Here is a 57671-nt window from a genome sequence, read left to right as displayed (position 1 = left end):
CGTTTTAATGGAATAGCGTCTCTCCATCCTTGAACAACATCTTCGTTTAGTTTTCCTGTCATTTCAGTTTCAATAAAACCTGGAGCAATTGCATTGCAACGGATGTTTCTTGAACCAAGCTCCAAAGCAACAGATTTTGTAAACCCTATTACTCCGGCTTTTGAAGCAGCATAGTTAGTTTGTCCGGCATTACCCTTCACTCCTACTACTGAGCTCATGTTTATAATAGAACCTGCACGGTTTTTAAGCATGGTTTTCTGAACCGCTTTTGTCATGTTGAAAACAGACTTCAGGTTTACTTCGATTACTTTGTCGAAATCTTCTTCTGAAATACGCATTAACAGGTTGTCTTTTGTGATTCCCGCATTATTAATCAAAATATCGATATTTCCAAAAGTTGCGATTACATCATCTACTAGTTTTTGCGCTTCATTAAAATCAGCAGCATTAGACTGATATCCTTTAGCTTTTACACCAAGAGCTATCAATTCATCTTCCAAAACTTTAGCTGCTTCGGCAGACGAACTATAAGTGAATGCCACATTTGCGCCGTGTTTTGCAAAAACTTCTGCAATTCCTCTACCAATTCCTCGGCTAGCACCTGTAATGATCGCTGTTTTTCCTTCTAGTAATTTCATTATAAAAATTTATTTAGTTTGTCTATGTTGAGTGACAAATATAAGAATTCAATCGCAATACTGTAAGACAAGCCTTTAAACTTTCAGGAATTTATCTATCCTTTTGTTCCATGTTTTGCTATAAATCGCAATCAGCGTAAAAATCAGCAATATATAAACATACCATGCATTTGCAATAAGGTCAATCACATCCAATCGGCCTTTGGCAAAATTCAAAATAAGCAGTACTTGTGCCCCATATGGTAGAATTCCTTGTACTATACAGCAAAAAATATCAAGAATCGCCGCTGTTTTTTTAGGACTCAGTTCGTATTCATCACTTATTTCTTTAGCTATGGCTCCTGTAATCACAATAGAAACGGTGTTATTGGCAATAGCCAGGTTGGTAACACTTACTAATGTACCAATACCCATTTGTGCTGATTTTTTGCTCTTAATTTTTGATTTTATCTTTTGCAATACATAGTCAATACCGCCTGCTTTTTCGACTAAAGCAGCTAGTCCGCCCGTTAATATTGACAATAGAAAAATATCTGTCATGCTTAAAAAACCTTCATAATTTTTCTGCATAAAACTCAATACGGTAAAATCATGTTGGGCAAAACCAATAATTCCTGCAACCAATATTCCAATCAATAACGTAACAAAAACATTTAAGCCGGAAACCGCCAGACCTATTACCAAAATGTATGGCACTATTGTAATCAGTTCATAGCTTTCTTTTTGAATAGCTACAGGGCTTATTTCTGAATTAAATCCCAAATAGAACAGCAATAGTATAGTGATAATGGATGCTGGAAGCGCAATAAAAAGATTGACTTTAAATTTATCGCGCATTTCACAGCCAAGTGATTGTGTAGCGGCAATTGTAGTATCGGATATAATTGACAGGTTGTCTCCTAACATAGAACCACCAAGTAATGAACCCGCAATTAAAGGCATAGAAGCACCGCTTTTATCGGCCAGACTGATAGCAATTGGCCCTAAAGCCACTATCGATCCTACAGAAGTTCCCGTGGCTGTTGATAAAAATGAGGCTATTAAAAAGATACCCAACGGAAAATACTCTGTATCTATCGTACTGATTCCTAAATTCACAACAGCATCAACAGCTCCCATCGCTTGAGTAACAACAGCAAAAGCCCCAGACAGCAGATAAATAAGACACATTGTGATAATCTGGTTGTTTCCACAGCCTTTTATCAACGTATCTACTTTTGCCTCAATAGATTCTTTGAAAAGCAAAAAGGCTACGATTATGCCAAAAGTCACTGCTATTGGAGATGGCAAGGCATAAAAATCATGGAGCAGGATTCCCGCACCAAGGAATGTGAAAATAAAAACAAAAAAGGGCAATAAGGCTATAAACGAGCCTTGAGTTTTAAGATGTTTCATCATCGATAGCTTAAAAATTAATAAAGCTCACGACGAAAAGCAAACCGAAAAAAGTGTGGGATGGCAACATTTTTTCCAAAAGATTTGGCTTATCGTTTTAGCACCTTGCTTGTTGTTGCAGGTTGCTATCTCTTTACGAGATTCGTGATAACGGATGCAAATATAGAGCATATTTTAAATTATATTTACCATAAACTCATTTTTTACAAATATTTAATAATTTCCGATATAATTAAAATATCTATAAAAATAAAACCTCTCTGTTGCAAATTCAACAGAGAGGTTTTTTAATTATCTATTTATGATGTGGTTAGGCTTCCGGCATAACTACATAACTGGTATCGTCTTTTACCTTCGGAAATTCTTTTTTTCTCCAACGCTCTTTTGCAGCTTCTATTTTTTCATTGCTGGAAGAAACAAAATTCCAATAGATAAAACGTTCTTCAGGAAGCGGCTGGCCACCAAAAAGAATGACATGAGTGTTTGGCTTAAGCGTCATAGAACAAGCATTGTCTAGCTTTGAAACCAACATGTTTCCTTTTTCAACATGATTGTCGCAGGCCTGGACTGCTCCTTCAACAACACAGATTCCAATTTCTCCAAAAAGCTGCCCTTCTGTATGAAGAAGATATTCGTCCTGGGTTTTGATTTCAACCATAAACAGCTCCGAATGTACAGGAACCGGTGATTCTTTACCATATCCTTTTCCGGCTACCAATATAAATTCTGCTGTTTCATCTTTCCAACTCGGAAGGTCATTTCTGTCAAAATGATGAAACTCCGGATCAATGTCTTCTTTGTCTTTTGGCAATGCTACCCAAATCTGATAGCCATGCATCATATATTCTTTTCCGTGTCTTAATTCTTCGGGTGTTCTTTCTGTATGAGTCACACCATTTCCGGCAATCATCCAGTTCACAGAACCCGGCGCGATTTTCTGCTCCGTGCCAATGCTGTCTTTATGCATTACCTCACCATCCAGTAAGAAAGTTAAGGTTGCAAGTCCAATGTGCGGATGCTGGCCTACATCCATATAATGATCAGGCCCCATTTTTGTTGGCCCCATATGGTCAATAAAGATAAATGGACCTACCATTCTTTTTTTACGGAAAGGCAGCAGCCTACCTACTAAAAAGTCCCCGATATCGCGCGGTCTTTCTTCTATAATTAAGTCGATGTTTGACATATTTTGTTTTGTTTGTTGTGAGTATCTAATTTACTAAAATTATTTCAGTGCTTCCAAAATAGCTTCCCATTCATCCAGCTTTTGTAAAAAACTTTTAGAAGCATTGGCGCCACTTGGCGATGGCAATATGGAATAATGGATGTCTTTTCTTCGACCTACATATTTGTCATAGAAATTGGACACATTTTTACTCGAAAAAAAGACATGTTTAATGCTTGGGTATTGTTTGTAAAAGCTTTCAAAATCATTCGCTTTTTCGTTTTTGATATTGCTATCCAAACTTCCTGTCCGTTCACAATAGGCCAAAACATCCCAAAGCGCAATATCATTCTCTTCTAATAATTGTTTCTTTTCCGCATATTCTTTTGGTAATGGCTGGTTGAATAATGTAAAAAGCAGTTTCCAAAAACTATTTCCTTTATTACCGTAATATTCCTGTAATTCTAAAGATTTCTCTCCCGGCATAGTTCCTAAAATCAGTATTTTGGAATTATGATTTACTAAAGGCGGAAAGGCTTGTTTCATTCTTTAAAATTATAAAAAAATCGGCATTAAATAAAAAAGCCTTGCAGTTTGCAAGGCTTTCTTTATCAATTGTATGGAGATTAACCCATAACTTCTTTTACTTTTTTACCGATTTCAGCAGGAGAATCAACAACGTGGATACCGTTTTCTCTCATGATGCGTTTTTTAGCTTCAGCTGTATCATCAGCACCACCAACAATTGCGCCAGCGTGTCCCATTGTTCTTCCTTTTGGAGCAGTTTCACCAGCGATGAATCCGATAACTGGTTTTCTGTTTCCATCAGCTTTGATCCATTTAGCAGCATCAGCTTCTAATTGCCCACCAATTTCTCCAATCATGATGATACATTCTGTTTCAGGATCGTTCATCAATAATTCAACAGCTTCTTTAGTAGTTGTTCCAATGATTGGATCTCCACCGATACCGATAGCTGTAGTGATTCCCATACCTTGTTTTACAACCTGATCAGCTGCTTCATAAGTAAGAGTTCCTGATTTAGAAACGATACCTACTTTTCCTTTTTTGAAAACGAAACCTGGCATGATACCAACTTTAGCTTCTTCCGGAGTGATTACACCTGGACAGTTTGGACCTACAAGACGACAATCTTTATTTTGAATATAAGCATAAGCCTTAACCATATCAGCAACAGGAATTCCTTCAGTAATTGTGATAATAACTTTGATTCCTGCATCTGCAGCTTCCATAATTGCGTCAGCAGCAAAAGCTGGCGGTACGAAAATAATTGTAGTATCTGCTCCAGCCTGATCAACAGCATCTTTAACAGTATTGAAAACTGGACGGTCTAAGTGAGTTGTTCCTCCTTTTCCTGGAGTTACACCACCTACAACATTTGTTCCGTATTCAATCATTTGAGAAGCGTGAAAAGTTCCTTCGCTTCCTGTAAAACCTTGAACAATTATTTTAGAATCTTTATTGACTAAAACGCTCATAATATATTTTTTAAATTTATTTTTTTGAATGGTGTTGCAAAAGTAAGGTTTTGATGCCTAATAGGAAAGTTTTTTATACTTAAATATTTAAGAAATCAGGACAGTTGGCTCATTTGAAATCCTCTGTAAAGTTTGTCGTCTTTTATTTCCCAGATTACCATAAAATGGGCCAAAAGCATCTCTTCTCTTGGGTTTTCAAATGTTTTTACATAGTGTGAATACCGAACAGAAACCAAATTTTCTTCTTCCAGAATATGGCTGATTCGAATTTTTGATCGTGTATAGGCAATCTGAAGTTCGGCAGATAAAGCCAATATTTCAGCCTTATTCATCTGCAAAAATCCTTTAGAGCTATTCCAATCTAAAATAACTTCAGGATGTAATGACAATTCCATGATATTCGAATCAAGAAGTGCATCCGACTTGTAAAAATTCTGTACGATTTCTTTTGGTGTCATTTTTATTTCAGTTTACTAAGGATTTCCGGAATTTTCTTAACATTGGCATACTGTTTTAATTTTTCACGAGCTTCATCGGCAGGAGTTCCAAAATAAGTTTTGCCTCCTTCCAATGATTTTGTAACACCTGACTGCGCCATAACAACAGCCTTTTCTCCTATCGTTAGACTGCTGGCAACGCCTACTTGTCCCCAAATGGTTACTTCGTCCATAATTTTAACACAGCCTGCTATTCCGGTCTGTGCTGCAATAAGGCATTTTTTTCCAACTACCGTATCATGTCCAATATGAACCTGATTATCCAGTTTTGATCCTTCGCCAATGGTTGTATCACCAGTTACTCCGCGATCGATAGTGCATAATGCGCCTATTCCAACATTATCTTCAATAACAACTCTACCTCCTGAAATAAGCTGGTCAAAACCTTCCGGGCGTTTTTTATAATAAAAGGCATCGGCTCCTAAAATAGCTCCGGCATGTATTATTACATTGTCGCCAATAACAGTATGGTCGTATATGGAAACATTAGAGTGAATGATACAGTTCTTTCCTATTTTGACATGATTCCCAATAAAGCAATTTGGCTGAATATAAGTTCCTTCGCCAATTATTGCACTTAGAGAAATCGCATTGTCAGTAGCTCTGAAAGGTCTGAAATGTTTGGTCAGTTTATTAAAATCCCGAAAAGGATCGTCAGAAATAAGCAATGCTTTTCCTTCCGGGCATTCAACTTCTTTATTGATTAAAATAATCGTAGCAGCAGAATGTAACGCTTTATCGTAATATTTTGGGTGGTCTACAAAGACAATATCTCCGGGTTCTACGACATGAATCTCGTTCATTCCGTAAACCGGAAAACTTGGATCGCCAATATATTTGCTGCCAATAATGTCAGCAACTTCTTTTAAGGTCTGTGTTTTAGGAAATTTCATATTGGTCGCAAATTAGAAATTGAGCTAATAAGAAAATGAGATAACCAAAAAGCTATCTCATTTCCAAATTTACTAATTTAATTATTCTTTTACACGCTCCATGTAAGCCCCTGTAGCGGTATCAATTTTGATTTTATCACCTTCATTGATAAACAAAGGAACGTTTACAGAAGCTCCTGTTTCAACAGTAGCCGGTTTTGTAGCGTTTGTAGCTGTATTTCCTTTTACTCCTGGCTCTGCATACGTAACTTCTAATATGATAGAAGCCGGCATATCTACTGAAAGAGGCAAATCAGTTTCTGTATTGATCTGGATCATTACATTAGTTCCTTCTTTCAATAAGTCTGGTGCATCAAGCACATCTTTGTTTAATGAAATTTGCTCAAAAGATTCTGCATTCATGAAATGAAATTCATTTCCTTCAGCATATAGGAATTGAAAAGTATGTGTTTCAACACGGATTACATCAATTTTATGTCCTGCAGAAAAAGTATTATCTAAAACTTTACCTGAAGTCAAACTTTTTAGTTTTGTTCTAACGAAAGCCGGTCCTTTTCCAGGCTTTACGTGAAGGAACTCAACAATTTTATAAATATCGTGGTTGAATTTAATACACAATCCGTTTCTAATGTCTGCAGTACTTGCCATTTGTTTGTTATTTCGTTTTTTTGTTTTTCTTTAATTCTTAGTAAATTCCTGTATATCCTTTCATAACACCTCTTGACGAGTTTCTGATGAAAAGGATAATTTCGTCTCTTTCTGGAGTCGCTTCCATTTCTGCTTCAATGATTCCTAAAGCTTGAGTTGTGTTATAGTTTTTTTGATATAAAATTCTATAGATTTCCTGGATCTCGCGGATTTTCTCAGTTGTAAATCCTCTTCTTCTTAATCCAACAGAATTGATTCCAACGTATGATAGCGGTTCTTTTGCCGCTTTTGTATACGGAGGCACGTCTTTTCTTAATAAAGACCCACCTGAGATCATAGCGTGATCACCAACGCTAATAAATTGGTGAACAGCTGAAAGTCCTCCGATAATTGCATAATTTCCAATAGTAACGTGTCCTCCTAAAAGTACACCGTTTACAATAATTGCATTGTTACCTACATGACAATCGTGTGCAATGTGCGCAGTTGCCATAATTAAACAATTATTACCAATTACAGTCTGTCCTGAGGCAACAGTTCCTCTATTTACAGTTACACATTCTCTGATTGTTGTATTGTCTCCAATAATTGCCAAAGAATCTTCTCCTCCAAATTTCAAATCCTGTGGTACTGCAGAAATTACAGCTCCGGGAAATATATTACAGTTTTTTCCGATTCTCGCTCCTTCCATAATCGTCACGTTGGATCCAATCCAAGTTCCGTCACCAATTACTACATTATTATGAATAGTTGTGAACGGTTCGATTACAACGTTTTTAGCGATTTTTGCGCCTGGATGAACGTATGCTAACGGTTGATTCATAAATTTCTTTTTAGTTAATTTTAGCGATTTGCGCCATTAATTCTGCTTCAGCCACTAATTTTCCATTGGCATAAGCATTCGCTTGCATGTGACAAATTCCTCTTCTGATTGGAGAAATTAAATCACATTTGAAAATCAATGTGTCTCCAGGCAAAACTTTGTGCTTGAATTTCACATTATCAATTTTCATAAAATAAGTTAGGTAATTTTCAGGATCCGGAACAGAACTCAAAATCAAAATTCCACCTGATTGTGCCATCGCTTCTACAATGATAACACCTGGCATTACTGGCGCTCCAGGAAAATGTCCAACAAAGAAACTTTCGTTCATTGTCACATTTTTCAAACCAACCACGTGCGTATCTGACATTTCAATAATTCTGTCGATAAACAAAAATGGAGGTCTGTGAGGCAAAATGCTCATGATTTTGTGAATATCCATCAACGGTTCCTGATTTAAATCATAAACAGGTACCTGATTTCTTTGTTCAATTTTGATGATTTTAGACATTTTTTTAGCGAATTGCGTATTCACAAAATGCCCCGGCTTATTAGCAATAACCTTTCCTTTAATTCTGGTTCCGATTAAAGCCAAATCTCCAACAACGTCAAGTAGTTTGTGACGAGCTGCTTCGTTTGGATAATGCAAGGTCAGGTTATCTAAAATCCCGTTTGGTTTTACCGAGATTTTTTCTTTTCCAAAAGCCACTTTCAGATTTTCCATAGTGCTTTCAGAAATTTCTTTGTCAACATAAACAATAGCATTGTTTAGGTCGCCTCCTTTTATCAGTCCATTTTCAAGCAATGCTTCTAATTCGTGAAGGAAACTAAAAGTTCTTGCATCGGCAATTTCTGTCTTAAAATCAGAAATACTTTTCATCGTAGCATTCTGGGTACCTAGAACCTTAGTACCAAAATCAACCATAGCGGTTACTTGATAATCATCAGATGGCATTACCAAAATTTCACTTCCGGTAGCTTCGTCAGTATATGAAATAACTTCTTTTACAACATATACTTTACGCTCTGTATCTTGTTCTTCGATTCCCGCTTTTTCAATTGCTTCAACGAAGAATTTTGATGATCCGTCCATGATTGGCGGTTCAGAAGCATCCAATTCAATAATAACGTTATCGATATCGCAACCAATGAATGCTGCCAATACGTGTTCAGAAGTTTGGATTTTTACTCCTTTTTTCTCCAAGTTGGTGCCACGCTGTGTATTTACTACATAGTTGGCATCTGCTTCAATAATAGGCTGGCCTTCTAAATCTACTCTTACAAATGTAAAACCATTGTTTACCGGAGCAGGCTTGAAAGTCATTTTTACTTCTTTACCAGTATGCAATCCCACGCCTGTTAGCGAGATTTCATTCTTGATGGTCTTCTGTTTAACCATTGTTTATGCTATTTTCGTTTGTTACTTGTTTTTTTAAGGCTTCTATGTCTGATACTATTTTAGGCAAATTCCTGAAATGAACATACGATTTATTAAAATCGGAATAGCCTAATGCAGGACTACCCTGAACTGTTTCTCCATCAGCAAGGTTTTTACCCACTCCTGATTGTGCTTGAATACGCACACCGTTACCTATAGTAATATGTCCCACTATACCTACCTGACCGCCAATAATGCAGTTATTACCTATTTTGGTAGAGCCTGCAACACCTGTTTGCGATGCTATAACTGTATTTTCACCAATTACAACATTGTGCGCAATCTGGATTTGGTTATCAAGCTTAACACCTTTTTTAATAATAGTAGAACCTAATGTAGCCCTATCAATGGTTGTACAGGAACCGATGTCTACATTATCTTCAATAATAACATTACCAATTTGCGGCACTTTACTGTAAATTCCTTCTTCATTTGGCACAAAACCAAAACCATCAGAACCTATAATAGCTCCTGAATGGATTGTGCATCCTTTGCCAATTTCTGTTTCGGAATAGACACGTACACCTGCAAAAAGTATCGTATTATCACCAATGGTTACATTATCTCCTACAAAACTATTAGGGTATATCTTAACGTTATCCCCTATTTTGACATTTTTGCCAATATAGCAAAAACTTCCCAGATAAAGGTTTTCTCCATAGGTTACGTTTTCAGAAATTACGGAAGGCTGTTCAATACCAGACTTCATCAGCTTCACCTGATTGTAATATTCTAATAATTTTGAAAAAGATTTATAGGCGTCTTCCACCTTAATAAGTGTGGTAGCAATTTCAGATTCCGGAGTAAAAGTAGTATTTACAATCGTGATCGTTGCTTGAGTGGTATAAATATAATTAAGGTATTTAGGGTTTGCCAAAAATGTCAGGGATCCTTCGGAACCTTCTTCTATTTTTGACAATTTATAAACTTCCGCATGGGGATTCCCTACTACTTCACCGTCTAAAATACCTGCTATTTGTTCTGCTGTGAATTTCATCTTGACAAAAATATAAAAATTTGATTTTATTTATGAATTTTCCGCAAGTACTTTTGGGAAACAAATAAAATATTTGGTTACAGGCTTAGAAAGCGCCTTGAGATTGAGCTGATCCGAAGCTTCAACAACATCTTCTATCGTCCTGTCCTTTTTTAAAATTTTGATAGGCTCAACATCCTTATTATAAGCCTGGTTTTTAATTTTTCCTTTAAATATAAAATAGGAAGCTTCCTGTTGTGATATCCTGTAAAAATTAGTCAGCTTTGATTTTAACTCTTCTACATCTTCAGGCGTATATTTTTCGCTATTAAGCTTGATTTTCAATAAGTCCCGATTTACAATCATCTTACTTAAATTGCTCAATATAAAGTCGCTGTGATTCTGCCATGCTTTTAAGGCCGCAACAATATCAGTATCGTCTAACTGTGAAAATTTTTCAAGAACAGTATCATCAAAATCGATTAGTTCTACTTTGTGTTGCATAAAATACAGCAAAGGTTCACTACATGGCAAAACAATTCCTTTTTGAGATAATTCCTTTGCTCTTTTTAATACTCTTACAAGCATATTTTCAGCCACCAAGCTTGTTTTATGCAAATAAGCTTGCCAATACATCAGTCTCCTGGCCATCAGAAATTTTTCAACAGAATAGATTCCTTTTTCTTCAATGACCAAAACATCATCAACCACATTCATCATCTGGATTAATCGGTCAGAATTGATATTTCCTTCTGCAACGCCAGAATAAAAGCTGTCTCTTTTTAGGTAATCCATCCTATCCATGTCCAATTGGCTTGAAATTAGCTGCAGCATAAACTTTCTATGATACTCGCCTTTAAAAACCTGTATTGCCAAAGTAAGCTGCCCGTCAAACTCTTCATTAAGCTTATTCATAAACAATAACGAAATGGCTTCATGGTTTACGTTTTCTACGATACTATGTTCCATAGCATGAGAAAACGGCCCATGTCCTATATCATGTAATAAAATGGCTATGTATAATGCTTTTTCTTCTTCGTTTGAAATAACAACACCTTTATAGCGAAGTACTTCGACAGCTTTCTGCATAATATGCATACAACCTAAAGCATGATGGAATCTCGTATGGTGTGCTCCAGGATATACCAAATAAGACAATCCCATTTGCGAAATCCTACGAAGCCTCTGAAAATAAGGATGTTGGATTAAATCATATAAAAGTGTATCCGGAATCGTGATGAACCCATAAATAGGATCATTAAATATTTTCAGTTTGTTGGTATAGCTCACTGTTGTTAAAATTGGAGTACAAATATAAGCAAGTTAGCCATTTTTTAACTAAAAAGTATAATTAACACTATTTAATATATGCCGTTAAATTGCCGTTAATTGGAACTCTAAACTTCGGGAAGTTGTTTTTAAACCGTAATTTTAAGTATAGAAAAGCTAAAAAAAGAAATCATGAAAAAGATATTTATAGCCGTTGCATTTTTTGCAGGTATTGGTTTTGCTTCGGCACAAATCGATAAAGACGACAATCCACAAGCAGACATACAAGATAAAATACAGCAGGAACCACCTCGAAGTACAGAAATTCAGCAGGAAAGGGCCGCTAAAATAGATGCTGAAAGAAAGAAAAATGAAGAGAATCTCAAAGCAGAAAAAGAAGCTAAAGATAAAGGGCAATCAAAAAATTATACAATAGTAAATCCCGATAAAACAGCCCCTGTTACAAAAGACAGTAGTAAGGGCGTGAAAATCAAAAAAAATAAGAATAAGTAGAATTCTATTTATTGAAGAAAAGGTCTCCTAGTAGTGCGGGAGACCTTTTTTTTATTGATATCGCCTACTTTATGTAATTTATGAAAGACCAAAAATCATGTAACAAAAAGATTTAAAACATAAGACAAAATTGCCCGATTTTTATAAAATTTGAAATTGAACAAAAACAAAATCTTATGAAAAACAATGCGAAACTCATTAGCACCCTGCTCCTATTATTTTGGGCTTTTATAGCAGGCTGTAGCAATTGTGATGATGGCTCATCAAATGATAGCCAGGAAAGTCAAAATGTCGTAATAGACAGTACTTCTACAAAATAACAAAAGGCTCGGAATGAGCCTTTTGTTTTTATATTCGCTAACTAAATAAATTTGCCCGAAAAATTTCGAACTTGTCCGTCAATGCTATCGGTCAGGGGTGTTTTCTGTGATTACCCTGGCTTCTGGCGTCCTCAGAGAGGATCTCGTAAAAGAATGCGGCCTGTAGTCAACATGATCTTCTTCAAGAGATTTTTCATACATCATCTTTGCCTTTTCATTAAATTCTTCTGATTCAAGATACTTCAGGTTTTGCATGTTATTGTAGGCTACGGTCTGATTACCGCCAAACCATTCAACATCCCATTCTTCAATTGTTTTGTTTCTGTCCGTTTCCATGATTGTAAGAGTGTTAAGTTACACAAGCAATTTAGTAACGTAAATTTAATAAAATTTTAGTAAAAACAAAAATTAAATGATTATATTTCAATAATTTACATCTTTTTTTTCATATAACACAATTGCTTCCTTCTCCTTTCGTTATTACAAAACAAAATCTTCGAATCAGACCTTGAAACTGTGTGTTTTTATTGGTTTATTTTTACATAAATTTTAAGAGATACGAAAGACAAAAGTGTTAAATTGCGATGTAATTGTTACTATAAAACTATCCGAAAAATATGGACAAAATAAAGATACTCTGGGTTGATGACGAAATTGATCTACTTAAGCCACACATTCTATTTCTTGAGAAAAAAAACTATGATGTAACCACTTGCAATAATGGCCGGGATGCTCTGGATATCTTTGAAGAAGGCAATTTTGATATTGTTTTTCTTGATGAAAATATGCCTGGTATGAGCGGTTTAGAAACGCTTTCAGAAATGAAAGAAAAAAAGACTGCCACTCCAATCATTATGATCACAAAAAGTGAAGAAGAGTACATCATGGAGGAAGCCATAGGCTCCAAAATTGCAGATTATCTTATCAAGCCTGTTAATCCGAATCAGATTCTTCTGAGCCTGAAAAAAAACCTAGACCATACAAGACTTGTTTCCGAAAAGACTACACTAGACTACCAAAAAGAGTTCCGAAAGATTTCTATGGAATTGGCTATGGTAAATTCTTACGAAGACTGGATAGAATTGTATCAAAAATTACTGTATTGGGAATTGGAGCTTGAAAACATTGACGATCAGAGCATGTTTGAAATTCTGGAATCTCAAAAGGTTGAAGCCAATTCACAATTTGGGAAGTTTATAGAGCGTAATTATGAAGATTGGTTTTTGCAAAATGCAGACAGGCCAACCTTATCCCATACTCTTTTTAAAGAACTGGTTCTCCCGGAATTAAAGAAGAAAGACCGTCCTACATTGTTTGTTGTTATTGACAACCTGCGTTACGACCAATGGAAAGCTTTTGAAAGCGTGGTTGGCAACCATTATAAACTGGAAAAGGAGACACCATTTTTCTCTATTCTTCCAACGGCTACACAATATGCCAGAAATGCCATATTTTCTGGACTTACGCCTTTGGAAATGGAAAAAAAATATCCTCAATACTGGAAGAATGACGTAGAAGACGGAGGTAAAAACCTATATGAAGCGGAATTCCTGACTGAACAGTTAAAACGCCTCGGAATGAATATCAAGCAGGATTATTTTAAGATTACCAATTTTGCCGGAGGAAAAAAACTGGTCGACAATTTCAAGACATTGAAAAACAACGACCTCGTTACAGTTGTGTATAATTTTGTGGACATGCTTTCGCATGCTAAAACCGAAATGGATGTCGTAAAAGAATTGGCTTCTAATGACAAAGCCTATCGCTCTCTTACACTAAGCTGGTTTAAAAATTCGCCTCTTTTAGAAATCATACAGCAAGCTCAGCAATTGGGCTTCCGTTTGATCCTGACAACCGATCATGGTACGATAAACGTAAAAAATCCATCAAAAGTTATTGGTGATAGGAACACCAGCCTAAACCTTCGTTATAAAACAGGAAGAAGCCTTACGTATGAAGAAAAGGATGTTTTTGCTATAAAAGACCCAAAAAGCGTACAGCTGCCTGCAATTAATATGAGCAGTTCTTATATTTTTGCAAAAAATGATTATTTCCTGGCCTATGTGAACAATTACAACCACTATGTCAGCTATTACCGAAATACCTATCAACATGGCGGAATATCGCTTGAGGAAATGATCATTCCGTTTTTGGTATTCAACCCAAAATAGAATTTTTACTTTATGGAAATACAATTTACGCTTGACGAAATCAATCAAGTCGCTCAAAAAATATTATTACAAAAACCTCATAAGGTCGTATTATTTCACGGGGATATGGGAGCCGGAAAAACAACCATGATCAAAGCTCTTTCAAGAGCTTTGGGTGTTTCCAATGCAACTTCAAGTCCGACATTTTCTTTAGTTAACGAATATGAAACCGACGGAGGTGAAATTGTCTATCATTTTGATGTTTATCGTTTGAATAGCGAAAGTGAAGCCTATGACATGGGAATCGATGAATATCTTTATTCAGGAGAATGGTGTTTTATAGAATGGGCAGAAAAAATCCCAAATCTTATTCCTACCGAACATTCAATTATTACTATAAAGGTTGAAAAGGACGGGAAAAGAAAACTAATTTTAAAATAATTTTTACAACTCACCCTGGCAGGGTTTAATAACCCTGCCAGGGTTGTTAATTTTTATAGTACTGATATCTTGCGACTTCATAACTTTTTATTAACTTAGACCTTTAATACACAGCAGGAAATATGTCATTCACACCTTTCACAAAACAGCAGTTGATTCCTCAAGAGGAAAAGCTGGAAGTTGCACGCAAAAAAAGCGACCTGTTCATTGGAATCCCTAAAGAATCTTCTTATCAGGAACGCCGAATCTGTCTGACACCTGATGCAGTGAATACGTTAACCTCTCACGGACACCGAATTTTGATAGAAGCCGGAGCTGGAGAAAGTTCCAGTTATAGTGACCAGGAATACAGCAGTGCCGGTGCTGAAATTACACAGGATACTAAAAAAGTATTCAACTGTCCGATGGTATTAAAAGTAGAGCCTTTGACATTGCTGGAAATTGAAATGATGAACAGCAATTCACTCGTTATTTCTGCTCTACAAATCAAAACTCGTAAAAAAGAATATTTTGAAGCCTTAGCCAAGAAAAAAATTACGGCTCTTGCATTTGAATTTATAAAAGATGACGATGGCTCCTATCCTGCCGTAAAATCATTAAGTGAAATTGCTGGAACCGGTTCTATCTTAATTGCAGCCGAATTAATGATCAACAATCAATTTGGGAAAGGACTTCTTTTTGGTAATATTACTGGCGTACCTCCTACTGAAGTTGTTATTATAGGCGCAGGAACAGTAGCTGAATTTGCTGCAAGAACGGCCATAGGCCTTGGAGCCAACGTAAAAGTTTTTGACAATTCTATTACAAAACTACGCAGGCTGCAGAATAACCTGAACCAGAGAATTTTCACTTCGACCATACAGCCCAAATCCTTATTAAAAGCTTTACGCAGATGTGATGTAGCTATAGGCGCCATGAAAGGCAAGGATCGATGCCCGGTAGTTGTTTCAGAAACTATGGTCGAACACATGAAAAAAGGTGCTGTAATTGTAGATGTTAGTATTGATACCGGAGGCTGTTTTGAAACTTCTGAGGTCACTACACATGAAAAGCCTACTTTTATCAAGAATAACGTAATCCATTACTGTGTACCCAACATACCTTCCCGTTATTCAAAAACTGCTTCGCTTTCTATCAGTAATATCATCACGCCTTCCCTATTGCAGATTGCTGAAGATGGAGGAATTGAAAGTGCTATCCGCTGTAACAAAGGACTCAAAAACGGAGTTTACTTCTACCACGGCATACTGACGAATAAAACCATAGCAGATTGGTTTGATTTGCCGGGAAGCGACATCAATTTAATTGTTTTTTAATCTTATCTTTGCGCCAAAATCAATTCTAATGAAATTTTCACAACGCCTCGCCTATTATCTGGGGGGATTATTACTAGGAACTATAATTGTCGTTTATTTTCTTCAGGCCAAAGCCGAATCCAGAAACGTAAGTTTTTGTTATTTGCCAAACTGCCGCGTACTTCAGGATTTGAGAAAGAAGCCGCTTCATTATAGTCCGGAATCAGAAGCCACTTTAAAAGAAAATTGGGTGACATTGCAGGATATTAAAAACTGTATGCAATATGGTGATGTTGATTTCTCAACAAGTAATGAGCCATTCAAAGGAGGAAAAATTTATTTTATAAAAGGCAAAAACACTAAAGGCGAACCAATTACGGTTTCCATGGTTAATTATTCCGATAAGGTCCTTCTGAACGAAATAAAAAAAGATTAAAAAAAGCAGGCAAAAGCCTTGCAAATACAAATAGTTCGTGTATATTTGCACTCGCAATCAGGGCGATTAGCTCAGTTGGTTCAGAGCATCTGGTTTACACCCAGAGGGTCGGGGGTTCGAATCCCTCATCGCCCACAGAAAACTCAAGCCTCACAAGGATTTCCTAGTGAGGCTTTTTCTTTGGTACAATATAGACATAGCATTATTTAGTTATTGCATGCTATTTTATAAAACTGTTTGATTACAACGCTGTAAAATTTATAGAAAATTAAATATTCAAATGAAGTCAAAAACATTAATGTTTATCTTATCTCTTTTAATTGCTGTTGTGGTAATCTATCTTTTCCGATATAAAATACTTGGGATTGAAAAATTCGTTGAAAAAAGAGTAAGTTGTGCTGAATATTCGGATGGTGGTGGTGAAACGACAACAACATATGGGGTTCTTGAATTTTCTAAAGACGATGTTCTGTATTATACAGAGGATTCAAACCATAGGAATAATGGTTATAAAAAATCTTTTAAATATTCCAAGAAAGATAATTACATCTATATCAAAAGAAGAACTGAGGATTATATGCTTGTTGATTTTGATACAATGAGAATTGTTGGAGATACATTACGCGGTTACTCCGGAACGGAATTTATCAAACAATAATGAAAAAATATTCACATGTTATTTCTGTTTTTTTGTGTACTATTGTAAATACCCTATACCGCATATATACATCTTAGGGTTAGATATGCATTATTTAAATAGCAGGCATCTATAAGCTAGCTGCCATTAAACAAACCCGAATGACTAAAAAAGCCTTTGTATTCCTTTTTATTTTTAACTCACTGACCATAAGTCTATATGCGCAAAACTACGAAAGGTATAAAAAATTAAAGGATACAACCATAACTTCTAAATATCTCGGATTTAAAAAAGACATTTCCGTATTGGTTCCAATAGAATGGCAAAATGAGTTAAAAAATAAATTCCCATTGATTATTGTATTTGACAAGCAAAATCAAAGAAGCCATAATTATATAATTAATACAATTGATTACCTCACAAGTAATGAGCTAATACCATCCTCGATAATAATTAGCATACAATCGGAACAGCGTTATCGTTATATTGAAACACAATATAAAATTTCTGATCCAAGCGGGCTTGCTTCAGAGAATGAAAAATTCATTTTTGACGAACTTATTCCACTTGCCGAAAAAGAATATAAGGCTGCACCTTTTAGGTTATTGATTGGCCATTCAAGATATGGTTATTTCACAACATCACTTTTTAATTCCAGAATAAATGATTTGAACGCCGTCATCTCTATAAGTCCATTTTTTACCCAGAAAAATATAGACTTAACGGATTCAATTAGCAAATTAAATAAACGCTCACATAATTCTAAAAAATATTATCGTTTTGCTATAGGCAACGATTTCCCAGAAGATTTCATTAAAATGGATTCCGGTTTGAGTAAACGTACCCCTAATCCTTTTTTAGATAGTAAAGGGTCTCGTTTTAAAGAAGCCGGTCATAATGCTACACCGGGTTTATTTGTAAGCACGGCACTTTATGAAATATTTGAAGAATGGTCAGCTATTCAGGCAAAATATTCGTCAATTACGCAAAACGATTTAAATATCAAGACCTCTCTTGACCAAGAGATTTTATCAAACTATGGAACCAAGCTAAATTTTTCACTTGGTGTTTTAAATGGTAAGGGATGGCATTTTTACAATGAAAAACAATATGATAAGGCTATTCAAGCTTGGCAGATTTTGATGGCTTCCTACCCTAAATTTTCGGAAGGCTACTTATACATACTAAATGCTCAAATTAAACTAAAACATAATCCTAATAAAACGGTTGAAGATTTCAAGAAATCTTTGGCTAATTCCGATTTTTACACAGAAAAGGCAAAGAAGGAACTACTGACGGAATTACAAGAAATAATAAAATAAATGGTAGCTAACAGGGTCATTAACTCAGCGGTTCAGAGTGTTACCTTGACAGGGTAGAAGTCACTGGTTCGATTCCAGTATGACCCACAGATTTTAATCTTGTCCTAGCAAAAAGATAAACAACAAAAAGCCGGTTTCAATAGAAACCGGCTTTTTTATTTATATCGAAAATCACTTCCCTTCTCTCCTATCTTTTTCTTCAATATTATTTTCATCGATAGCCCCATTAGTTTAAATAAGCCTTATCCATTTTACCAGTTATCCGCAAAAACCCTCCACTTATTCCCAAATAGAACCACTTATTACTTTACTGTTTTAATTTGTGATAAAAAACTTACTTTTATTATTAAATTTTGATACATTTAAAAACTATTTCATTGGTCATGATTCGTCATAACTCAATGAAGCAAAGCATATTAAAAATTTAAGTATAAGTAAGCACATCCCCCAGTATAAATAACCCTAATTGCCATATAGCCATTAGTACAACGACCTATTTAATGCCATAAATTTTAAACATTTTAACTTAATCCATATTATTTATGAATGCAAAAATTAGATTAGTGGCGCTGGCACTTTGTTCAGGCGCATTTTGTGCACAGGCGCAAAACACGGTAGTGGGAACTGGAACTTTAGGAACCGGAAACGTGGCCCCTCCCTCTACCCAGAATACGGTAGTCGGATCCCTTATTGGCGGTTCTGCAAACACGGGAGGTGCCAATTCCTTTTTTGGATACCAGGCCGGAATGGCCAATGCGGGTGGCGGAAAGAACACGTTCTTGGGTGCGCTTGGGGGCGTGAGCAACATATCGGGAGGCGAAAACGTGTTTACAGGCTATTCTTCCGGATTTAAGAGCACGTCAGGAAACTACAATGTATTTACCGGGGCCTACTCTGGCTATAACTCTTCCAAGGCAAGCAATAACGTTTTTACAGGCTGGTCAGCAGGATATTCCAACATAAAGGGTGAGCATAACGTGTTCAGCGGCTATAAATCGGGGTACTATAATACAGCAGACGGTAATGTTTTTTACGGTGCCTATTCAGGCCAGAATAATACGACCGGGTATGGAAATGTTTTTTCCGGGACATATGCCGGATTTAGCAACATCACTGGGGCGCTTAATACTTTTACAGGAAACAATTCCGGATATAGCAATACGGGATGGAGCAATAGCTTTTACGGGTATGATTCGGGACGCTCAAACACATCGGGATATGCCAATACCTTTGCAGGAAACAATTCAGGATATTCCAATATAGGGGGCAGTGAAAATAGCTTTTACGGATACGATTCAGGCCGCCTAAACACGAGCGGATTCCAGAATAGCTACCTGGGCTTTAATGCCGGCTACGGTAACACTACCGGCTCACAAAACGTATCTGTTGGAGCCAGTTCGGGATATAAAAGCGCTACGGCTATTGACAACGTCTTTGTCGGTTTTGTGGCAGGATTCAATACAACAACTTCGTCCAACACTTTTGTAGGCAGCGGGGTCGGGTTTTTGAATTCAACTGGTGAAGGCAATACTTATATTGGAGCAAGTGCGGGACACGATAGCAAGATTGGTTCGCGTAACGTGTTTTTAGGCAATAGTGCCGGGTATTTCGAACAAGCCAGCAATAAGCTGCATATCGCAAACAATGCGGCGACTACGCTAATCTATGGCGATTTTTCAACCGGAAAAGTAGGCATTGGGGGAATCAACACATATGCAACACCAGATACTTTCCCTGCAACAGCTGGAGCAGTAAGCTTGGCCAACTACAAGCTGTTCGTAAAAGGAGGCATCCTGACGGAAGAGGTAAGAGTCAATCTTATGTCGGCATGGGCAGATTATGTCTTTGCTCCTGAGTATCAGTTAAAGCCATTGGCTGAAGTTGAGACTTTTATCAAAGAAAACGGCCACCTGCCAAACGTTCCTTCTGCAGCAAAAGTAGCGGAAGAAGGTATTGAATTGGGTGAAATAGCTAAAATACAACAAGAAAAAATCGAAGAACTCACACTTTATTTGATCGAGCAGAACAAGAAAATAGAAGAGCTTACGAAACAGGTAAAAATCTTATCAGAGAGAAATTAAATATTCGTTTAACATTAAAGACACACAATATGAAAAACGTATATTTAATATACCTCTCCTTTCTGCTATTTGCCTTTAAGGGCTATTCGCAGGGAAGTGACGTGATATTCTGGGTAGACAATAGCGGCTCTATTAACGACACTGAGTACAGTGAAATGTCTGGATCTATTCAGGCTATAATGGAAAAAGTGATTGCATGCAATCCCGCCAATAGAATTTCTGTAGTACAATATGCATCGACAAATAATGCAGCTGATTCCAAAATCTGGATTGAGACTCCTTTTACCAACGTAGCTACAACTTTTACTAGGCGAACAGCTCTCGGGAATAATGATTTTGCACATGAATCACTAAAATTAATCGGAAATGCACTTGACGGTATCCCGAATGCAAACATACTAAGCCCAACAACGACATTGAACCAGACACCAGGCAACTCTCTTGTAATTTATTTTTTTACAGATGCTGGCAGAGCTCTTGGAGGATCGTATTTAGTTAATGCCCTATCTACTACTATCGGAACAAATCCGGCTTTCCTTAATTACACTTCTTTCAAAACAACAAGGAATGCTACTTTTATTGTTACAATGGTTGTTACCGGTACAGGTGATGTTACTTGGGATTTAGAAGCAAAGAATGCTGGAGCAGCAATAGCAAGCGGCGGTGGTTCTTATATAGGAACAATAGAATCTTATCCTGCCGACCCAGATGGGCCTGGCGTAACACCCCGATTCTTACTTCATAAGCTCACTTTTAGCTTGACAGCAGCAGAAATTGATAACGTAACAGAAGACATCTGCTCTATTGCAGTTGAAAATTGTGTTCCTGATCTTGTCCTTGTCTCTCCAACCCATGATGTAAACATCGGAACCCAGGATAATCGACAAGCATCAAATTCTATAACGGCATCAAATAGTATAATCAGCAACACTAGTGATGGAGGTGTCGGAATATATCATGCTGGAAATACAATTGTGCTTATGCCAGGATTCCACAGTATGTATCGTTCCCGATTCAGAGCCTATATCCAAGAGTGCCCGAGTGACTTTGTGGGAAGAGAAGCTAATCTTGAACCAAATAAGGATAATGGAAAAGAAGAAAATATCAGCCTATTTCCAAACCCTTCAAGCACTAGCGTAACCATTTCGCTAAATTCTTCTTTAATACAACATATATCCATTGTTTCGATGGACAGAAGAACGATGCTTGACAAGGAAATCAAAGGAGCAGAAAAATATGATATAGCTGTTAGCGACTATAAAGAAGGCATCTATCTTGTTACGGTTACTACTGTTGATGGAAAGATTTTTAAATCAAAACTGGTTAAGAAATAATCTGGAAACAATTTATATCCTAGAAATATAACTCTTTTAACAACAAAAAGCCGGTTTCGTTTGAAACCGGCTTTTATATATATATTCCAGGAAACTACTTCCCTTTTCTTCTACCTCTTTCAGCTTTGATAAGGTTCAATTCCCTGCTGGTCTGTCCTGCCACTGAAGTATTTTCCTCAGCTCTGCGGATTAAATAAGGCATCACATCCCTAACGGGTCCAAAAGGAAGATATTTAGCAACATTATAGCCATTTGACGCAAGGTTATAGCTAATATTATCACTCATCCCATACAATTGGCCGAACCAAACTCGAGCATCTCCTTTTTCAATATTATTTTCATCCATAAGCTTCATCAACTTATAAGAGCTGTCCTCATTATGGGTTCCTGCAAAAATGGCCATTTTTTCCAAATGCTCTACCATATACATTACAGCCGTATCATAATTCACATCGGTCGCTTCTTTTGAAATACAGATTGGAGAAACATAGCCTTTTTCTTCAGCACGTTTGTTTTCCTTTTCCATATAAGCACCACGAACTAGCTTCATACCGATGTAAAAACCTTCAACTTTGGCAATCTCATGGATTTTTTTCAGGTAGTCTACCCTATCCCAACGATATAATTGTAACGTATTAAAAACAATTGCCTTTTCCTTATTGTATTTACGCATCATTTCCAATACCAAATCGTCAGCCGCATCTTGCATCCAGCTTTCTTCAGCATCGATCAATAACGCCACATCTTTTGCATGAGCCGTTTTACAAACCAGATCAAATCGGTTTAGGACACGTTGCCATTCTTCAGCTTCTTCTTTCGAAAATTCTTTTCCTTCTCCTAGCCTCTCATACAATTCAAATCTACCCAGACCTGTAGGCTTAAAAACAGCAAACGGAATAGCCTGTCTTTCTTTGGCAAATTCAATCGTTTTTAAAGTCATTTCGAGCGCCTGGTCAAATTGCTCCTCTTCTTCCTTTCCTTCAACAGAGTAATCAAGAACAGATGAAACTCCTTTTGTAAACATTTTATCTACTACAGTAAGACAATCCTCTTCATTAACTCCACCACAAAAGTGATCAAAAACGGTTGCCCTAATCAAGCCCTCTACAGGTAAATGTGCTTTTAAAGCAAAATTTGTGACTGCCGTACCAATACGTACTAATGGTTCTGAAGCAATCATTTTAAAAAGAAAATAAGCCCTATCCAGTTCAGTATCACTCTTTAGCGCAAAAGCAACTTGTGTATTGTTGAAAATCTTTTCCATTCGTTTGTTTAATAATGTTGCAAATATAAATAGAGCTTCGTGATTTTTTTCTTAAAAATTGCCTTATTTTGCCTTTTAAAATTACAAATAAGCAATTATATGACGCTTATCTGGATCCGTCATGAGTTGCCTCTCAAAAACATCAGATGAAACCAATTGAAGCTAACGGATATTCTATATTTTTTAATGAAAATGCTTACGAAGCATTAAACAGCCATTTGGCAGAAAATAAGTATTCTTCTATCTTTATTTTAGCAGATAGCGATACTAACGAATACTGCCTCCCTATATTTCTTCCCAACCTAGAGACCGACTTAAATATCGAAATCGTCGAATTTGAGCCGGGAGAAACCAACAAAAACATCGAAACTTGTGTTGAGCTTTGGAATGTACTGACGGAACTGGGTGCTGACAGAAAAAGCCTCGTTATTAATGTAGGTGGCGGTGTCGTAACTGATATGGGCGGTTTTGTAGCTTCTACATTTAAAAGAGGAATTAATTTTATTAATGTACCGACTACACTATTGGCTATGGTCGATGCTTCTGTTGGAGGAAAAAACGGAATCGACCTGGGAAGTCTAAAAAATCAAATCGGCGTTATTAACGTACCTCAGATGGTTTTGATTGACACCAACTATTTAGAGACATTACCGCAAAATCAAATGCGTTCCGGATTAGCTGAAATGCTTAAACACGGATTGATTTTTGATAAAAAATACTGGTCATTATTTTTAGACTTAAACAATTTAAATACAGGCGATTTAGACACTTTAATTTATCAATCAGTTGAAATAAAAAACAACATCGTAACACAAGACCCAAAAGAAAATGGACTGCGTAAATCTCTAAATTTTGGACATACTTTAGGACATGCTATCGAAAGCTATTTCCTGGAAAACGAAAACAAAACATCCTTACTCCATGGTGAAGCGATTGCTGCCGGAATGATTCTAGAGAGTTATATTTCATTGAGAAAAAATCTGATTTCAGATATGGAATTTGAAGAAATCAAAAACGGAATAGATAATATTTTTGAAAGGATCGTTTTTGAAGAAAAAGACATCCAACCTATACTTGAATTGCTCATTCACGACAAGAAAAATGAATATGGAACTATCCAATTTGCGCTTCTTGATGGAATTGGCGGCATATCAACAGGGCAAAAAGCTGATAACGAATTGATTATAGATGCATTTTTAGAATATAATTCTTAATATATTTTTAATAAAAATCATTGCAAATCAGTTAGAATATTTTTTACATTTGCCCAAATGAAAAAAAGTCAAAACACCAATTCTTTTTCGGCCGCAGGTGCAGAAAACAAAGCAACTTTTCAGTATTTCCTGAAAGGCTCTTTTGGTGTAAAAAGCATCCATAATTTTGATATTTTTCAATACTCAAATATGTATCAGGAAAAGCTACCTATTATTTATGCAAATATTAGGGTATGAAGTTTAGATTAAAAATTGTTTTTTTCTTATTTTTAATCTAAAATCCTGACAAATAAATGAATACAAAATATTTTGACCTAATCAACCAAACTTACTATTTCCCTCAAGATGAGTTTAAACTAAACAAAGACAACCTTCAATTCCATAACATCGACTTGATGAAACTTGTGGAACAGTATGGCACGCCTTTGAAATTCACTTACTTACCTCAAATTTCCAACAATATCAACCGGGCTAAAGCCTGGTTTAGAAAAGCGATGGAAAAAAACAAATACGAAGGGAAATACTATTACTGCTATTGCACAAAAAGCTCTCACTTTGAATTTGTAATGAATGAGGCTTTCAAAAACAATATCCATATTGAAACATCATCAGCTTTTGATATTAATATCGTAGAAAACCTTCTTGAAAACGGTAAGATAAACAAAAGCACTTATGTAATCTGTAACGGCTTCAAAAGAGACCAATACATTACTAATATTGCCCGATTAATTAATAACGGCCATAAAAATGCCATTCCAATTATTGACAACTACGAAGAACTAGACCTTCTTCAGGCTGAAATAAAAGGAAAATTCAAAATCGGAATCAGAATTGCTGCCGAGGAAGAACCGAAATTTGAATTCTATACCTCTAGATTAGGTATTGGGTATAAAAACATAGTGAACTTCTACAAAAAACAGATTCAGGAAAACAAAAACCTGGAACTTAAGATGCTTCACTTTTTTATCAATACCGGTATTAACGATAACTCTTATTACTGGAATGAGCTTGTAAAGTGTATCAAGGTTTATATCGCTCTTAAAAAAGAATGTCCTACTTTGGACGGATTGAATATTGGCGGTGGATTCCCTATCAAAAACTCACTTGCTTTTGAATACGATTACCAATATATGATTGACGAAATCATCAATCAGATTAAAATTGCGTGTGAAGAAGCTGAAGTAGATGTGCCAAACATCTTTACTGAATTTGGTTCGTTTACTGTTGGAGAAAGCGGCGGTGCTATCTATCAGGTACTGTATCAAAAACAGCAAAATGACAGAGAGAAATGGAATATGATTGACTCATCTTTCATTACTACGCTACCAGACACTTGGGCAATCAACAAGCGTTTTATTATGTTGGCTGTCAATCGATGGAACGATCAGTACGAAAGAGTATTGCTTGGCGGAATGACTTGTGACAGTGATGACTATTACAACTCTGAGCAGAACATGAACGCCATCTATATGCCAAAATACAATAAAGAAAAACCTTTGTATATTGGATTTTTCAATACAGGTGCTTATCAGGAAACTATTGGAGGCTTCGGCGGAATACACCACTGTCTGATTCCTCAGCCAAAACACATCTTGATTGACCGTGATGAAAATGGTATTTTGGCTACTGAAGTTTTTTCTGAGCAACAAAGTTCAGAAGATATTTTAAAAATATTAGGTTACGCGAAAAAATAATTTATTTTTGGGAAATAATTAAAAGCGGGTTTTTTCCGCTTCAAACCATCCGGTGTACCACTTTTCAAAATCAACTTTGAATTGCTATCGGACAAATATTAAATACAGAAACTAACAAACAACAAAATGAGTAAAGGACCAATCAGTCAATTTATTGAGAAGTACTACCTGCATTTCAATTCTGCCACTGTAGTTGATGCGGCAAAAGCCTATGAACAACAATTACAGAATGGTGCAAAAATGATGGTGACTTTGGCTGGCGCCATGAGTACGGCTGAAATCGGAAAGATTTTTGCCGAAATGATTAGAAAAGACAAAGTTCAGATTATTTCCTGTACAGGAGCTAATTTGGAAGAAGATATCATGAATCTTGTTGCGCATTCTCACTATGAAAGAGTTCCAAATTATCGCGATTTGACGCCACAACAAGAATGGGATTTATTAGAAAGAGGATTAAACCGTGTTACAGATACTTGTATTCCTGAGCATGAAGCTTTCAGAAGATTACAAAAGCATATCTATAAAATATGGAAAGATGCTGATGATGCAGGAGAACGCTATTTCCCACATGAATTCATGTACAAAATGTTGCTTTCTGGTGTATTGGAAGAATATTATGAAATTGACTTAAAAGATAGCTGGATGTATGCCGCTGCTGAGAAAAATCTTCCTATTATCGTTCCAGGTTGGGAAGACAGCACAATGGGTAACATTTTCGCCTCTTATGTTATCAAAGGCGAGCTAAAAGCTTCTACAATGAAGTCAGGAATCGAATACATGACTTTCCTTGCTGACTGGTATACAAAAAACAGCGACAAAGGTATTGGCTTCTTCCAAATTGGAGGAGGAATCGCAGGAGATTTCCCTATCTGTGTTGTACCTATGCTTTATCAGGATATGGAAATGCATGATGTTCCTTTCTGGAGCTACTTCTGCCAGATTTCAGATTCAACTACCAGCTACGGTTCCTATTCAGGAGCAGTTCCAAATGAGAAAATCACTTGGGGTAAACTTGATATTAATACTCCAAAATTTGTTATTGAGTCGGATGCTACCATTGTAGCCCCATTAATTTTTGCTTACCTACTAGACTTATAATAAAAATTGTATGAAAAGAATTATTGTAGATTATTCTAAACTAACCAATGAAATTCTGACTTTGCTTGTCGAAAAATTTCCTGATGGATATGACGACTCCAATATCATCCGTTTCAAAAATGCTAAAAACGAATTGGTAGAAGCTGTTGAAGTTAGAACAGAAGACACTATCTATCTGGTAAAAGTGAGCACCAAACTTGCCAGCAGAATCGAAAACTTTGATGAAGACGATGATTTAGAAGATGTAACGGTACCAATGGAAGCCATTAAAGATCTTGATTTGGATGATGATGATGCAAACGATGATGAAGAGGATGAAAAAGAAGATAAAATCGAGCTTGATGACGATGAGGACGATGAAGACAGAGATATCGCTGATATCGCTGATGATGAAGACGACGACGAAGATTAACTTCTTTCCGCATAAATAAAAAAACGGAACTCAAATTGAGTTCCGTTTTTTTATTTATATAATTCCTTAGTAGAATAAAAAAATCACGTATTTAACAATTAAAGACTTAATTATACGTAATTTGTCGTATATTTATGAATATACATCGATATTTTTCTTAAAACAAATGTATATTTTATAAATTTATACTCTACCACCAAAACATAAGATCATGCAACTGTTTAAAAGCAACGGAAAGGAAAAACACTGCCAGGAATGGTTTGATTTCAAAACCCTGATTGCCCTGAAAATAATTTTTCTTTTATGGGCCCTTTCTATTTTAGGAATTTACCTTCGTATGTTCGAAATTACACGCGGTTTTAAAATCGTCATCCCAATTGCCTTCGGGCTTTTCCTCCTATCTTTATTTTCCAGGAACAAACACATCAAGGAAAAAGGAATCGCTCTTTTCTTATTTGCTCTTATATTGTTTGCTATCGTACAGGTGATTGATCTTTTTGCTGGAACCCGCTATTTTTCAAAATTATAAGTAACGCTCCATAAAGATCTTTTGATGGTGCTTTTGGTGTCCGATAATTATAAAACCTAAAGCTCTTACCGAAATGTCATATCCGGATGCAACTCCCATTCTCTTTAAAACTTCTTCATTGAAGTTATTAAACAGCGCTATGGTAGCTTGTCTGACTATGGCAAGTTCTGTCAGTAAATCCCGAATACTTCTTTTGTCAGCACCGGCAATAGCAGCATAATCATTTTCTTCAAAACCTGGTAAAGATGTCTTATCATTTCTTGCAATTCGTAGCGCACGATAAGCAAAAATTCTTTCCGAATCCATCAAATGCTGGATGATATCTTTTATGGTCCATTTTCCTTCAGCATATCGATAATCATATTTATCCAAAGGAATATTCTGTACAAATTTTATAAATTCATGAACTGATATTTCAAGTTCCTCAATCAGATTAGCTTCCTGATCTACTTTAGAAATATAAGTAGAATAATAAGGTGCAAATTCTGTTGGTAATAATTGGTCTGTTTTCATAGTATTTTAAGCAGAGTTTCTACTGGCATTAATATTTCCAAAAAGTGAGCGCATTACGATCTTTTCATAAATTTTCAGCATTTCTTCATCTTGTCCACCTTTTAGATTTAATTCATTTATTTTAGTTAAGGCATATTGCTGAATTGTGAGCAGTGGCAATACAATTTGTTCCCGCATTTGTATGGAGGCCTTCCCATCAGGATAGTTTTCCATCAAGGTTTCAAAACCGGATACTTTTAGTACCAGTCTTTTTGTTTCTTTAAATTCATTAAAAATGATTTCCCAAAATTCGCCAAATTCAGGATCATCTTTCATATAAGATGTCAACGGGAAAAATGATTTAGCCAACGACATCATGCTGTTTTCAATCAAAGTTTTAAAGAATAATGAATGATCATACAAATCTTGAACTTCCTGCCACTTACCATTATCTTCAAAATGCTTCAATGCTGAACCTACTCCAAAAAAACCAGGTACATTTTGCTTCAACTGACTCCATGCTCCCACAAAAGGAATAGCTCGAAGATCATTAAAATCAAGCTTCTCAGATTGGCTTCTTTTTGAAGGACGGCTTCCTATATTTGCCATTGCATAATATTTTAGCGCACTTCTTCTTTCCAGATACGGGATAAATTTAGGATGGTTCTTAAAATCGGAGTATTCCCTATAGCTTATTTGCGAAAGCGATTCCAATGTCTGTTTTTCAGTATCAGAAAGTTTGTTTTCTCCTTTATTAAAAAACTGATTGGCCGCTCCGGCACTTAACAGGTTTTCAAGATTATAACGGCAAGAATCCAAAGTTCCGAAATTAGAACTAATAGTCTGCCCTTGTATTGTTATCTGTATTTCATTATTTTCTATGTCCGGACCTTGCGAAGCATAAAATTTATGCGTCTTTCCTCCTCCTCTGGCTGGCGGTCCGCCTCTTCCATCAAAGAAAATAACTTCAATTCCATACTCTCTGGAAATTGCAGTTAACGCTTCTTTGGCTTTGTAAATACTCCAATTCGCCATCAGATAACCTCCATCTTTTGTACCATCTGAGAAACCTAGCATAATGGTCTGCTTATTGTTTCGGAATTTTAAATGCTGTGAATATAACGGATTCGTATACAACGTTTTCATCACCTGTTCTGCATTTTCCAAATCCTCTACGGTTTCAAAAAGAGGAACAATATCAACAGGAGCGTTTTCCCATCCACACAATCGGAATAAAGTATAGGTTTCCAGAACATTTAAAGCGCTCTGGTTATTACTGATGATATATCGGTTGGCTCCTAATTCTCCATTTTGTTCCTGGATTTTCTGAATAGCATATATTGATTCGACAGTCGCTCTGGTTATTTCATCTTCAAACCATTCCGGGTCAAGATTTGCAGCAGCTTTTGACAGCCAATCCAATTTCTCCTTTTCATTTAATGCGGAATAATCGGTTGGAAAAACAGACAAGTTGTGTTCGTTTGTAATTTTTACTATGTCTTTAATAACCTTATCATGGATTTTACTGTTTTGTCGGATATCCAAAGTGGCAAAGTAAAACCCAAAAAGATTGACCTTATTGATAAATTCATCCAAATCGTCAAGATATAACGATTGGTGATTTTCTATAATTCGGGTGCGTATGTCCAACAACGTGGCTTTCATTTCATCCAGTGTTATATACAAATCACCTTCGGAATAGAATACGGAACGGTAAATTTTATGTTCAAGTTCTGTCCAGAGCATATCCACCTGATGAAAAGTCAGTTTTCTTTTCAAATCCCGAATATCTCTGTAATAACATTTTAGTATAGAAGTACGTAATCTTTCAGTTACCTGTAATGTAATATCGGTTGTCACAAAAGGATTTCCATCGCGATCGCCTCCTGGCCAGAATCCTAGATTTAGGATTTGATTTTTAGGCAATTCTCCATCATAAATGTTTTTCTGGAAGAAATGCATCATTTTTCCTGCCGTTTCATAAAAAACGTTTTCAAGATACCAAGTCAAGCTGACTGCTTCGTCAAAAGGGGTCGGTTTTTCTTTTTTGATGAATGGTGTTTTTCCTAGCTGCGCCAGTAATTCACGCATTCTTTTCAGATTATTGCTTCTGATAGCATCTTCAAGGTCGGTGATAATTCCTAAAACCGAACCCGGATAAAACTGTGTCGGGTGCGCTGTGAGGACAGTGCGAATTTTAAATTCTTCAAAAAAAGCTTTTAGTTCTTCCAGACTATCTTTAGATTCTGCCTTGTCTTTTGTATTCCGTAGCGAATTTTCTCCATCAAGATTGTTAACAACAGAAAAAGCAGCATCTTCAATAGCATCAAATAAAACCACTTGCCTTTCTACATATTGGATAAACCGAAACATCAGGTCAATTTTTTCTTTTTCGGAAGCATTATCCAAATATTTTTCAGAGAAAAAATCTACAATTTGCTGCGGGTTCCATTCTTTTTTAAATCCCGACTCACAAACTTCAGCAAAAAGCGGAAGCATAATTCCGGTATTGCCAATATTATCAAACGGAAGTGTAATCAGAATACTGTTATATATCTGGTATTTAGCGAGTACGTTTTCTTCAAACCTCTCTAATCTCGGGGAAGTGTACATGGGTGTAATTTTGTATTAAATTAATAAAAAAACCCTCAAGTTTTCACAAGAGGGTCTTAAATTATTCTTATCAAAAGATTACATATCCTTGAAAATTGTATGCATCAAACGTTTTTTGTCGTTGATACTTTCGTCAAGAGAAATCATAGTCTCTGTTCTGTATACACCTTCGATATCGTCAATCATAAAGATTACTTCTTTTGCATGTTTTGTATCCATTGCACGGATTTTACAGAAGATATTGAACTTTCCTGTAGTTACGTGTGCTACAGTAACAAAAGGAATTTCATTAATTCTTTCCAATACAAATTTAGTCTGTGAAGTGTTGTGAAGAAAAACCCCTACATAGGCGATAAAAGAATATCCTAATTTCTCGTAATTCAAGGTCAAAGATGAACCCATGATAATACCAGCTTCTTCCATTTTCTTAACTCTCACATGGACAGTTCCTGCAGAGATTAGTAATTTTTTTGCTATATCTGTAAAAGGAACTCTTGTATTGTCTATCAGCATATCTAATATCTGATGATCAACTTCATCTAAACGAAACTTATTCATATAATTTTATGTTTGTATTTGTTTTCAAAATTCGACTACAAAAAAATTAATTTTTTTTAAATAAAAAAAGCGAATCGTTAAACATTTGGCAATCCGTTAACAATTTTAACTTTTTCTGATAAATAAAACTCAGCTTTTTGACCCAATTTCGGAATATTGTCTTGTCCATCGGAATAGGAAGCTCCTTTTGCATCATATTCAAAATGTCCAAAGTTTTGTGTCAGCTCACCTATTTCGACAATGAAGGCCACAAATTCAATTTTTCCCTCATTCAAAACCTCCGTAAATTGAATTGCAAAATTCGTAATAATTTGTTTATTATCATAGAAAATTTTGATATTTTTATAAATGAAGTCGTAAAAAACTGGTTTGTTTTGAGGAATATTGAAATATTTTTCCGTTTCATTGAGAACTATATCGTTTTCGTAAATATATTTCAGTCCAGAGACTAATGCGATAAAAATAAATTTTCGTGTCATTTCTCTCTGATAATCTTCCTGATAATGTCCGGCCTCGAATAAAATTGTAGGAGATCCCAGATAGGTAAAGGTATCGCCTACACAATTCAAATTAAAACCATCGTCAAAACGTCCCACTTGCCCAGGAATAAATGATTGTAAAGTTGTATCCATTGCAACAATAACATCCATAGCTTTAATACGTACTTCATTAACTTCTCTTGCATCATTATAGGAAGGCGCTAAAAAGGAAACTGTTGCGGGCTTATTTATGTCACCTGCCGCAAAAATGGTACGTTGGTCATGAAGATTATAACAAAAATCCGGCTTGAAATCATCATACAGATCTCGAAGCAGACGACTTTCTGGTTGGGTTAAATCTTGAAAATCCCTATTTAAGTCAACTCCATTAGCATTAATTCGGGTATATCTCTCAGCTCCATCAGGATTAAGCATAGGAATAGCCAAAAAGGAAAACTTGCTTTTAAGTTCTTTTGCCAGTTCCGTTTCACCATTTAATACGTTTAAAAGGTCAAAAAGTGCTTTTGTCGTCGTTCCTTCGTTTCCATGCATTTGCGACCAAAGCAATATCTTGGTTTTGCCCGTTCCAATTGTATACGAGTAAATTGGTTTTCCTTCAACTGATTTTCCGATTATATCTAAGTTATTATTCCTGTTGAGTACTTTTAATAATGGCTCAATTTTCTCAAGAGTAATATATCTTCCGTGCAATGATTCTTCCTTGTTGTCTTGGAATACTTTTTCAAAATCCATGGTGCTTAATTTATGTTTTACAAAAGTAAACATCTTATCAATTACAATTGTAAATCAATAAAAATTCAAAATAATTTAACTCTGTAAACAAAATGCACTGCAGCAGTAAATAGGTATTAGAAAAACTTTAACATTAATTTATTTTTAAGCAGTTTTTGAGTTCATATTATTTAAAGTCAATTTATTATGTTTTATTATATAAATTTAAACATTAATAAAAAAGCTTCAATTACAATTGTAAACTACCTACCTATCTACTTTATATTTACATTTGTAACACGCTTTCTTTATTTCAACGATTTACAATGGTAAACACAGATGATTTTATAAAACGGATTGAAAAAATCCTCGATTATTATAACCTGACAGCCTCGTCTTTTGCCGATAAAATTGGTGTGCAGCGCTCCAGTATATCCCATCTCCTATCAGGAAGAAATAAACCGAGTCTTGATTTTATATTAAAAATTCTGGATGTATTTCCTGAAATTGATTTGTATTGGATTCTGAATGGAAAAGGAAGTTTCCCGAAAAGTAATGAAACTCCTTCACCTACTCCTATTTCAGAACCGATTATTCAAAATTCATCCAATCCTATAAAAGAAGTACCTACATCTAAAAATACTTTTAGTAACGATACAATTGAAAAAATCGTAATCTTTTATAAAGATGGTAGTTTTAAAGAATACCATCCTCAATAACAAGCCATAAAAAAACCTCGGCTCTTACAGACCGAGGTTTTCAAACCAATAATAACAAACACAAAACTAACTATTCTCTTCTTAAGTATATTCCGGTTACGCCAGGTTCTAATCTTGTTGTCAATGGTGTTGCATCTGCCTGAGGCGTTGTTGGATATGCAAAACTCAATACTTGTCCTCCACCATTCAATCTTTCAGCAATATAAATTTTATTAGCCTGTTTATCATAAGAAACATCTACCGGATTCCCTAACAATGAATTAGGCCCATAAATTCTTTTTTGATTTGACAAGGCAATAGTACCGCCTGATGCTGTAGAAGAAAATACATTGCTGAAATTCTCAATTACTACAATACCTCCATCTGTGGCTGAAGTAGCTAGACCTACATCTGTCAAGACCATAACATTATTAGAATAAGCAATGCCATGCGTCCTTATTAGTCCTTCAATGCTAACTCTTTTGTCTGCCACCAGCGTTCCCGTAGGTTTTGAAAAAATAGAGTTAAAAACTGCTATATCTCCCGTAAGATCAACAACAGCAAACAAATTTCCGTTTTCAATAGCAATTCCCCATAGCTTAAAGCCTATAGTAAATGTTTTTTCCAATGTGAATCCTGAAGCGGTTCTTTGATATACCAAAAGCTTATTCGTGTTTCCATTAATTTCAGCCTGATCTTGAACTACAACTACCCGGCTTCCATCAACAGCAATTTCTCTGGCATTAGTAAAATCGCCAGTAGTACTACTCGCCGTCATTGTCAAAGATGTTGCCGGAGAGAGTAACGTATTTCGAAAATTACCATACGCTTCAAGGCGGTTGTTTGTTCTTGAGGCAATAATAACTTCGTCGCGATCATTATAATAATAAATACCATCAGCATCTACAGAACCTACTGCAAAAGTTCTTGCCATTGGCATTGTTGCTAACATATCTGTATACGTAATTGTTCCGCTGGTATTACTTGAAGTAAATAATTCAAGTCTTTGTGTGTCTTGATTTCCGTTTGAATCATCATCATTACTACACGAGACAAATCCGAAAGTACTGCAGAAGATCCCTGCTAAAAATAAATTCTTTCTCATAATTGTGGTTTTTTAAAGGTTGATACCAATAGATACGAGAAAGAAATGAGCTTGGTTTTAAAATGGCATTTTAACCGTCAAAGCCGTTTTCCGGAATTCTGCCTACGACACCTTTAAAATTGCTTTTGAGTTCTGCAAAATCTTTTTGGATATCGCCAATTGGATAATATGCATTGTGTAGTACTACCTCCTTTTTGGCATAATCAAATGCAACGGGAATTATTGGAACTTCTGCTTTTAATGCAATGTAGTAAAAGCCTGTCTTCCACTCTGATACTTTTTTTCGAGTTCCTTCGGGAGCAATTGCCAATCGGAAGATTTCTCTGTTTTTAAAAATCTCCGCTATGGCTTCGACTGTATTCTGTCTAGAGTTTCTGTTGAGTGGTGCACCGCCCATCCAACGGAAATAAGCTCCAAATGGAAATTTAAAAAGTTCTTTTTTAGCGACATAGTTCATTTCAAGATTGATAATGCCACTGGCAAAAAGTCCTATGTAGAAATCATGCCAGCTGGTATGCGGCACTACTATAATAATAGATTTCTTAATTTCGGGATCCATCGTACCTTTGATGCTCCATCCCATTATTTTGAAAAAGATAAGTTTATAAATAATACGCTTCATGCTTTATTATTTTCTGTAAATGTAACATTTATACTTATTTTTGGGCAAATTAAGTTTTGTGCTAAAAAAAATATTAAGCTACCTCCTACCGATAAATGTCTATAAACAGCAATCGTCTGTAAGTAAAAATCTAGAAGTTACCTGGGCAAATGGCGAATTGGTATTGGATTCTAAAAATGCCAACTACTCTTATGGAAGCTTACAACGTATTCTTAGAAAAGGTTTGGAAAGCATCGGGTTTGATACCGTTTTAAAAACGAAACACATTCTTATACTTGGAGTTGCAGGCGGAAGCGTAATTAAGACTTTAAGTGACGAAATTGGATTTAAAGGCAAGATTACAGGAGTGGAAATTGATCCTGAAGTACTACAGATAGCCAATTCTTATTTTGGATTGAACAAGATTCCGAATTTAGAAATCATTGTTGATGATGCTTCCAAATATGTTTTAAAAGACAAAAACAAATACGGACTGATTATTGTCGATATTTTTCAGGATACAACCATGCCTGACTTTCTTTTTGAAGATTCTTTCCAAAAAAGCATCTGTGAGCTTTTAGAAGAAAAAGGAATTATTCTTTTTAATACGATGTGTATTACTAACAAAGACAGCCTCCGCAATAAAAAATATGTGGCAAACATCAATCTAAAACTCTATAATTTACGCACCATCCCAAGAGTTGAGCGCTATAACGAGCTAATCATTATAGAAAAGAAATAATTTGATTATTAGACTCCAGCAATCTTAAATCTCATTATTGTATTGTAACATGTTCATGAAGGTCTGATGAGCAGGTTGAACCATTTACACTAACCTTAACAGTGGCCGTAGCTTTATAGTTTCCTGCTTGCGAATATATATGACTTACTTCAGTACCAGTAACTGTCTGTTGTGTTCCATCACCAAAATCCCATTTAACAGTATTATTCAACGTATGACTTCCTTCATAGGTAACACTATAATTTACCTGCATTGGATTTTCACCAGATATAGAATGATGTGCATTTAAAAATATTGATTCGCCCAGGCAATCTACAACGCTCTTGGCATCATCCTTATCACATGCCGTCATAAAAAAAGTTGCAATAGCTATAAGAAATAGTTTTTTCATAACTTTTAGAATTGATTTTGATAGACCTAAGATAGGTAACTATTTTAAATTTTGTTTAAAACCTTATGTATAGTTTTACATCATTTTAGTACAAACTAATATATAATTACCATTGTTTATAATGTTTTACACAGATTATGTGCGGATTTTCTTCTCTATACCACCTCATAAATCACAAATCTAAAATCCAAAATCTTAAATCAACTTCCTAGCCTTCTCCAAATCTTCAACCGTATCAATACCAATACCAACATGGACAGTTTCCACCATTCTTATTTTCTTGCCATATTCAAGATATCGGAGTTGTTCTAATTTTTCTGAAGCTTCCAGAGATTTCATTGGCAGGCTATAAAAATCCATCAACGCCGGTTTTCTAAAAGCGTAGATTCCAATATGCTGGAAATAACGAACACCCGCATTTTCATCTCTCGGATAAGGTATAACCGAACGGGAAAAATATAAGGCCAGACCACTTTGGTCTACAATTACCTTGACATTATTTGGGTTAGCAATTTCTTCTTTATCTTTTATTTCACGCATTAACGAAGCCAGATCTATTTGATGTGCCGTATCATTTCTGAATACTTCTAAAAGTTTTTCAAGTGGTTCTTTATTAATAAAAGGTTCGTCACCTTGCACGTTTACAACAATATCAACATCCAGATTTTCAACAGCTTCAGCTATCCTGTCGCTACCGGATTCATGTTCCTTTTTGCTCATGATTGCTTTTCCTCCATTGGAAACAATTTCATCAAAAATGAGTTGAGAATCAGTAGCAACAAAAACATCATCAAAAAGCTGCGTTGAAACAGCCGCTTCATATGTTCTGGTAATTACCGTTTTCCCACCCAAATCCTGCATCAGCTTGGCGTGAAATCGGGTTGAAGCGTAACGTGCCGGAATAACTGCTATTATTTTCATTTTAAATATTTTTGATTTTTGATTTGTGATTTAAGATTTGAGATTTGTGATCTATGATTTGAGATTTTTGATTTAGGATTTAAGATTTTTGATTTGAGGTTTCTCACTCCCAACTATCAACTAACCTCTATCAACTATCATCTACTAACTATAGCCTATCCTCTATCAACTATAAACTATTCTTCAAAGTTTTCATCCTTAAAGCCAATCAAATACAATTTGTCTTTAGCTCTTGTAATTGCTGTGTATAACCAGCGAATGTAATCTCTGTCGATTCCGTTGGGCAAATAAGGCTGTTCTACAAATACAGTATTCCATTGTCCACCTTGTGATTTGTGGCAGGTCATGGCGTATGAAAATTTCACCTGCAATGCATTGAAATACCTGTTTTCTTTTACTTTCTGGAATTTCCTGTAGGCTGTTCTTTCATCTTCATAATCCAGCATTACTTCCTGATACAGTCGGTTTGACTCTTCATAGGTTAATGAAGCCGATTCACTTGTCAATGTATCTAAAATCAAAACTGTTTCAAATGGTATCTGGTTTGGGTAATCCACCATCCGTATTTTTACGGTAGCAAACTTAAAACCGTACAATTCCTGCATCTTATAGATTTCCATAACTTCGACAATATCACCATTGGCTATAAAATCTGTTTCGGTAGAATCCTTAAGCCAAAAATAATTATTTTTTACGACCATGAGGAAATCGCCTGTAGAAAGTTCGCTTTCCTTATCGAGAATTCTTGTTCGAATTTGTTGGTTGTAAGCGTTAGCCCTTTTGTTAGAACGCACAATAAATGCAGTGTCTTCCAATCCATAATTGCTATAGGCTGTATGGATGGCATCTTGAATGTCATAACCATCCGTTAACCGAACAATATCTTTGAAATGTTTTACATCAAATTTAAAATCTTCAAAAAAGTCTTCATCTAATTGTTCTCTAAGTTCTGTTGCATTGTACAATATACCGGAATCCTCTTCCTGTCGCATTACTTCATCAAATTCGATATGTGCAACTTCCATATCATAATTCCTGTTCAGCAAATCAATATCCAGAGCCGGTGATATATCAAGATTCACGGGCGGTAGCTGTGCTGTATCCCCTAAAAGAATCATCTTGCAGTTGACACCGGAATATACATAATAGATCAAATCGTCTAACAGTGAACCGTTTTCATACATACTGGTTTCATTGCTTGAATCTGAAATCATAGACGATTCATCAACGATGAAAATTGTATTTTTATGTTTGTTCTGCTGAGTAGTAAAAGTCACTCCTCCGCTTTTTGTTTTTGGATAATAGATTTTTTTGTGGATGGTATATGCCGGTTTTTGAGAATAATTAGCGATAACCTTTGCCGCACGACCAGTTGGTGCCAAAAGCACGTATTTTTTATTAATTTCAGTAAGATTGTTAACCAAAGTAGAAATTACGGTTGTTTTTCCAGTTCCGGCATACCCTTTTAGCACGAAGATTTCATCCTGTTTGCTATTGGTCAAAAATTCAGCAATTTTCTGGAAGAAGATATCCTGTTTGACTGTTGGATTAAACGGAAACTTCGACGTAAGGGTTTTATAGAAAAATGCAGAATTCATGGTTTATTATTTGCCGTAAAGTTATAGATTTAAGAGAAGTTTTGCCCTATAAATATGAGGAGTATGCCACAAAAAATTGTAAGTTTGCCAACATCAGAAAAAATCAATGTCGGCTAACACAAACATAACAGAAAAAAAATACAGGAAACTTTCCATTCAAGTATCTTTGAATGGATTCCGATTTTGCTGTTTTGATACTTTGAATCAGACCGTTCTGTTTGTCAAAGAAGTCGATTTTAATGATTTTGAAAAATCCATCAAAGTAGAAGACCATTATTGGCAAGCTTTTGTAAACCATAAAGAACTAACGGCAACCTATGACGAAGTAGTTGTCCTTCATGAAAACAATCTTTCTTCTTTTGTGCCAAAAGCAATGTTTGATGAAAATTATTTAGGAAGCTATCTCCAATACAGTACCAAAGTTTTTGAATCTGATTTTTTTGCCTTTGACGTTCTTGAACCTTTTGATATGGTGAATACCTACATTCCGTATGTCAATTTCAACAACTATCTGCTTGACCAGTTTGATAGTTTTGATTATCTGCATGTTAATAGCATTTTAGTACAGAAAATTCTGGAAAATTCAAAGAATGTTTCAGAAACGCAGCTATTTGTACATGTAGGAAAAGAACATTTTGAAATTGTAGTGATCGAAAACCAAAAGCTTTTACTGTTTAATTCATTTGAATATCAGACCAAAGAGGATTTTATCTACTATATTCTTTTTACAGCAGAACAGTTAAAACTGAACCCTGAAACCTTCAAATTACAATTGCTGGGCGAAATTTCAGAAGAAAGCGATCTATTTAAGATTGCCTACCGATATATCAGGAACATATCCTTAATGAATGTGTTCCATACGCAAAAGCACAATGATTTTTCAACACTGGAAAATTTAAAATATTTTATCTTATTCAACTCATAAATGAGAATCATATCCGGGAAATATAAAGGAAGGCGAATTTCGCCTCCAAAAGGCCTGCCGGTCCGTCCAACAACAGACATGAGCAAGGAAGCCCTGTTCAACGTATTGAACAACTATTTCAATTTCAACGGATTGAAAGTTTTAGACCTGTTTGCAGGAACAGGTAACATTAGCTATGAATTTGCTTCACGCGGCTGCGAGACTATTACGAGCGTCGATGGTGATTTTGGCTGTGTAAAGTTCATCAAACAGACAGCTGACGAGTTTGGTTTTGGTATTGCAGGTGTCAAAAGCGATGTATTTAAGTTTGTTGAAAAGAATAAAGCTTCTTACGACATTATTTTTGCCGACCCTCCTTATGATCTTGACCAGGCTACATTTGAAAAACTGGTAGAACTTATCTTTGCCAACGAACTTCTTGAAGAAGACGGCATGATGATTATCGAACATTCAAAATATACGAAGCTGGATCACATGATTAATTTTTCTTTCAAAAAAGTCTATGGCGGCTCTGTTTTTTCATTTTTTGAAATTAACAGCGGTGAGGATGAAGAATTAAGAAATGAAGCTGAAATTACGGAGGACGACGAAGGATAATCCGCAGACTTAACTGTTTTTTTGTGATTTTTGATTGATGAGGAAATCTGCGGAATCATTTTATCCTTCCTGAATTTTCATTTACTTCTTTTTCTTTATAAATAGAGTCTTTTATCTTTCCAAAGGTATATCGGATTGCTATTGAGAATTCGCAGTTATCTACGAAAAAGATGGCGTTAGAACGTACTTTACTGACTTCAAAATTTTCTGTAAAGGTTCTGTTCATAAACACATTGTTGTAATTGACCGTACAGGAAAGGTTTTTGAAAAAGGTCTTAGATGCTGCCAAATCCAACTGGAAATAAGAATTTCTTTGAAAAACGCCCTCATTTCTGCTAGTTAGTCCCCAGCCGGTTACAGAAAACTGCAATTCATTTTTCAACTTAAAAACATGATTGGAATAATAATACGCATACGGTTTAGTATCTCCAATCACTGCTGAAGTATCTTCAATTTTATTTAAAATAAGGCTGATTGTATTGTTTGATGACCAGAAACCGCTACTAAAAGGCAATACAAATTCCAGATTGTATCCTGTTTCTTTTTCAAAATTTTGTGGTCGGTATATCAATAAATTTTGAGGTTCATTATATAGAAAACCGTAGTTTATTACATTGCTGTTTTCGTAATAGCTAAACTTCACCGATTTGTCTTTGTATTGAAAATTAGCCGCTAATTCACTCGTAATAGATGGATTTAGATTGATATTAGTAGCAAAGGCAAAATACGGATTGATATAAGTAATGCCTTGACTTGTTGATGAATAATCCGGTCTGGAAATACTTCTTCCATAATTCAGGTTTAGCGTTTTTGTACTGTCTATAGGCATACTCAACTCAGCTTTCGGAAATAAAGTAGTGTAGTTTTTATCAACAGAAGTCGGTTCTCCCTCATAGCGACCTAAAATCCTCGTGTTTTCTGCCCTCACACCTGCCATCCAGGAAATCTTCATAAAGCTTCCTGATAATTGGGCATAGGCAGCAGTATTTTTTTCTTTGAGTTTGTACTTTGAATTGGAAGCCAAATCCTGCTCAAAATTTTTAATCTTCAAATCTGTATGGGCAATGGCTGAAGAATGCTGTGCTCCCATCTCCCACTTCATTTCATTTTTGAATTTCTTTTCAAAATCAATCCGCCCCGAGAAAACATCTACATTAAAATCATCTTGTGTTTGCTGGAAAGGCTGGTAGGTTGTTTCGTTGTAATTATTCAAAGCGCTTGTAAATGATCCTGAGCTATAATTGGAATACTGCAAACCCGCAAAAAGAGAAGCATTCCAATTGGTTATTTTCTTGTTATAATTAAAAAATGAATTGATAAAGCTTTCGTGCTCTTTGCTTTTTCCTAAAGTTTGTATGCGATTTTGTTCTTCTCCTATTTTGTTATGTGTTTTTGTAGAAAAATCGAAATCATCATCTTTATAAGTTCCGTTTGTGGTAAATGAAAAATCTTCTTCTTCATTAATCTTATGATAAACTCCCACACCATAAACGTATTTATCCCTTTTAGTGTAACCTGCAACCCGGTAATTGGATTCAATAGCCTTAGCAGGAATGGTATAATCACTACCATTGCTTTCCCACGGATTTAACCTATTGTAATTGAAATTCGCCTTAAATTCCGTTTTGCTTAATTTCAGACTGGAATTCAGTCCCAGATAATTATTAAACTTCTTTTTAAAGGCTGCATTTTCTGTAAAGACCAACTGAAAGCCTTCTTTTTTGCTTGTCTTTCTGGTAATCAATATGACAGACCGCCCTTCGGCTTCATATTTTGATGATGGATTATCAATGATTTCTATCGTTTTGATATCTTCCACAGATAACGCTTCCAAATCATTCATTTCGACTTTCTGGTTATCTATGTATATTAGCGGTGCTCCTTTTCCTATAACCGTAATTTTTTCCCTATCCGGGCTTATCTGGATTTTAGGAAGTCTTGACAAAAGATCCAAAGTATTGGAAACCGTCTTATGGATTGAATTTGCTATATCTATCTTAATGTTTCCGTTTTTATAAATATATGTTTTAGTGTTTCCTTCAATAACAACTTCTTCCATTTGATTGAGAGTGTCTTTTTCTGTTTCCTGGGCAAAAGAAGCGCTACTTGCCAACAGCAGTAAAGCCAATACGATTCTAACCTTCATTGTCAGAATTATTTAGCCAGTTTAACCAATCAGCCGCAATTTTATCCCAATTATAGACTTCATAGTTAACCGTTCCATCCACATTTATAGGGAAATAATTATGCTCTAAATTCAGATAGCTCATAAAAGTACAATTGTCTTTCTTTTCCCGTATGGCTTCAATCTGAAATAAATCGTTAAACGGAGCCGACCAATCTTTGGTTCCGTAAGAAACCAGTACCGGAATGTTCAAGCGAATCAGGTTTTCTTTTTGAGGCAACGAAAAGCTATAGGTTGTCTTATACGTATCTCCATTGGTTAGATTCGTATCATTAGAATGTGCGACAACTTTTTTCCAATGTTCAATCGTATTTTTTCCTTCATCAACAGAATCACTGTCAAAGCTCCTACTCTGGGCCAAAATGTTCATTATTCTTCCATACGGATTACCTCCGGAATAAATCAGGTGGGTGATTTTTTTGTTGATTGAAGTCATTTTTGCAGCAACAGAACTTCCTTCCGAATGTCCGACTACCACCAGTTTTTTATTTTTTACCCAACGTTCTTTAGCCAATTGTTTTAGCACGAAGTTGTTCCGAAACACATAATAGTCCAGGTAGTTTCTTTCAGTATATCCTTTTGGTGGCATTTCCTTTTCTATGTCTTTTAAATACATATAGTCTTTTCCCAATTTATTGACATCAGAAATAATAGGTATAAATGGTTTTCCTACAATAACAATATGATAGGCTTCTAAAAAGGGATTCTCATCAAATGGCAACGTCCCATAAAGTCCTTTTTCGTCATATTTAACCACAGGCTGTGGCAAACTTCCCTGACAAAAAAAGAAAATAGGCTTGGCTATCTTTTCTTCGCCTTTTTTAGAGATAACAATAATATCAACCGGATCGTCCTGGTATTTCATGGCAATATGCCTGTAACCGAAATCTTCCGGGATTTTCTGAGAATAGGAATAGATTTTTGAAAACAGCAGCATGATTATAAGTACTAGTTTAGTATGCATTTTTGCAATTTGAAATTGTTTGTATATCGTCAGTAGCAAAATTGGTTTAAAAACAGACTGCGAGAGTTAATGCTAGGTTAATGCTGGGTTAATGTCTTTTTTTCAGAATAAATCGCTTATTTTTGGCTTAGCAATCTTTCAGTATGAAAAAGAAAATCAACTTATTAATAGGATTCTCGGCTCTGGTTCTGGTCGTTCTTTCGGCCATACAATACTATTTGGTCAAGACGACTTATGAGTATAAGGTCGAGCAGTTTCGTTCTGAAATCAAGGAGAAAATTGCAAAAATCACAAACGATTACAGTGATATCGATACTACAATCTTTAGCAAAAAGGATTTGCTGTATAAACAGTTGGCAGAAAATTACATTCGTGATAAAAGCACACGCTTCCATATCAAAAATGCGCTGTTACAAAATGAATTCAAAAGCGAGCTTACGCGAAAACTGCAGGAAGAATTTGAAAATGAAATACCAAATCTAACTATTGATTTTGCTATCGTTTTAGACAAATTCGTGATTTATGACGCTACAAAAGAAGCGGACACCATATTTGCAGAAAAGCCTTTTATTGAAAATAAATTATACGGCGACCTGGCCTCTTTAGATGATGCTTTTCTGATTCGGAATTATGTTGGCACTACCAGCGGTTCTTTTAAAAAGCAAGAACTCAGTTCCGATTATAAACTTCTGACAGAAGACACTTTATATGTCTCGATTAAAAACTGGGAATATATAGTACTAAAAAGAATGGCACTCATTCTCATTTTTGCCGTTTTTTCTATACTAACCTTGATTACTCTTTTTGTAATTGCTTTAAAAGCCTTGATTAAGCAAAAGAAAATCAGTGACATCAAGACTGATTTTATCAACAATATTACCCACGAACTCAAAACACCGCTCACGACCCTCTCCGTTTCTACAAAAATTTTAGAACGCAAGGAAATCCGTGAAAATGATGAGACCTATAACACCGTGCTGGGAACCATTATTCGCCAAAATAACCGTTTGCAGAACCTAATTGACCAGGTAATGACCAATTCTTTAGGGTTTGAAGAAATCGAACTGCACAAAGAAAAAGTACTGATGCCCGATTTTTTAAACTCAATCGTCAACGACTTTCAAATTGCCTATCCTGATATTTTGATTGAAAAAATGCTTGATCCCAAAAAAATCAGCATTAGCCTTGATAAATTCCATCTGACTACGGCTATAACCAATGTTTTGGAGAATGCCGTAAAGTATGGCTGTACAAATATTAAGGTAAAAGCTTCCTTGCAAGAAGGCCAGTTTGCCATCAGTATTTCAGATGACGGAATTGGTATTTCAAAAAACAAGCATTCCCTCCTATTTGATAAATTCTATCGTGTAGAACAAGGCGACCTGCATGATGCTAAAGGATTAGGCTTAGGACTTTATTATGTAGACCAGATCATAAAAGCGCATCAGGGAAGTATTCATGTCATTAGCGATTTGGGTAAAGGAGCTACTTTTGACCTTAGACTTCAGATTACAAACGGATAATTAGAATTTATACAGTGACAACTATTATCAAAAAGGTACTTTTAGCGGAAGATGATTTTGATTTTGCAATGATTCTCAAGCAATATCTGGATCTTCATAACTTTCAGGTTTTTTGGGCCAAAGACGGCGAAGAAGCGCTAAGTCTGTTCCAAAACGAAGACTTCAGCATTTGTATTTTTGATGTCATGATGCCTAAAATTGACGGATTCACATTGGCGGAAAAAATCATAAAGATAAACCCTGAAGTTCCTTTTGTCTTTCTGACAGCCCGAAAATTAAAAGATGACAAGATCAAAGGGCTTAAATTAGGAGCCGATGATTATATTGCCAAACCTTTTGAAGCTGATGAGTTGGTTCTCCGCTTAAACAATATCGTCAGAAGAAGTGAAAAGGCAACCCTTCCTGTTTCTGAAGAAATCCAGATTGGCAATTATATTTTTAATCCGCAGCGACTGGAATTAAAAAATGGAAATACCATCCAAAGAGTGACTGAAAAAGAAGGTTCCTTGATTCTTTTCTTGTATAAAAACAAAAACCAGTTATTGAAACGAGAAGAAATCCTAAAAGCTGTCTGGGGAAATGATGATTTTTTTTCCGGCCGAAGCATGGATGTATTTATCAGTCGTTTAAGAAAGTATTTTAGCGACGATTCGAAGATTTCAATCGAAAGCATCCGTAATATAGGATTGGAATTCAAACTCAAACAATAAAAAAGCAGACCTATAAGCCGGGTTCTGTATTTCTTAAAAAGAAACCCTTATCATTTATCTAGATTCCGAATTACTCCGGAACTCAATCTACCTACCCTTCGGCAACGGACGAGCCGCCCTTAAAAGCCGATATACTTGGTATTTCACCACATAGAGTTTACCTGGTTTCACTACAGCATTACCTGTACATACTTTCTGTTGCACTTGTCCTCCCGAAATTGCTCCCGGTGACGGGCGTTACCCGCTATGTTGCTCTATGGTGCCCGGACTTTCCTCCCTTTTTTTCAAAACGGCGATAAGGCGGTCTGCGCTGCAAAACTAATACAATTAATCAAGATTTCCATTAAACTGTAACCTTACCTTATAATCTTATAAATTCAATTAACATTCCGTTGGCAGCTTCAGGGAAATATATATTGTAAATTAGAAATACTAAAAACCAATTAAAAAGAAAAGTCATGGACCATCAAATGTATCATTATGCCACCGTATCCAAAGCTTTGGAAGAGTTGGCAGAAAAAGGATTTACAGTAGATTTTAATCTTGAAGCCGACCGTATTAAAGATTGCGGCGATTGCTTCGAAATTGTCCACATTTACCGTTACGAAGGAGCTACCGATCCTGGAGACGAAGCCACTGTATACGGAATCAAATCGGACAAAGGAGAAAAAGGAGTCTATGTTTCAGGTGACCTGTCATTCTCAGAAGACGAAGCCGCTCAGACTTTACATGAACTCATAATTAAAGGCAGACAGCCTTCCGAATAAGGTATGAATCGATTAGAGGCTAAACTTCAAAAAATTGGTAGTAATCCAAAAGTAACAGCACAATCTGTTGGATTGAGATATTCGTCTCAAACAAATAAAGGCTATTACCGAACAAAAGGCAAAAACAATGCATTTGTTTATAAGGATGAAAACAATACAATACTTAAGGATAAGCCAATAATTGAAAGGATAAAAAAGCTGGTTATACCGCCAGCTTGGGAGAATGTTTGGATTTCTCCTTATGAAAATGGGCATTTGCAAGTCACCGGAATTGATGCCAAGGGAAGAAAGCAATACCGCTATCATCCAAATTGGAATAAAATCCGGAATCAATCAAAGTTTTACAGATTGAGACGGTTTGCAAATGCCCTTCCAATGATACGAAAACAGATTGAAAAAGATTTAAATCGAAAAGGTCTGCCTTATGAAAAAGTGGTTGCTTTGGTTGTAAAACTTATTGAACTGACCCACATCCGTGTTGGCAATGATGCCTATAAAAAATTGTATGGCTCTTTTGGATTAACAACGTTACGAGATAAACATGTGAAGTTTTCTAGTTCTTCTGTTTACTTTGATTTTAAAGGTAAAAAAGGCGTTTCCCATAAAATAAGCCTGCAAAGCCGAAAATTGGCCAATTTGGTCAAAAAATGCAAAGAAATTCCCGGACAGGAACTTTTCCAATATTATGATGATGAAGGAAAACACCATTCTATCGGATCGGCAGATATCAATAATTATCTTAAAGAAATTACACAAGAAGACTTTACTGCAAAAGATTTCAGAGTTTGGGCAGGAAGCGTACATGCCCTGTTTACTTTTCAGGAAATTGGCCAATTTATGACACTAACGGAATGCAAAAGGAATGTTGTTTCGGTTATTGATGATGTTGCCAAAAAGTTAGGAAATACAAGAGCTGTCTGTAAAAAGTATTACGTACACCCTACTGTTATCGCTTCCTATGAAAAAGGCTCCATTTGGAACTACAAAGTGAAGCCCAATATTAAAAATAATAAACTAAACCCTGAAGAAGAGGCATTAGTCAGACTCTTGAAAAAAGAGACTATTGCTGAAGTTTTAGGATAATCCATACAATCATGAAAAAAATAATCTGGCTTTTTCTTGGGATTGGATTTATTTCCTGTTCCGACAAAAAAGTGAAACCTATTGAAAATAATTCCGTTTCAGATACGGTTGCAAAACCTGTTTCGGTTAAAACTACAGACGAAAAGCAACTTATTGTTCCGGGAAAAAGCATCGGGCTTACTCATTTGGGACAAAGTGCAGAAATACTTGCTTCTTTAGGACGTCCTGATTTTTCTGATGCTGCTATGGGAAAAGCCTGGAGCAGCTGGTATTCTAAAGATGGTAAGAAAAACGAATTGAATATTTATACTACTTATAAAGATTCAGAAATGAAAGAAAAAGTAATTCGGCTTATCCGTATTACTTCGCCCGAATTTAAAACTGAAGAAGGAATTGCAACAGGAAATTCTTTACATACAATTCAAAATAGGTATCCCAAAGCAGTATTAATCGGAAAATACAAAGATACTGGAGAATCTGTAGAAATATATGACGCCATAGATTCCGGAATTGCATTTGAAATTAAAAAAGCAAATTGTATCAGTATTATTGTTCATGAAACCGGCAAAAAGGCAACCGATGAATACATTACTTTTCATCCCGATATGGAACGATTTTGAGTCGTGAAAAACTAATTTTAAAACTTTTCAACAGTATTTTTTAATCTTTAAATTTAGACCTATATTTGTCGTCCAGTCAAATTTCTATGGAACATTTCGTTGTATCAGCCCGCAAATATCGTCCGCAAACATTTAAAGATGTTGTGGGTCAGCAGGCTATTACAAATACTTTGTTGAATGCCATTGAAAACAATCACCTTGCACAAGCTTTACTTTTTACAGGACCTCGTGGTGTTGGAAAGACTACTTGTGCCAGAATCCTAGCTCGTAAAATTAACCAGGAAGGTTATGATGACCCTACCGAGGATTTCGCTTTCAACGTTTTTGAGCTGGATGCTGCATCCAATAACTCTGTTGACGATATCCGAAATCTAATTGATCAGGTACGTATCCCGCCACAAACAGGACAATACAAAGTTTATATCATTGACGAGGTTCACATGCTTTCACAGGCAGCTTTCAATGCGTTTTTAAAAACCCTGGAAGAACCGCCAAAGCATGCCATATTTATATTGGCAACCACGGAAAAGCATAAAATAATACCAACGATATTATCGCGATGCCAGATATTCGATTTCAAAAGAATTACGGTAAAAGATGCTAAAAATCATTTGGCAGATGTAGCAAATAGCGAAGGAATTACTTTTGAAGATGATGCTTTGCATATTATTGCTCAAAAGGCTGATGGCGCTATGCGTGATGCTTTGTCTATTTTTGACAGGGTTGTCAGTTTTTCAGGAAACAACCTTACCCGAGTAGCGGTAACTGAAAACCTGAATGTTCTGGATTATGAGACGTATATCAATATGACCGATCTGATTTTGGAAAACAAAATCCCGGAACTGTTGATTGCTTATAATGAAATCCTTTCCAAAGGTTTTGACGGACATCATTTTATTGCCGGACTAGCCTCTCATTTCAGAGATTTGCTAGTTTCAAAAACGCCTAGTACCCTGACTTTACTTGAAGCTGGAGAACAGGCTCAGAAAATGTATGGACTACAGGCCCAAAAAGCTTCGCAAGATTTTCTTTTAAAAGGAATTGACCTGGCAAATGATTGTGATTTGAAATTCAAATCCAGCCAAAACCAGCGCCTTCTTGTCGAGCTTTGCTTGATGCAGCTTGCCTCTATCACTTTTGATGGAGAAAAAAAAAAGTTGACGGATATATAATTCCACCCAATCACTTTTACGGAAGAGTACTCGAAATTCCAGTAAAATCACCCGAAATTATTGAGGTTGCAACTCCTTCTGTTGTTGCTGAACCTGTTGCTGTAATTGAAAAACAACCTGATCAAGAAATTGCTCCTGCTCCAAAAATTGAAACTCCGACTAATGATATAAATGTGGCAAAAGTTTCTGCTTTATCACTTTCCAGCATCAGAGCAAAACGAGAGTTGGAAAAAGCAAACAGTGCTATTGTCAGACACGAAGCCGAATTGCCAAAAGAAGCTTTTACAGAAACCGACATGCTGTTGCAATGGAATAAATATGCACAGCGTTTGGGCGATAAAGGCTATAAAATTCTGGAAGCACTTTTATTGATTAATGACCCTAAATTAAAAGGCACAACTATCTTTCATGAGCTTCCAAACGAAGGTTCAAAGATTGAGTTTGAGTCAGAAAAACATCACCTTTTAGGGCATTTACGTGGGAAACTCCATAATTATGACATCCAAATCGAGGTTGTTGTTAATGAAACCGTTGAGAATAAGTTTGCCTTTACACCTCAGGATAAATACAACAGGCTCAATGAAATTAATCCGAGCCTGGATGTTTTGCGAAAAACTTTCGATCTGGACATCTAAGATTTTAGATTTATGATTTTTGAATCTTTTAAATTTAATTTTAGATTTTAGATTTATGATTTTAGCTCTTAAATCTAATGTCTCAAATCCTAAAATCTTAAATCTTATATCTCCTAAATCTTATTATAATACAACGCCTTTACAATACCGTCTGAAAGTCCTATTTTAGGAACATAGAGATTACGTGCACCACTCCATTTCATAGCATTCAGATATACTTTAAGAGCGGGAATAATTACGTCGGCACGGTCAGCATTGAGACCTAGTTCCGCTATTCTTTGCTCATATGAAAGTCCGTTTAAGAAGGCATATTGAGAATTCAGATACATATAAGACAATGGTTTTTCCTGTAGTTTTCCTGACATTTTAAAAACCTTATTGATGTTTCCACCTGAACCAATCATGTTGATCTGTTCGTAATCCTCTGTTATATGTTTAATCCATTTCTCAATTTCCTGCCATACAATATCATTAACCATATTATTGAGCAAACGAACCGTTCCAATTTTAAATGATTTGGAGGCTACTATCTTGCCTTCTGTAAAAAGAGAAAACTCCGTACTACCACCGCCAACATCCACATACAGATAGGTCTGGTCGTTTTTGAGCAAATGATGCAGGTCTGAAGAAGCTATGATTGCAGCTTCTTTCTTTCCATCAATAATTTCTATTTTTATATCGGCTTTTTTCTTAATCAGGTCTACTACTTCTTTGCCATTATAGGCTTCACGCATGGCAGATGTGGCGCATGCCATATATTTCTCGACTTTGTGCACTTTCATCAAAAGTTTGAATGCCTTCATAGCATCTACCATTCTTTCGATGTTTTCTTCTGTAATTTCACCTACAGTAAAGGCATCCTGTCCTAAACGAATTGGGACACGCACCAAGGAGCTTTTGCTAAATTGAGTTTCTTTTCCTTTTTGTTCAACAATATTGGCAATCAGCAGACGCATCGCATTGGAGCCAATGTCTATCGCTGCGTATTTTCTTATTGTAATCATAAATTCTTTTATCTTTTTTTAAATAACGCCCAAAAGACCTACGCTTTTAGGCTCTCAACAGATTCACAAACTAATTCAACTTTTCAGCAATCACTTCCAGTTTGTCTCTGTAATAATTATACGTTTCCAGCTGAGCTCTAAAGACAGGATCATCTTTACGCATTCTATATAAATTGTCTAAGTTTTCAGAATGAAGCCTTGCCTTTACATTTCCTTTCCAACCTATATTGAACGTATCTATTAATTCCTGTTTTATACTCTCATCATAAATCGGACAGGTCACTTCAACCCTTTCATCCAGGTTTCGCGTCATAAAGTCTGCCGATGAAATATAAACTTCCTGGTCGCCATCATTATAAAAAATATATACACGGGAATGTTCTAAATAATTATCGACAATACTAATGGCTTCAATATTATCGCTCATACCCGGAACTCCAGGAATCAATGAACAAATTCCTCTTACAATCAGCCTGACTTTAACTCCGGCCCAGCTTGCATCATACAATTTATCAATCATGCCATAATCCGAAAGACTATTCATTTTTAAAGCAATATGGGCTTCTTTTCCCTCTCGGGCATTGGAGATTTCTCTATCAATCAGCTTTTCAAAACGGGTTCTTGTATAGTGTGGTGAAACAACCAGGTGTTTATAACGATGTACACGGTAATTGATATCAAAGAAATCGAAAATCTTTGCCACATCTTTTAATATTTTAGTATGACTGGTAAATAAAGTCACATCTGTATAAACCTTAGCTGTTGATTCGTTGAAGTTTCCTGTTGAAATTAATCCATAGCGTTTTACCTTTCCTTCTTCAACACGTTCGATTACGCATATCTTGCTATGGACTTTTAATCCTTTTATTCCAAAAATCAATTCAATTCCTTCTGTCTGCATCTGCTCTGCGTACGAAATGTTACTCGCTTCATCAAAACGGGCCTGTAATTCAATTTGTACCGTTACCTTTTTACCGTTTTTCGCTGCGTTAATAAGGGAACTGATAATTTGAGAATTTTTGGCCAATCGGTACAACGTAATTTTAATCGAAATCACCTTGGGATCCAGTGCTGCTTCACGCAGAAATTTAATCAGATACGAAAAAGATTGGTAAGGCGCATTAACCAGATAATCCTTTTTAGCAATCTTTTCAAGCATGCTTCCTTCCAGGCTCAGTCCGTCAACCGGCAAGGGAACATTTGCCTGATATAATAGATCATATCTTCCAAGATTTGGAAAATCCATATAATCGCGACGGTTATGGTATCTTCCTCCGGGAATAATACTATCCGTCGAATCGATTCCCATTTTATTAAGGAAGAATTTCAACGTATCTTTTTCAATTGATTGGTCATATACAAAACGTACCGGTTCGCCAATTCGGCGATCTTTCACACTGGTAGAAATTTTTTCCATCAAACTCTTGCTTTGGTCGCTATCGATATCCAGCTGAGCATCTCTGGTAATTTTAATCATGTGCGCCGATATGCTTTCATAGTCAAAAATATTGAATATGCTGCTGAGATTATATCGGATAACATCATCCAGCAATATGATATACTGCTTGTCGTTACTGGAAGGCAATACTACAAATCGGTTTACGGTTTTTGGTATCTCAATAACGGCATAACGCACGTCTTTTTTAGGTTTTTTGATTTTCAACACCGTGTCTTTAACGACAATCTTGGTCGTTGACTTTGGCTTTGTCATTACCAATTTAACTGCAAGATAACCTGATGTATCCTTTAAGATTGGGAATTCAGCCAAGTCATTCAATATAATAGTTACCAAAGCCGGGCTTACTTTTTGTATAAAGAAGTCTTTGATAAAGTTTTCCTGTTCACGAGAAATTTCGGTCTCATTAATGATAAAAATATTCTCTTTTTCAAGCTCACTTTCAATAATGCTCAAAATTCTCAAGCTTTCAGATTGTTGCTGGATAACGATTTCTGTTATATCCTTAACTAATTGCTGCGAGCTGATACCGCCCAAAAGTTTTTCTCCAGAAACACCTGCATGGCTCAAACGACGGATAGCTGCAAACCGTACACGGAAAAACTCATCAAGATTATTGGAAAAGATTCCTAAAAAACGAAGTCTGTCTAATAGTGGGACATTTTTATCTGCTGCTTCTTGTAGAACTCTGGCATTAAAAGCAAGCCAACTTTTTTCACGATCAATATAACGGTAATCAATTGGTGGAATCATATTTTTTTAAATCTCTAGGAAAAATCACTTGTTGCGTTTTGCCTTTATCGATCGATTGCCAGTCATTGCTCTGAAAATTAATAGAAACAAATCCGGTTGTAGGAACATTATCGATAAAAACGTTCCCAAATTTATTAACAAAATTTGTTATAGCATCATTATGCCCGAAAAGAATAACGTTGTCGTAATCATTATTACATGATTTAATAAATTTTTCGAGCTGTCTGTCGTCGAAAGTATAGAGCTCATCTTTAAAAATAATGCTTTCAATTGGGCAAGAAAGATTTTGCGCAAAAATGATTGCGGTTTCCGAAGCTCTTTTTGCGGTACTGCTTAAGATCGTAAATGTCTTGGGAAGGTGTTTTCCTATCTCCATTGAGACCATATGAGCGTCTTGCATTCCTCTGCTGGCTAAAGGGCGATCTTTATCTAGAAGTGGAGCATTCCAACTTGATTTTCCATGTCGTATTAATATCAAATTCTTCATAATTGATAATTTTAAAAACTAGTTAGACTTCAAAAACACCTCTATTTATAAGAACAAATTACAAAAAAAAGTTTACTTCACAGACATTTTAGGCACTTTTATCGAAAAAACTACGGATTTCCGTAAGTTAATTTTTTATTAACATAAATTCGCTATGTAAAAGTCTATTAACACAAACTTTAAACACTGCCATCAGTTGCAAATTTAGATAGTAAAACTTAATACCACCTTTTGAGGTTTTCTATCAGTCAGATTGCAAAATTTCCCTTTTAACAAATACTCGTGTCCAAAATACTTGGACTGTTTCCCTATGCTTTTATTTTAACGATAAATCAATAAAGAAACCATAATAATAAGAATAATGAAAAAATCTATTTGAATGACTAGAGAATTATGTGAAAAAGATACTTTAACGACTATTTATGCTATTCACAGATAAAATTATTTATCTAGAAAACTAGATGTTAGTTTTAACCCGAAAAGTAATTTGAATGTTCTTATTTCTATCAAAATAAGATCTACGCTTTTAAAAATTTTACCCAAAAAATACGTACATGAAAAATTTTACGCTGCGTGAGGAAATAAAAGCACCACAAGCTTTTATCATCGAAAAGAAAAATGGCCGCTTAAAAAAACGAGTCCGATTAAATAACAAAACGGTTCTTAGCAAATTACTTCTGCTAAGTTTCTTGGTTTTGACTGCGCTGCCTTCATTTGCACAGCAAAAAGAACTTCCAGCTAGGGCTACAAAACCCAATTTACCATACGCTCCTAAAGTAAAAGAAAATAAGGGCGGGCTGGAATACCAAACCATGGCTGTTGCAGGATCTATTTCAGTAGCAGAAAACGCTACCTACAATGCCTATACGGCGGAGCAGCTGGTGAAAAACCTTTTCGTTACAGGCTGTTTATCAGCAAGTAATGTAAGATTTGGTTATTACTCAAAAAGTGGTAATACCTACACATGGCAAAACCACACCTGGTCTTCAACGCCTGGCAATCGTCAATTGGCTTATTTCAACAAGGCAACTTCTACTTTTCCTATTGAGGAAGGACTATTGCTTACAACTGGAAAAGCTTCCTCTGCAATGGGACCAAACAATACCGGAGGAAGTACAGATGAGATGGTAAGAGCAGCCAATGACCCTGATTTGGCAGCCATTACAGGGCGAACCATTTACGATGCATCGACTTTGGAATTTGACTTTGTACCTGCAGGTAATACTTTGGAATTCAAATATGTTTTTTCATCTGAAGAATATTTGGAGTATTGCGAAACAGGCTATAATGACGCTTTCGGATTTTTCTTAAGCGGTCCTGGAATTTCAGGTCCATACAGAAACAATGCAATCAATTTGGCGTTGCTTCCAAGCAGTACGACTCCAATTTCTATCAATACAATCCACGCAGCAGGAACAAACGTTAACAATGTTAACTTCCCAGCAGTAAACGGACAATATTATCAAAACAATGCGTCAGGATCAACTACTACCCAATTTGATGGTAATACTGTTATCCTGACAGCTACTTATCCTGTGACACCTTGTTCAACATACAGAATTAAACTAAGCATTGGTGATGCAAGTGACCAGCAATGGGATTCTGGTGTTTTCTTAGGAGCCAGAAGTTTCAACTCCGAAAATATTGTTCTTACGAACTATGGAAACATGATCGAAAACCAGAATAATATTTTTGAAGGCTGTAACAATAAATTCAGAGTACAAAGAACAGGCAGTGATATTTCACAGTCATTAGTTGTTAATCTACTTTTATCTGGAACTTTCACTAATGGGGTTGATATTCAAACAACTGGTGGATTACCATTCCCAACACAGGTAACAATTCCTGCTAACCAAACTTATGTCGATATACCTTATACTACCGTAGCCGATGCTATTTCAGACAATAGTGAAACTTTTATTGTACGGACAATAACGAGCTGCCCTTGTTCAAGTGATGTAGTATATGTGACACAAACAATGAACATCTACGAAACGGCTGTTCTTAACTCCATTAATGCAACGAATGCACAGTGTAACGGACAAAATAACGGAACACTAACCGTAAACGTATCTGGTGGTTCAGGAAGCTATCTGTATTCTATAGATAATGGAGCAAACTGGCAGAGTATAAATACTTTTTCAAACTTATCACCTGGAAACTATACAGTAGTAGTAAGAGATCCTGGAAGCTGTAAGCCAAATCTTAGCGGTACAGCTACTATTGGTAACCCTACTCCTATTGTAGCAAATGCAGGTCCTGATGTTACTATTTGTCCTGGTGGAAATACACAACTAAGCGGAAGCGGTGGTGTTGTTTACAGCTGGAGCCCAGCAACTGGACTAAATTTTACTAATATCGCAAATCCTATTGCTTCTCCAACAACTACTACTACCTATACATTAACTGTTACAAATGCTAGTGGACAATGTACATCAACAGATCAGGTAGTTGTTAATGTGGATGCAGCACCTGTAGCTCCAACTGCTGCAAACGTAAACAATAACAATATCTGTTCAAATGTAGGAGGAAATATCATCCTATCTGCAACAGGAGGATCAGGTACTACCCTAAAATGGTATACTTCAAGTTGTGGTGGAACAGCAATCGGAACAGGAAACAATCTTTCTATTGCAGCACCAACACAAACAACTACCTATTATGTACGTTGGGAAAACAGTTGTGGAAATTCAACATGTGCTCAAGTAACTGTGAATGTAAAACCTACAGTTACTTTAACTGGTCCGGCTAATGCCAGCATTCAGGGATGTAACCAAAGCAGTATCACTCCATTGACATATAGTGAAACACCTGTATCAATTACATTGGCACAATTTCAAAGTGCAGGAGGAACAACTTCAAATGCTTCTCTGGCACATACAATAACTTATAAAGACACTAAAGCAGGTAGTTGTCCTACGATTGTCACTAGAGTATTTACAGTTGCTACAGATTGTACTACTGCGAATTTTACTCAGACAATCACTATAAACGACACTACGGCTCCAACATTTAACGGAACCCTTCCTACAGCCAGCATAACTGCAGCTTGCGGAAACATACCAACTGCGGCTACACTTACTGCAACTGATGCTTGCGGAACTGCAACCGTAACTTTTGCTGAGACTAGAACTGACGGTACTTGCGCTGGAAGCTACACGCTTACAAGAAAATGGACTGCGACTGACCTTTGCGGTAACACTACTGTACACACTCAGATTGTAACCGTGACCGATACACAGGCTCCAACATTTACAGGAACATTGCCATCAAACATTACAGCAGCTTGCGGAAATATCCCTGCTGCGGCTACACTTACTGCGACCGATGCTTGTGGAAGCGCAACTGTAACATTCGCTGAGACAAGGACTAATGGTTCTTGTGCCGGAAACTATACCCTGACAAGAAAATGGACGGCTACTGACCTATGCGGTAATACTGCTGAACACACTCAGATTGTAACCGTGACCGATACGCAGGCTCCGACATTTACAGGAACATTGCCATCAAACATTACAGCAGCTTGCGGAAATATCCCTGCTGCGGCTACGCTTACTGCGACCGATGCTTGCGGAAGCGCAACTGTAACATTCGCTGAGACAAGAACTAATGGTTCTTGTGCCGGAAACTACACGCTTACTAGAAAATGGACTGCGACCGATCTTTGCGGTAACACTGCTGAACACACTCAGATTGTAACCGTGAGCGATGCACAGTCTCCTACCTTTGTAGGAACATTGCCTGCTGCCAGCATAACTGCAGCTTGCGGAAATATCCCTGCTGCGGCTACGCTTACAGCGACCGATGCCTGCGGAAGCGCAACTGTAACATTTGCCGAGACAAGGACTAATGGTTCTTGTGCCGGAAACTACACGCTTA

Annotated in this window: 56 protein-coding genes, 2 tRNA genes, 1 other RNA gene and 1 riboswitch (1 of these 60 running past the window's edge); of the genes, 30 read left to right on the top strand and 29 right to left on the bottom strand. The window is 36.0% G+C overall.

Features of this window, described 5'->3' with window-relative positions:
- From fabG to FJA49_RS05735, 12 genes are all read right to left on the bottom strand, one after another.
- A protein-coding gene (gene fabG / locus FJA49_RS05790) for a 3-oxoacyl-[acyl-carrier-protein] reductase (protein WP_139999801.1) crosses the window boundary here: on the bottom strand, nucleotides 1-638 show its 5' portion. Its footprint begins 109 nt before the window's first position; only the first 638 of its 747 coding nucleotides appear in the window; the start codon lies at nucleotides 636-638; its stop codon lies off the left edge, out of view.
- A 75-nt stretch (nucleotides 639-713) separates the two neighbouring features.
- A complete protein-coding gene (locus FJA49_RS05785; RefSeq protein WP_139999799.1) occupies nucleotides 714-2033 on the bottom strand; it encodes a Na+/H+ antiporter NhaC family protein in 1320 nt (439 codons plus the stop codon).
- A 59-nt stretch (nucleotides 2034-2092) separates the two neighbouring features.
- A riboswitch (SAM-I-IV-variant riboswitch) is annotated at nucleotides 2093-2189 on the bottom strand.
- Nucleotides 2190-2343: 154 nt separating this feature from the next.
- A complete protein-coding gene (locus tag FJA49_RS05780; protein WP_139999797.1) occupies nucleotides 2344-3219 on the bottom strand; it encodes a pirin family protein in 876 nt (291 codons plus the stop codon).
- A 39-nt stretch (nucleotides 3220-3258) separates the two neighbouring features.
- Nucleotides 3259-3744, bottom strand: a complete 486-nt coding sequence (locus tag FJA49_RS05775; RefSeq protein WP_139999795.1) for a DNA-deoxyinosine glycosylase — start codon at nucleotides 3742-3744, stop codon at nucleotides 3259-3261.
- Nucleotides 3745-3824: 80 nt separating this feature from the next.
- On the bottom strand, nucleotides 3825-4697 hold the full coding sequence (gene sucD, locus FJA49_RS05770) for a succinate--CoA ligase subunit alpha (protein ID WP_056073732.1): 873 nt from the start codon (nucleotides 4695-4697) through the stop codon (nucleotides 3825-3827).
- Between the two features lie 95 nt (nucleotides 4698-4792).
- Entirely contained in the window at nucleotides 4793-5155 is a 363-nt protein-coding gene (locus tag FJA49_RS05765) for a nuclear transport factor 2 family protein (RefSeq protein ID WP_139999793.1), read from the bottom strand.
- Between the two features lie 2 nt (nucleotides 5156-5157).
- Nucleotides 5158-6087 (bottom strand): UDP-3-O-(3-hydroxymyristoyl)glucosamine N-acyltransferase, encoded by a 930-nt coding sequence (gene lpxD, locus FJA49_RS05760; protein WP_139999791.1) that lies wholly within the window; start codon nucleotides 6085-6087, stop codon nucleotides 5158-5160.
- An 81-nt stretch (nucleotides 6088-6168) separates the two neighbouring features.
- On the bottom strand, nucleotides 6169-6735 hold the full coding sequence (gene efp, locus FJA49_RS05755) for an elongation factor P (RefSeq protein ID WP_139999789.1): 567 nt from the start codon (nucleotides 6733-6735) through the stop codon (nucleotides 6169-6171).
- A 37-nt stretch (nucleotides 6736-6772) separates the two neighbouring features.
- Nucleotides 6773-7558: an acyl-ACP--UDP-N-acetylglucosamine O-acyltransferase gene (gene lpxA / locus FJA49_RS05750; protein ID WP_139999787.1), complete on the bottom strand. Its 786-nt coding sequence runs from the start codon at nucleotides 7556-7558 to the stop codon at nucleotides 6773-6775.
- A 10-nt stretch (nucleotides 7559-7568) separates the two neighbouring features.
- Nucleotides 7569-8957, bottom strand: coding sequence for a bifunctional UDP-3-O-[3-hydroxymyristoyl] N-acetylglucosamine deacetylase/3-hydroxyacyl-ACP dehydratase (locus FJA49_RS05745; protein WP_139999785.1), 1389 nt, complete (start codon nucleotides 8955-8957; stop codon nucleotides 7569-7571).
- Nucleotides 8950-9993 carry a UDP-3-O-(3-hydroxymyristoyl)glucosamine N-acyltransferase gene (lpxD, locus tag FJA49_RS05740; protein WP_139999783.1) on the bottom strand — a complete coding sequence of 348 codons (1044 nt, stop codon included), beginning with the start codon at nucleotides 9991-9993 and terminating at the stop codon, nucleotides 8950-8952. The genes FJA49_RS05745 and lpxD (FJA49_RS05740) overlap by 8 nt, the downstream gene beginning before the upstream one ends.
- A 30-nt stretch (nucleotides 9994-10023) precedes the next feature.
- On the bottom strand, nucleotides 10024-11262 hold the full coding sequence (locus FJA49_RS05735; protein WP_139999781.1) for an HD domain-containing protein: 1239 nt from the start codon (nucleotides 11260-11262) through the stop codon (nucleotides 10024-10026).
- A 171-nt stretch (nucleotides 11263-11433) separates the two neighbouring features.
- Here FJA49_RS05735 and FJA49_RS05730 point away from each other — a divergent pair, with 171 nt between their 5' ends.
- Entirely contained in the window at nucleotides 11434-11754 is a 321-nt protein-coding gene (locus tag FJA49_RS05730) for a hypothetical protein (protein ID WP_139999779.1), read from the top strand.
- A gap of 176 nt (nucleotides 11755-11930) precedes the next feature.
- Nucleotides 11931-12074 (top strand): hypothetical protein, encoded by a 144-nt coding sequence (locus FJA49_RS18395; RefSeq protein WP_158629448.1) that lies wholly within the window; start codon nucleotides 11931-11933, stop codon nucleotides 12072-12074.
- 84 nt (nucleotides 12075-12158) lie between these two features.
- On the opposite strand, the gene FJA49_RS05725 is transcribed toward FJA49_RS18395, so the two are convergent.
- Nucleotides 12159-12410: a hypothetical protein gene (locus FJA49_RS05725; RefSeq protein ID WP_139999777.1), complete on the bottom strand. Its 252-nt coding sequence runs from the start codon at nucleotides 12408-12410 to the stop codon at nucleotides 12159-12161.
- Between the two features lie 281 nt (nucleotides 12411-12691).
- On the opposite strand from FJA49_RS05725, the gene porX reads away from it, so the two are divergent.
- The 10 genes from porX to FJA49_RS05675 all read left to right on the top strand — a co-directional run bounded on the left by porX (nucleotide 12692) and on the right by FJA49_RS05675 (nucleotide 21770).
- Nucleotides 12692-14245 (top strand): T9SS response regulator signal transducer PorX, encoded by a 1554-nt coding sequence (gene porX, locus FJA49_RS05720; RefSeq protein ID WP_139999775.1) that lies wholly within the window; start codon nucleotides 12692-12694, stop codon nucleotides 14243-14245.
- A 12-nt stretch (nucleotides 14246-14257) separates the two neighbouring features.
- Entirely contained in the window at nucleotides 14258-14665 is a 408-nt protein-coding gene (gene tsaE / locus FJA49_RS05715; RefSeq protein ID WP_139999773.1) for a tRNA (adenosine(37)-N6)-threonylcarbamoyltransferase complex ATPase subunit type 1 TsaE, read from the top strand.
- Between the two features lie 122 nt (nucleotides 14666-14787).
- Nucleotides 14788-15981, top strand: a complete 1194-nt coding sequence (locus tag FJA49_RS05710; RefSeq protein WP_139999771.1) for an alanine dehydrogenase — start codon at nucleotides 14788-14790, stop codon at nucleotides 15979-15981.
- A gap of 28 nt (nucleotides 15982-16009) precedes the next feature.
- Complete coding sequence (locus FJA49_RS05705) at nucleotides 16010-16396, top strand: DUF4258 domain-containing protein (protein WP_139999769.1); 387 nt, start codon at nucleotides 16010-16012, stop codon at nucleotides 16394-16396.
- A gap of 60 nt (nucleotides 16397-16456) precedes the next feature.
- A tRNA-Val gene (locus FJA49_RS05700) sits at nucleotides 16457-16531 on the top strand.
- A gap of 145 nt (nucleotides 16532-16676) precedes the next feature.
- Nucleotides 16677-17054: a hypothetical protein gene (locus FJA49_RS05695; RefSeq protein WP_139999767.1), complete on the top strand. Its 378-nt coding sequence runs from the start codon at nucleotides 16677-16679 to the stop codon at nucleotides 17052-17054.
- A gap of 140 nt (nucleotides 17055-17194) precedes the next feature.
- On the top strand, nucleotides 17195-18355 hold the full coding sequence (locus tag FJA49_RS05690; protein ID WP_139999765.1) for a hypothetical protein: 1161 nt from the start codon (nucleotides 17195-17197) through the stop codon (nucleotides 18353-18355).
- A 13-nt stretch (nucleotides 18356-18368) separates the two neighbouring features.
- Nucleotides 18369-18442 (top strand) — tRNA-Val (locus FJA49_RS05685).
- Between the two features lie 455 nt (nucleotides 18443-18897).
- A complete protein-coding gene (locus FJA49_RS05680) occupies nucleotides 18898-20436 on the top strand; it encodes a serine-rich family protein (RefSeq protein ID WP_139999763.1) in 1539 nt (512 codons plus the stop codon).
- A gap of 29 nt (nucleotides 20437-20465) precedes the next feature.
- Nucleotides 20466-21770 (top strand): 3-coathanger stack domain-containing protein, encoded by a 1305-nt coding sequence (locus tag FJA49_RS05675; RefSeq protein ID WP_139999761.1) that lies wholly within the window; start codon nucleotides 20466-20468, stop codon nucleotides 21768-21770.
- Nucleotides 21771-21864: 94 nt separating this feature from the next.
- Here FJA49_RS05675 and FJA49_RS05670 read toward each other — a convergent pair whose 3' ends face one another.
- Nucleotides 21865-23034: a proline dehydrogenase family protein gene (locus tag FJA49_RS05670; protein WP_139999759.1), complete on the bottom strand. Its 1170-nt coding sequence runs from the start codon at nucleotides 23032-23034 to the stop codon at nucleotides 21865-21867.
- Between the two features lie 146 nt (nucleotides 23035-23180).
- Here FJA49_RS05670 and aroB point away from each other — a divergent pair, with 146 nt between their 5' ends.
- The 6 genes from aroB (at nucleotide 23181) to FJA49_RS05640 (ending at nucleotide 27981) form a co-directional block, all read left to right on the top strand.
- The gene (gene aroB, locus FJA49_RS05665; RefSeq protein ID WP_139999757.1) at nucleotides 23181-24248 is read left to right on the top strand and encodes a 3-dehydroquinate synthase; all 1068 of its coding nucleotides are present in this window, start codon (nucleotides 23181-23183) and stop codon (nucleotides 24246-24248) included.
- Nucleotides 24249-24305: 57 nt separating this feature from the next.
- Entirely contained in the window at nucleotides 24306-24485 is a 180-nt protein-coding gene (locus FJA49_RS05660) for a hypothetical protein (RefSeq protein WP_139999755.1), read from the top strand.
- Nucleotides 24486-24541: 56 nt separating this feature from the next.
- Nucleotides 24542-25942, top strand: a complete 1401-nt coding sequence (locus tag FJA49_RS05655; protein ID WP_139999752.1) for a type III PLP-dependent enzyme domain-containing protein — start codon at nucleotides 24542-24544, stop codon at nucleotides 25940-25942.
- Nucleotides 25943-26068: 126 nt separating this feature from the next.
- Nucleotides 26069-27040: a deoxyhypusine synthase family protein gene (locus FJA49_RS05650; protein WP_139999750.1), complete on the top strand. Its 972-nt coding sequence runs from the start codon at nucleotides 26069-26071 to the stop codon at nucleotides 27038-27040.
- 10 nt (nucleotides 27041-27050) lie between these two features.
- Nucleotides 27051-27452 (top strand): DNA primase, encoded by a 402-nt coding sequence (locus FJA49_RS18390; RefSeq protein WP_158629447.1) that lies wholly within the window; start codon nucleotides 27051-27053, stop codon nucleotides 27450-27452.
- 211 nt (nucleotides 27453-27663) lie between these two features.
- A complete protein-coding gene (locus FJA49_RS05640) occupies nucleotides 27664-27981 on the top strand; it encodes a hypothetical protein (protein ID WP_139999744.1) in 318 nt (105 codons plus the stop codon).
- Here FJA49_RS05640 and FJA49_RS05635 read toward each other — a convergent pair.
- The 4 genes from FJA49_RS05635 to FJA49_RS05620 form a co-directional block, all read right to left on the bottom strand.
- Nucleotides 27976-28494, bottom strand: a complete 519-nt coding sequence (locus tag FJA49_RS05635) for a DinB family protein (protein ID WP_139999742.1) — start codon at nucleotides 28492-28494, stop codon at nucleotides 27976-27978. The two genes, FJA49_RS05640 and FJA49_RS05635, sit on opposite strands and share 6 nt — an antisense overlap.
- Nucleotides 28495-28500: 6 nt before the next feature.
- The gene (locus tag FJA49_RS05630; RefSeq protein WP_139999740.1) at nucleotides 28501-31086 is read right to left on the bottom strand and encodes a phosphoenolpyruvate carboxylase; all 2586 of its coding nucleotides are present in this window, start codon (nucleotides 31084-31086) and stop codon (nucleotides 28501-28503) included.
- Between the two features lie 78 nt (nucleotides 31087-31164).
- Nucleotides 31165-31644: an Lrp/AsnC family transcriptional regulator gene (locus tag FJA49_RS05625; RefSeq protein WP_056067456.1), complete on the bottom strand. Its 480-nt coding sequence runs from the start codon at nucleotides 31642-31644 to the stop codon at nucleotides 31165-31167.
- 77 nt (nucleotides 31645-31721) lie between these two features.
- A complete protein-coding gene (locus FJA49_RS05620; protein ID WP_139999738.1) occupies nucleotides 31722-32876 on the bottom strand; it encodes a M14 family metallopeptidase in 1155 nt (384 codons plus the stop codon).
- Nucleotides 32877-33181: 305 nt separating this feature from the next.
- Here FJA49_RS05620 and FJA49_RS05615 point away from each other — a divergent pair, with 305 nt between their 5' ends.
- Nucleotides 33182-33574 (top strand): helix-turn-helix domain-containing protein, encoded by a 393-nt coding sequence (locus tag FJA49_RS05615; protein WP_139999736.1) that lies wholly within the window; start codon nucleotides 33182-33184, stop codon nucleotides 33572-33574.
- Between the two features lie 70 nt (nucleotides 33575-33644).
- On the opposite strand, the gene FJA49_RS05610 is transcribed toward FJA49_RS05615, so the two are convergent.
- Nucleotides 33645-34658 carry a hypothetical protein gene (locus FJA49_RS05610; protein WP_139999734.1) on the bottom strand — a complete coding sequence of 338 codons (1014 nt, stop codon included), beginning with the start codon at nucleotides 34656-34658 and terminating at the stop codon, nucleotides 33645-33647.
- A 70-nt stretch (nucleotides 34659-34728) separates the two neighbouring features.
- On the bottom strand, nucleotides 34729-35280 hold the full coding sequence (locus FJA49_RS05605; protein WP_139999732.1) for a 1-acyl-sn-glycerol-3-phosphate acyltransferase: 552 nt from the start codon (nucleotides 35278-35280) through the stop codon (nucleotides 34729-34731).
- A gap of 58 nt (nucleotides 35281-35338) precedes the next feature.
- On the opposite strand from FJA49_RS05605, the gene FJA49_RS05600 reads away from it, so the two are divergent.
- Entirely contained in the window at nucleotides 35339-36001 is a 663-nt protein-coding gene (locus FJA49_RS05600; protein WP_139999729.1) for a spermidine synthase, read from the top strand.
- Nucleotides 36002-36035: 34 nt separating this feature from the next.
- On the opposite strand, the gene FJA49_RS05595 is transcribed toward FJA49_RS05600, so the two are convergent.
- The 3 genes from FJA49_RS05595 to FJA49_RS05585 all read right to left on the bottom strand — a co-directional run bounded on the left by FJA49_RS05595 (nucleotide 36036) and on the right by FJA49_RS05585 (nucleotide 38911).
- Complete coding sequence (locus FJA49_RS05595) at nucleotides 36036-36353, bottom strand: PKD domain-containing protein (RefSeq protein ID WP_158629446.1); 318 nt, start codon at nucleotides 36351-36353, stop codon at nucleotides 36036-36038.
- A gap of 234 nt (nucleotides 36354-36587) precedes the next feature.
- On the bottom strand, nucleotides 36588-37313 hold the full coding sequence (gene kdsB / locus FJA49_RS05590; RefSeq protein ID WP_139999725.1) for a 3-deoxy-manno-octulosonate cytidylyltransferase: 726 nt from the start codon (nucleotides 37311-37313) through the stop codon (nucleotides 36588-36590).
- A gap of 176 nt (nucleotides 37314-37489) precedes the next feature.
- Entirely contained in the window at nucleotides 37490-38911 is a 1422-nt protein-coding gene (locus FJA49_RS05585; RefSeq protein ID WP_139999723.1) for an ATP-dependent DNA helicase, read from the bottom strand.
- 106 nt (nucleotides 38912-39017) lie between these two features.
- Here FJA49_RS05585 and FJA49_RS05580 point away from each other — a divergent pair, with 106 nt between their 5' ends.
- Nucleotides 39018-39836, top strand: a complete 819-nt coding sequence (locus FJA49_RS05580) for a DUF3822 family protein (protein ID WP_139999721.1) — start codon at nucleotides 39018-39020, stop codon at nucleotides 39834-39836.
- Nucleotides 39837-40433, top strand: coding sequence for an RsmD family RNA methyltransferase (locus FJA49_RS05575; RefSeq protein WP_139999719.1), 597 nt, complete (start codon nucleotides 39837-39839; stop codon nucleotides 40431-40433).
- A 55-nt stretch (nucleotides 40434-40488) separates the two neighbouring features.
- Here the strand turns inward: FJA49_RS05575 and FJA49_RS05570 are convergent, their stop codons facing one another.
- Nucleotides 40489-42579 (bottom strand): outer membrane beta-barrel family protein, encoded by a 2091-nt coding sequence (locus FJA49_RS05570; protein WP_139999717.1) that lies wholly within the window; start codon nucleotides 42577-42579, stop codon nucleotides 40489-40491.
- The gene (locus tag FJA49_RS05565; RefSeq protein WP_139999715.1) at nucleotides 42569-43582 is read right to left on the bottom strand and encodes an alpha/beta hydrolase; all 1014 of its coding nucleotides are present in this window, start codon (nucleotides 43580-43582) and stop codon (nucleotides 42569-42571) included. The genes FJA49_RS05570 and FJA49_RS05565 overlap by 11 nt, the downstream gene beginning before the upstream one ends.
- Before the next feature lie 143 nt (nucleotides 43583-43725).
- On the opposite strand from FJA49_RS05565, the gene FJA49_RS05560 reads away from it, so the two are divergent.
- Both FJA49_RS05560 and FJA49_RS05555 read left to right on the top strand, forming a co-directional pair.
- On the top strand, nucleotides 43726-45105 hold the full coding sequence (locus tag FJA49_RS05560; RefSeq protein ID WP_139999713.1) for a sensor histidine kinase: 1380 nt from the start codon (nucleotides 43726-43728) through the stop codon (nucleotides 45103-45105).
- 26 nt (nucleotides 45106-45131) lie between these two features.
- The gene (locus FJA49_RS05555) at nucleotides 45132-45815 is read left to right on the top strand and encodes a response regulator transcription factor (RefSeq protein WP_140000305.1); all 684 of its coding nucleotides are present in this window, start codon (nucleotides 45132-45134) and stop codon (nucleotides 45813-45815) included.
- Here the strand turns inward: FJA49_RS05555 and rnpB are convergent.
- Nucleotides 45813-46127: RNase P RNA component class A (gene rnpB / locus FJA49_RS05550), an RNA gene on the bottom strand. The two genes, FJA49_RS05555 and rnpB, sit on opposite strands and share 3 nt — an antisense overlap.
- Nucleotides 46128-46273: 146 nt before the next feature.
- Here rnpB and FJA49_RS05545 point away from each other — a divergent pair.
- The 5 genes from FJA49_RS05545 (at nucleotide 46274) to FJA49_RS05525 (ending at nucleotide 50092) form a co-directional block, all read left to right on the top strand.
- Nucleotides 46274-46582, top strand: coding sequence for a hypothetical protein (locus FJA49_RS05545; RefSeq protein WP_139999711.1), 309 nt, complete (start codon nucleotides 46274-46276; stop codon nucleotides 46580-46582).
- A gap of 3 nt (nucleotides 46583-46585) precedes the next feature.
- Complete coding sequence (locus FJA49_RS05540) at nucleotides 46586-47665, top strand: DNA topoisomerase IB (protein WP_139999709.1); 1080 nt, start codon at nucleotides 46586-46588, stop codon at nucleotides 47663-47665.
- Nucleotides 47666-47676: 11 nt separating this feature from the next.
- Complete coding sequence (locus FJA49_RS05535) at nucleotides 47677-48285, top strand: hypothetical protein (protein WP_139999707.1); 609 nt, start codon at nucleotides 47677-47679, stop codon at nucleotides 48283-48285.
- An 86-nt stretch (nucleotides 48286-48371) separates the two neighbouring features.
- Nucleotides 48372-49457 carry a DNA polymerase III subunit gamma/tau gene (gene dnaX / locus FJA49_RS05530; RefSeq protein ID WP_139999705.1) on the top strand — a complete coding sequence of 362 codons (1086 nt, stop codon included), beginning with the start codon at nucleotides 48372-48374 and terminating at the stop codon, nucleotides 49455-49457.
- Between the two features lie 173 nt (nucleotides 49458-49630).
- Nucleotides 49631-50092 carry a hypothetical protein gene (locus tag FJA49_RS05525; protein ID WP_233590074.1) on the top strand — a complete coding sequence of 154 codons (462 nt, stop codon included), beginning with the start codon at nucleotides 49631-49633 and terminating at the stop codon, nucleotides 50090-50092.
- A gap of 113 nt (nucleotides 50093-50205) precedes the next feature.
- Here FJA49_RS05525 and FJA49_RS05520 read toward each other — a convergent pair whose 3' ends face one another.
- The 3 genes from FJA49_RS05520 to FJA49_RS05510 form a co-directional block, all read right to left on the bottom strand.
- A complete protein-coding gene (locus FJA49_RS05520; protein ID WP_139999703.1) occupies nucleotides 50206-51096 on the bottom strand; it encodes a Ppx/GppA phosphatase family protein in 891 nt (296 codons plus the stop codon).
- Between the two features lie 70 nt (nucleotides 51097-51166).
- Entirely contained in the window at nucleotides 51167-53305 is a 2139-nt protein-coding gene (gene ppk1 / locus FJA49_RS05515) for a polyphosphate kinase 1 (RefSeq protein WP_139999701.1), read from the bottom strand.
- The gene (locus FJA49_RS05510; protein WP_139999699.1) at nucleotides 53289-53792 is read right to left on the bottom strand and encodes a SixA phosphatase family protein; all 504 of its coding nucleotides are present in this window, start codon (nucleotides 53790-53792) and stop codon (nucleotides 53289-53291) included. Before FJA49_RS05510 ends, ppk1 begins: the two co-directional genes overlap by 17 nt.
- Nucleotides 53793-54346: 554 nt before the next feature.
- On the opposite strand from FJA49_RS05510, the gene FJA49_RS05505 reads away from it, so the two are divergent.
- The coding region (locus FJA49_RS05505; protein WP_199758358.1) for a choice-of-anchor L domain-containing protein at nucleotides 54347-57671 on the top strand (3325 nt) is incomplete at its 3' end.

Source organism: Flavobacterium microcysteis (assembly GCF_006385255.1).
GTDB lineage: Bacteria > Bacteroidota > Bacteroidia > Flavobacteriales > Flavobacteriaceae > Flavobacterium > Flavobacterium microcysteis.
The sequence above is the reverse complement of the archived record's forward strand: the minus strand, read 5'-3'. Positions and strand labels throughout refer to the sequence as shown.

What these genes read in the sequence shown, in the direction of transcription:
- FJA49_RS05785 (WP_139999799.1), bottom strand. Translation starts at nt 2,033, where the DNA reads ATGAAACATCTTAAAACTCAAGGCTCGTTTATAGCCTTATTGCCCTTT.
- FJA49_RS05780 (WP_139999797.1), bottom strand. Translation starts at nt 3,219, where the DNA reads ATGTCAAACATCGACTTAATTATAGAAGAAAGACCGCGCGATATCGGG.
- FJA49_RS05775 (WP_139999795.1), bottom strand. Translation starts at nt 3,744, where the DNA reads ATGAAACAAGCCTTTCCGCCTTTAGTAAATCATAATTCCAAAATACTG.
- sucD (WP_056073732.1), bottom strand. Translation starts at nt 4,697, where the DNA reads ATGAGCGTTTTAGTCAATAAAGATTCTAAAATAATTGTTCAAGGTTTT.
- FJA49_RS05765 (WP_139999793.1), bottom strand. Translation starts at nt 5,155, where the DNA reads ATGACACCAAAAGAAATCGTACAGAATTTTTACAAGTCGGATGCACTT.
- lpxD (WP_139999791.1), bottom strand. Translation starts at nt 6,087, where the DNA reads ATGAAATTTCCTAAAACACAGACCTTAAAAGAAGTTGCTGACATTATT.
- efp (WP_139999789.1), bottom strand. Translation starts at nt 6,735, where the DNA reads ATGGCAAGTACTGCAGACATTAGAAACGGATTGTGTATTAAATTCAAC.
- lpxA (WP_139999787.1), bottom strand. Translation starts at nt 7,558, where the DNA reads ATGAATCAACCGTTAGCATACGTTCATCCAGGCGCAAAAATCGCTAAA.
- FJA49_RS05745 (WP_139999785.1), bottom strand. Translation starts at nt 8,957, where the DNA reads ATGGTTAAACAGAAGACCATCAAGAATGAAATCTCGCTAACAGGCGTG.
- lpxD (WP_139999783.1), bottom strand. Translation starts at nt 9,993, where the DNA reads ATGAAATTCACAGCAGAACAAATAGCAGGTATTTTAGACGGTGAAGTA.
- FJA49_RS05730 (WP_139999779.1), top strand. Translation starts at nt 11,434, where the DNA reads ATGAAAAAGATATTTATAGCCGTTGCATTTTTTGCAGGTATTGGTTTT.
- FJA49_RS18395 (WP_158629448.1), top strand. Translation starts at nt 11,931, where the DNA reads ATGAAAAACAATGCGAAACTCATTAGCACCCTGCTCCTATTATTTTGG.
- FJA49_RS05725 (WP_139999777.1), bottom strand. Translation starts at nt 12,410, where the DNA reads ATGGAAACGGACAGAAACAAAACAATTGAAGAATGGGATGTTGAATGG.
- porX (WP_139999775.1), top strand. Translation starts at nt 12,692, where the DNA reads ATGGACAAAATAAAGATACTCTGGGTTGATGACGAAATTGATCTACTT.
- tsaE (WP_139999773.1), top strand. Translation starts at nt 14,258, where the DNA reads ATGGAAATACAATTTACGCTTGACGAAATCAATCAAGTCGCTCAAAAA.
- FJA49_RS05710 (WP_139999771.1), top strand. Translation starts at nt 14,788, where the DNA reads ATGTCATTCACACCTTTCACAAAACAGCAGTTGATTCCTCAAGAGGAA.
- FJA49_RS05705 (WP_139999769.1), top strand. Translation starts at nt 16,010, where the DNA reads ATGAAATTTTCACAACGCCTCGCCTATTATCTGGGGGGATTATTACTA.
- FJA49_RS05695 (WP_139999767.1), top strand. Translation starts at nt 16,677, where the DNA reads ATGAAGTCAAAAACATTAATGTTTATCTTATCTCTTTTAATTGCTGTT.
- FJA49_RS05690 (WP_139999765.1), top strand. Translation starts at nt 17,195, where the DNA reads ATGACTAAAAAAGCCTTTGTATTCCTTTTTATTTTTAACTCACTGACC.
- FJA49_RS05680 (WP_139999763.1), top strand. Translation starts at nt 18,898, where the DNA reads ATGAATGCAAAAATTAGATTAGTGGCGCTGGCACTTTGTTCAGGCGCA.
- FJA49_RS05675 (WP_139999761.1), top strand. Translation starts at nt 20,466, where the DNA reads ATGAAAAACGTATATTTAATATACCTCTCCTTTCTGCTATTTGCCTTT.
- FJA49_RS05670 (WP_139999759.1), bottom strand. Translation starts at nt 23,034, where the DNA reads ATGGAAAAGATTTTCAACAATACACAAGTTGCTTTTGCGCTAAAGAGT.
- aroB (WP_139999757.1), top strand. Translation starts at nt 23,181, where the DNA reads ATGAAACCAATTGAAGCTAACGGATATTCTATATTTTTTAATGAAAAT.
- FJA49_RS05660 (WP_139999755.1), top strand. Translation starts at nt 24,306, where the DNA reads ATGAAAAAAAGTCAAAACACCAATTCTTTTTCGGCCGCAGGTGCAGAA.
- FJA49_RS05655 (WP_139999752.1), top strand. Translation starts at nt 24,542, where the DNA reads ATGAATACAAAATATTTTGACCTAATCAACCAAACTTACTATTTCCCT.
- FJA49_RS05650 (WP_139999750.1), top strand. Translation starts at nt 26,069, where the DNA reads ATGAGTAAAGGACCAATCAGTCAATTTATTGAGAAGTACTACCTGCAT.
- FJA49_RS18390 (WP_158629447.1), top strand. Translation starts at nt 27,051, where the DNA reads ATGAAAAGAATTATTGTAGATTATTCTAAACTAACCAATGAAATTCTG.
- FJA49_RS05640 (WP_139999744.1), top strand. Translation starts at nt 27,664, where the DNA reads ATGCAACTGTTTAAAAGCAACGGAAAGGAAAAACACTGCCAGGAATGG.
- FJA49_RS05635 (WP_139999742.1), bottom strand. Translation starts at nt 28,494, where the DNA reads ATGAAAACAGACCAATTATTACCAACAGAATTTGCACCTTATTATTCT.
- FJA49_RS05630 (WP_139999740.1), bottom strand. Translation starts at nt 31,086, where the DNA reads ATGTACACTTCCCCGAGATTAGAGAGGTTTGAAGAAAACGTACTCGCT.
- FJA49_RS05625 (WP_056067456.1), bottom strand. Translation starts at nt 31,644, where the DNA reads ATGAATAAGTTTCGTTTAGATGAAGTTGATCATCAGATATTAGATATG.
- FJA49_RS05620 (WP_139999738.1), bottom strand. Translation starts at nt 32,876, where the DNA reads ATGGATTTTGAAAAAGTATTCCAAGACAACAAGGAAGAATCATTGCAC.
- FJA49_RS05615 (WP_139999736.1), top strand. Translation starts at nt 33,182, where the DNA reads ATGGTAAACACAGATGATTTTATAAAACGGATTGAAAAAATCCTCGAT.
- FJA49_RS05610 (WP_139999734.1), bottom strand. Translation starts at nt 34,658, where the DNA reads ATGAGAAAGAATTTATTTTTAGCAGGGATCTTCTGCAGTACTTTCGGA.
- FJA49_RS05605 (WP_139999732.1), bottom strand. Translation starts at nt 35,280, where the DNA reads ATGAAGCGTATTATTTATAAACTTATCTTTTTCAAAATAATGGGATGG.
- FJA49_RS05595 (WP_158629446.1), bottom strand. Translation starts at nt 36,353, where the DNA reads ATGACGGCATGTGATAAGGATGATGCCAAGAGCGTTGTAGATTGCCTG.
- kdsB (WP_139999725.1), bottom strand. Translation starts at nt 37,313, where the DNA reads ATGAAAATAATAGCAGTTATTCCGGCACGTTACGCTTCAACCCGATTT.
- FJA49_RS05585 (WP_139999723.1), bottom strand. Translation starts at nt 38,911, where the DNA reads ATGAATTCTGCATTTTTCTATAAAACCCTTACGTCGAAGTTTCCGTTT.
- FJA49_RS05580 (WP_139999721.1), top strand. Translation starts at nt 39,018, where the DNA reads ATGTCGGCTAACACAAACATAACAGAAAAAAAATACAGGAAACTTTCC.
- FJA49_RS05575 (WP_139999719.1), top strand. Translation starts at nt 39,837, where the DNA reads ATGAGAATCATATCCGGGAAATATAAAGGAAGGCGAATTTCGCCTCCA.
- FJA49_RS05570 (WP_139999717.1), bottom strand. Translation starts at nt 42,579, where the DNA reads ATGAAGGTTAGAATCGTATTGGCTTTACTGCTGTTGGCAAGTAGCGCT.
- FJA49_RS05565 (WP_139999715.1), bottom strand. Translation starts at nt 43,582, where the DNA reads ATGCATACTAAACTAGTACTTATAATCATGCTGCTGTTTTCAAAAATC.
- FJA49_RS05560 (WP_139999713.1), top strand. Translation starts at nt 43,726, where the DNA reads ATGAAAAAGAAAATCAACTTATTAATAGGATTCTCGGCTCTGGTTCTG.
- FJA49_RS05545 (WP_139999711.1), top strand. Translation starts at nt 46,274, where the DNA reads ATGGACCATCAAATGTATCATTATGCCACCGTATCCAAAGCTTTGGAA.
- FJA49_RS05540 (WP_139999709.1), top strand. Translation starts at nt 46,586, where the DNA reads ATGAATCGATTAGAGGCTAAACTTCAAAAAATTGGTAGTAATCCAAAA.
- FJA49_RS05535 (WP_139999707.1), top strand. Translation starts at nt 47,677, where the DNA reads ATGAAAAAAATAATCTGGCTTTTTCTTGGGATTGGATTTATTTCCTGT.
- dnaX (WP_139999705.1), top strand. Translation starts at nt 48,372, where the DNA reads ATGGAACATTTCGTTGTATCAGCCCGCAAATATCGTCCGCAAACATTT.
- FJA49_RS05520 (WP_139999703.1), bottom strand. Translation starts at nt 51,096, where the DNA reads ATGATTACAATAAGAAAATACGCAGCGATAGACATTGGCTCCAATGCG.
- ppk1 (WP_139999701.1), bottom strand. Translation starts at nt 53,305, where the DNA reads ATGATTCCACCAATTGATTACCGTTATATTGATCGTGAAAAAAGTTGG.
- FJA49_RS05510 (WP_139999699.1), bottom strand. Translation starts at nt 53,792, where the DNA reads ATGAAGAATTTGATATTAATACGACATGGAAAATCAAGTTGGAATGCT.